43 protein-coding genes, 2 pseudogenes and 1 riboswitch (1 of these 46 running past the window's edge) are annotated in these 57,671 nt (G+C 36.9%); of the genes and pseudogenes, 29 read left to right on the forward strand and 16 right to left on the reverse strand.

Translation table 11 applies throughout. The annotated features are described in order from the left end of the window. Positions 1 to 210: 210 nt before the first annotated feature. On the reverse strand, positions 211 to 1,386 hold the full coding sequence (locus tag BFM98_RS17695; protein ID WP_066038050.1) for an alanyl-tRNA editing protein: 1,176 nt from the start codon (positions 1,384 to 1,386) through the stop codon (positions 211 to 213). A 156-nt stretch (positions 1,387 to 1,542) separates the two neighbouring features. Between BFM98_RS17695 and BFM98_RS17700 the strand changes: the two genes are divergently transcribed. From BFM98_RS17700 to BFM98_RS17730, 7 genes are all read left to right on the forward strand, one after another. Continuing rightward, positions 1,543 to 1,830, forward strand: coding sequence for a DUF6509 family protein (locus BFM98_RS17700; protein ID WP_036075918.1), 288 nt, complete (start codon positions 1,543 to 1,545; stop codon positions 1,828 to 1,830). Positions 1,831 to 1,981: 151 nt separating this feature from the next. Next, on the forward strand, positions 1,982 to 3,127 hold the full coding sequence (locus BFM98_RS17705) for a VanZ family protein (RefSeq protein WP_048390777.1): 1,146 nt from the start codon (positions 1,982 to 1,984) through the stop codon (positions 3,125 to 3,127). A gap of 13 nt (positions 3,128 to 3,140) precedes the next feature. Further along, entirely contained in the window at positions 3,141 to 4,475 is a 1,335-nt protein-coding gene (locus tag BFM98_RS17710) for an FAD-dependent oxidoreductase (RefSeq protein WP_066038051.1), read from the forward strand. A gap of 14 nt (positions 4,476 to 4,489) precedes the next feature. Further along, the gene (locus BFM98_RS17715) at positions 4,490 to 4,966 is read left to right on the forward strand and encodes a glutathione peroxidase (protein WP_004233894.1); all 477 of its coding nucleotides are present in this window, start codon (positions 4,490 to 4,492) and stop codon (positions 4,964 to 4,966) included. Positions 4,967 to 5,117: 151 nt separating this feature from the next. Next, positions 5,118 to 5,885: an ABC transporter ATP-binding protein gene (locus tag BFM98_RS17720; protein WP_054548905.1), complete on the forward strand. Its 768-nt coding sequence runs from the start codon at positions 5,118 to 5,120 to the stop codon at positions 5,883 to 5,885. After that, positions 5,872 to 7,740, forward strand: a complete 1,869-nt coding sequence (locus tag BFM98_RS17725; RefSeq protein WP_054548906.1) for an ABC transporter permease — start codon at positions 5,872 to 5,874, stop codon at positions 7,738 to 7,740. Before BFM98_RS17720 ends, BFM98_RS17725 begins: the two co-directional genes overlap by 14 nt. Position 7,741: 1 nt before the next feature. Continuing rightward, entirely contained in the window at positions 7,742 to 8,101 is a 360-nt protein-coding gene (locus BFM98_RS17730) for a YxeA family protein (RefSeq protein ID WP_004233888.1), read from the forward strand. Between the two features lie 105 nt (positions 8,102 to 8,206). Here BFM98_RS17730 and BFM98_RS17735 read toward each other — a convergent pair whose 3' ends face one another. After that, positions 8,207 to 9,592: a sensor histidine kinase gene (locus tag BFM98_RS17735; protein WP_066038052.1), complete on the reverse strand. Its 1,386-nt coding sequence runs from the start codon at positions 9,590 to 9,592 to the stop codon at positions 8,207 to 8,209. Next, positions 9,589 to 10,311, reverse strand: coding sequence for a response regulator transcription factor (locus tag BFM98_RS17740; protein ID WP_048390763.1), 723 nt, complete (start codon positions 10,309 to 10,311; stop codon positions 9,589 to 9,591). The genes BFM98_RS17735 and BFM98_RS17740 overlap by 4 nt, the downstream gene beginning before the upstream one ends. A gap of 215 nt (positions 10,312 to 10,526) precedes the next feature. Between BFM98_RS17740 and BFM98_RS17745 the strand changes: the two genes are divergently transcribed. The 4 genes from BFM98_RS17745 to BFM98_RS17760 all read left to right on the forward strand — a co-directional run bounded on the left by BFM98_RS17745 (position 10,527) and on the right by BFM98_RS17760 (position 15,011). Next, positions 10,527 to 11,141, forward strand: a complete 615-nt coding sequence (locus BFM98_RS17745; protein ID WP_048390761.1) for a PH domain-containing protein — start codon at positions 10,527 to 10,529, stop codon at positions 11,139 to 11,141. An 84-nt stretch (positions 11,142 to 11,225) separates the two neighbouring features. After that, positions 11,226 to 12,584 (forward strand): acetamidase/formamidase family protein, encoded by a 1,359-nt coding sequence (locus BFM98_RS17750; protein ID WP_054548908.1) that lies wholly within the window; start codon positions 11,226 to 11,228, stop codon positions 12,582 to 12,584. Between the two features lie 198 nt (positions 12,585 to 12,782). Beyond that, positions 12,783 to 13,337, forward strand: coding sequence for an HPP family protein (locus BFM98_RS17755; protein WP_066038053.1), 555 nt, complete (start codon positions 12,783 to 12,785; stop codon positions 13,335 to 13,337). A gap of 180 nt (positions 13,338 to 13,517) precedes the next feature. Then, positions 13,518 to 15,011: a hypothetical protein gene (locus tag BFM98_RS17760; protein ID WP_254660055.1), complete on the forward strand. Its 1,494-nt coding sequence runs from the start codon at positions 13,518 to 13,520 to the stop codon at positions 15,009 to 15,011. Between the two features lie 39 nt (positions 15,012 to 15,050). Here the strand turns inward: BFM98_RS17760 and BFM98_RS17765 are convergent, their stop codons facing one another. Then, a complete protein-coding gene (locus tag BFM98_RS17765) occupies positions 15,051 to 16,235 on the reverse strand; it encodes a CaiB/BaiF CoA transferase family protein (protein WP_004233875.1) in 1,185 nt (394 codons plus the stop codon). Between the two features lie 504 nt (positions 16,236 to 16,739). On the opposite strand from BFM98_RS17765, the gene BFM98_RS17770 reads away from it, so the two are divergent. Next, positions 16,740 to 18,308, forward strand: coding sequence for a sensor domain-containing diguanylate cyclase (locus BFM98_RS17770; RefSeq protein ID WP_004233873.1), 1,569 nt, complete (start codon positions 16,740 to 16,742; stop codon positions 18,306 to 18,308). A gap of 354 nt (positions 18,309 to 18,662) precedes the next feature. Here the strand turns inward: BFM98_RS17770 and BFM98_RS17775 are convergent, their stop codons facing one another. Continuing rightward, positions 18,663 to 19,019: a winged helix-turn-helix transcriptional regulator gene (locus BFM98_RS17775; RefSeq protein WP_004233871.1), complete on the reverse strand. Its 357-nt coding sequence runs from the start codon at positions 19,017 to 19,019 to the stop codon at positions 18,663 to 18,665. Positions 19,020 to 19,144: 125 nt separating this feature from the next. Between BFM98_RS17775 and BFM98_RS17780 the strand changes: the two genes are divergently transcribed. From BFM98_RS17780 to BFM98_RS24050, 3 genes are all read left to right on the forward strand, one after another. Next, entirely contained in the window at positions 19,145 to 19,771 is a 627-nt protein-coding gene (locus tag BFM98_RS17780) for a nitroreductase family protein (RefSeq protein WP_066038055.1), read from the forward strand. 307 nt (positions 19,772 to 20,078) lie between these two features. Then, on the forward strand, positions 20,079 to 24,179 hold the full coding sequence (locus tag BFM98_RS17785; RefSeq protein WP_066038056.1) for an S-layer homology domain-containing protein: 4,101 nt from the start codon (positions 20,079 to 20,081) through the stop codon (positions 24,177 to 24,179). A gap of 174 nt (positions 24,180 to 24,353) precedes the next feature. Further along, entirely contained in the window at positions 24,354 to 24,608 is a 255-nt protein-coding gene (locus BFM98_RS24050) for a hypothetical protein (RefSeq protein ID WP_066038057.1), read from the forward strand. A gap of 113 nt (positions 24,609 to 24,721) precedes the next feature. On the opposite strand, the pseudogene BFM98_RS17795 reads toward BFM98_RS24050, so the two are convergent. From BFM98_RS17795 to BFM98_RS17820, 6 genes and pseudogenes are all read right to left on the reverse strand, one after another. Next, positions 24,722 to 25,870, reverse strand: a pseudogene (locus BFM98_RS17795) (IS3 family transposase). 118 nt (positions 25,871 to 25,988) lie between these two features. After that, complete coding sequence (locus BFM98_RS17800) at positions 25,989 to 26,789, reverse strand: alpha/beta hydrolase (RefSeq protein ID WP_066038058.1); 801 nt, start codon at positions 26,787 to 26,789, stop codon at positions 25,989 to 25,991. Beyond that, positions 26,786 to 27,784: an ABC transporter substrate-binding protein gene (locus tag BFM98_RS17805; protein ID WP_066038059.1), complete on the reverse strand. Its 999-nt coding sequence runs from the start codon at positions 27,782 to 27,784 to the stop codon at positions 26,786 to 26,788. Before BFM98_RS17805 ends, BFM98_RS17800 begins: the two co-directional genes overlap by 4 nt. A 45-nt stretch (positions 27,785 to 27,829) precedes the next feature. Then, complete coding sequence (locus BFM98_RS17810) at positions 27,830 to 29,014, reverse strand: helix-turn-helix domain-containing protein (protein ID WP_066038060.1); 1,185 nt, start codon at positions 29,012 to 29,014, stop codon at positions 27,830 to 27,832. A 32-nt stretch (positions 29,015 to 29,046) separates the two neighbouring features. Further along, positions 29,047 to 30,681, reverse strand: coding sequence for a helix-turn-helix domain-containing protein (locus tag BFM98_RS17815; RefSeq protein WP_066038061.1), 1,635 nt, complete (start codon positions 30,679 to 30,681; stop codon positions 29,047 to 29,049). Positions 30,682 to 30,778: 97 nt separating this feature from the next. Next, a complete protein-coding gene (locus BFM98_RS17820; RefSeq protein ID WP_175400772.1) occupies positions 30,779 to 31,735 on the reverse strand; it encodes an ABC transporter substrate-binding protein in 957 nt (318 codons plus the stop codon). 220 nt (positions 31,736 to 31,955) lie between these two features. On the opposite strand from BFM98_RS17820, the gene BFM98_RS24655 reads away from it, so the two are divergent. The 3 genes and pseudogenes from BFM98_RS24655 to BFM98_RS23515 all read left to right on the forward strand — a co-directional run. Further along, positions 31,956 to 32,177: a YbfB/YjiJ family MFS transporter gene (locus BFM98_RS24655; protein ID WP_066038063.1), complete on the forward strand. Its 222-nt coding sequence runs from the start codon at positions 31,956 to 31,958 to the stop codon at positions 32,175 to 32,177. Between the two features lie 34 nt (positions 32,178 to 32,211). Further along, positions 32,212 to 32,424 carry an MFS transporter gene (locus BFM98_RS24660; RefSeq protein WP_066038064.1) on the forward strand — a complete coding sequence of 71 codons (213 nt, stop codon included), beginning with the start codon at positions 32,212 to 32,214 and terminating at the stop codon, positions 32,422 to 32,424. A 97-nt stretch (positions 32,425 to 32,521) separates the two neighbouring features. Continuing rightward, positions 32,522 to 32,683 (forward strand): annotated as a pseudogene (locus BFM98_RS23515) (helix-turn-helix domain-containing protein); the annotation flags it as partial. Positions 32,684 to 32,721: 38 nt separating this feature from the next. Here the strand turns inward: BFM98_RS23515 and BFM98_RS17835 are convergent. Beyond that, positions 32,722 to 33,678, reverse strand: a complete 957-nt coding sequence (locus tag BFM98_RS17835) for an ABC transporter substrate-binding protein (RefSeq protein WP_066038065.1) — start codon at positions 33,676 to 33,678, stop codon at positions 32,722 to 32,724. Positions 33,679 to 33,960: 282 nt separating this feature from the next. On the opposite strand from BFM98_RS17835, the gene BFM98_RS17840 reads away from it, so the two are divergent. The 3 genes from BFM98_RS17840 (at position 33,961) to BFM98_RS17850 (ending at position 38,491) form a co-directional block, all read left to right on the forward strand. After that, a complete protein-coding gene (locus BFM98_RS17840) occupies positions 33,961 to 35,343 on the forward strand; it encodes an AraC family transcriptional regulator (RefSeq protein WP_254660058.1) in 1,383 nt (460 codons plus the stop codon). Between the two features lie 101 nt (positions 35,344 to 35,444). Continuing rightward, positions 35,445 to 36,389, forward strand: a complete 945-nt coding sequence (locus BFM98_RS17845; RefSeq protein WP_066038067.1) for an ABC transporter substrate-binding protein — start codon at positions 35,445 to 35,447, stop codon at positions 36,387 to 36,389. A gap of 179 nt (positions 36,390 to 36,568) precedes the next feature. Beyond that, a complete protein-coding gene (locus BFM98_RS17850; RefSeq protein ID WP_066038068.1) occupies positions 36,569 to 38,491 on the forward strand; it encodes an ABC transporter substrate-binding protein in 1,923 nt (640 codons plus the stop codon). A 198-nt stretch (positions 38,492 to 38,689) separates the two neighbouring features. On the opposite strand, the gene BFM98_RS17855 is transcribed toward BFM98_RS17850, so the two are convergent. After that, positions 38,690 to 39,967, reverse strand: a complete 1,278-nt coding sequence (locus tag BFM98_RS17855; RefSeq protein ID WP_066038069.1) for a hypothetical protein — start codon at positions 39,965 to 39,967, stop codon at positions 38,690 to 38,692. 1,300 nt (positions 39,968 to 41,267) lie between these two features. On the opposite strand from BFM98_RS17855, the gene BFM98_RS17860 reads away from it, so the two are divergent. Further along, complete coding sequence (locus tag BFM98_RS17860; RefSeq protein ID WP_066038070.1) at positions 41,268 to 41,483, forward strand: hypothetical protein; 216 nt, start codon at positions 41,268 to 41,270, stop codon at positions 41,481 to 41,483. A gap of 58 nt (positions 41,484 to 41,541) precedes the next feature. Here BFM98_RS17860 and BFM98_RS17865 read toward each other — a convergent pair whose 3' ends face one another. Further along, the gene (locus tag BFM98_RS17865; RefSeq protein ID WP_066038071.1) at positions 41,542 to 43,173 is read right to left on the reverse strand and encodes an FIVAR domain-containing protein; all 1,632 of its coding nucleotides are present in this window, start codon (positions 43,171 to 43,173) and stop codon (positions 41,542 to 41,544) included. A gap of 255 nt (positions 43,174 to 43,428) precedes the next feature. On the opposite strand from BFM98_RS17865, the gene BFM98_RS17870 reads away from it, so the two are divergent. The 3 genes from BFM98_RS17870 (at position 43,429) to thiC (ending at position 48,662) form a co-directional block, all read left to right on the forward strand. Further along, a complete protein-coding gene (locus tag BFM98_RS17870) occupies positions 43,429 to 45,528 on the forward strand; it encodes a methyl-accepting chemotaxis protein (protein WP_048390723.1) in 2,100 nt (699 codons plus the stop codon). 110 nt (positions 45,529 to 45,638) lie between these two features. Beyond that, positions 45,639 to 46,568, forward strand: a complete 930-nt coding sequence (locus BFM98_RS17875; RefSeq protein ID WP_048390721.1) for an AEC family transporter — start codon at positions 45,639 to 45,641, stop codon at positions 46,566 to 46,568. A 60-nt stretch (positions 46,569 to 46,628) separates the two neighbouring features. Next, positions 46,629 to 46,743, forward strand: a riboswitch (TPP riboswitch). A 140-nt stretch (positions 46,744 to 46,883) separates the two neighbouring features. Beyond that, the gene (thiC, locus tag BFM98_RS17880) at positions 46,884 to 48,662 is read left to right on the forward strand and encodes a phosphomethylpyrimidine synthase ThiC (RefSeq protein ID WP_066038072.1); all 1,779 of its coding nucleotides are present in this window, start codon (positions 46,884 to 46,886) and stop codon (positions 48,660 to 48,662) included. A gap of 123 nt (positions 48,663 to 48,785) precedes the next feature. On the opposite strand, the gene BFM98_RS17885 is transcribed toward thiC, so the two are convergent. Continuing rightward, on the reverse strand, positions 48,786 to 50,291 hold the full coding sequence (locus BFM98_RS17885; protein ID WP_066038073.1) for a catalase: 1,506 nt from the start codon (positions 50,289 to 50,291) through the stop codon (positions 48,786 to 48,788). 287 nt (positions 50,292 to 50,578) lie between these two features. After that, positions 50,579 to 52,033, reverse strand: coding sequence for a response regulator transcription factor (locus BFM98_RS17890; RefSeq protein WP_066038074.1), 1,455 nt, complete (start codon positions 52,031 to 52,033; stop codon positions 50,579 to 50,581). 281 nt (positions 52,034 to 52,314) lie between these two features. Here BFM98_RS17890 and hutH point away from each other — a divergent pair, with 281 nt between their 5' ends. The 4 genes from hutH to BFM98_RS17910 form a co-directional block, all read left to right on the forward strand. Then, a complete protein-coding gene (gene hutH, locus BFM98_RS17895) occupies positions 52,315 to 53,829 on the forward strand; it encodes a histidine ammonia-lyase (RefSeq protein ID WP_066038075.1) in 1,515 nt (504 codons plus the stop codon). A gap of 165 nt (positions 53,830 to 53,994) precedes the next feature. Further along, on the forward strand, positions 53,995 to 55,665 hold the full coding sequence (gene hutU / locus BFM98_RS17900; protein ID WP_066038076.1) for a urocanate hydratase: 1,671 nt from the start codon (positions 53,995 to 53,997) through the stop codon (positions 55,663 to 55,665). After that, positions 55,662 to 56,939, forward strand: coding sequence for an imidazolonepropionase (gene hutI / locus BFM98_RS17905; protein WP_054548937.1), 1,278 nt, complete (start codon positions 55,662 to 55,664; stop codon positions 56,937 to 56,939). The genes hutU and hutI overlap by 4 nt, the downstream gene beginning before the upstream one ends. A gap of 152 nt (positions 56,940 to 57,091) precedes the next feature. Further along, positions 57,092 to 57,671, forward strand: partial view of an NUDIX domain-containing protein gene (locus BFM98_RS17910; protein WP_048390712.1) — the 5' portion only. The gene runs 221 nt beyond the window's last position; the window shows 580 of its 801 coding nt (coding positions 1–580); it begins with the start codon at positions 57,092 to 57,094; its stop codon lies off the right edge, out of view.

The following is a 57,671-nucleotide window of genomic DNA, read 5'->3' on the forward strand; positions in this document are numbered from 1 at the left end:
GTGCAGTTCATAGCGTCACAGGTGAGACCCTGGAGCGACCGTAAGTGAATGAAGCGGCTCACCGGACGCCCCCTGGAAAGGACGCTGGCGTAACGGAAATCAATCACTTACCTTGTCAAAAAGTCTTTTTCGGCTAGTGACATTGTCTTTTTTCAATAACATAGGAGGAGCTGTCTATTAATAACAAACAGCTCCTCTATTATAATGTAATTAAGCATCTTGCATCGCTGCTAGTAATTCTTCTTTCGAAACGGTGCAATCGCCACCGCCTTGTACCATTTGGTCACTTCCGCCACCCTTACCATTAATAAGCGGCAGTGCCTTTTGGGCAACATCCTTCATGCTTTTTGAAACATTATTACCTCTTGCTGCAACGAATTGTAGTTTGCCTTCATTTTCAGACACAAGTAGAGCTATTACATCTTTCTGTTCCGTAACAATCATACGGGCTATTTTTTGTAGCTCTTGCATTGTTCGCTGATTAAAAGCAGCCGTTACGACACCTTCGCTATTAACAAGTGCCTTTGCTTCATACGTGAGTAATTCCTCTTTCGCAGCAGCGAGTGCTTTTTCTGTAGTTTTTTGAGTAGATAAAACTTTTGTAAGTGCTGTTGCAGCATCAATCTCAGGGACACTTAATTGACGAGCAACGTCCGCTAATACTTTTTTCCGCATGCCAAGCTCAGTCAAAACGCGTTGACCACACACAAAAGAAACGCGCACATTGCCCTTCATTTTTTCGGTCCCTAATATTTTGATGGTACTAACTTGCCCTGTGGATGTAGGGTGAGTGCCACCACAACCGTTGTAATCAAAATTAGGGATAATCACAAGTCGAATGTCTCCCGTCACTGCAACTTCTTTACGAAGATTATAGTTGCCCAGCTCTTGCTCTGTAACCCAGATAGTTTGAATGGGGCGGTTCTCTAGAATAATGTCATTGGCTCTTGCTTCTGCCGCTGCAAGCTGTTGCTCAGAAATCGTTTCTATAGCAAGATCAATTGTTACTTGCTCACTGCCTAGATGAAAGCTTACAGTCTGCGCATTAAAAAGCTCTACAAAAGCAGCTGTTAAAATATGTTGCCCAGCATGCTGCTGCATATGATCGAATCGTCTTGGCCAATTTAACTTGCCATGTACCACACCATCTAAAGTCGATAGATCACCTTCAATATAGTGACGAATTTCATCATCCACTTTTTCAACATCTATGACCTCCAACGCATTCAATGTACCTGTATCGTGAGGTTGACCACCACCAGTTGGATAGAAAGCCGTGTTCGATAGTACAACATAATTACGGTCGGATTCGTCAGTTCCTTTACTAATAATAGTTGCATCAAACTCTTGTAACATAACGTCTTGATAATATAATAGCTCTTTCATGAAAAAGCCTCCTCGTATGTAGGGAAATTTAGTTCTAAATTAATTCCATTTCATTGTGGCATAATTACTTACAGGTGTATACGAGTTTTCTAGTTGACCCATGCTGAAATTGATTTAATATAGAAAAGAACAGCTAAAGAAAAAGGAGCAAATATAATGGAAATTACACAATTCTCAATGGAAGAGATTTTAGACCCAACAAATATTATTGAGGGTAAGCGTTATGAATTTATTTTGGATGTAGAAATTGATGAAGAGGATGAGCTTTACCACGAAGCTGGCATTGAAATTCGTGTCCTAATTGGTGAAAAAGACGAAGAACCATTTATATTAAATTACTTCATCATGGAAAAGGCTGAAGGTGAATATTTAGACTTTGCATTAGAGGATGATGAACTAGAAGAAATTTTGACATTCTGTAAAGAAGAAATAGCGAAAGCATAGTAAGTAACAGGTAGAGAGTATAGATTCTTTACCTGTTTTTTTATTGAATTAAGGATTATGTAAGCTTGATGAAATATACATGTAGTATTGAAGGTCTAAACTTAGTTTTAGTGTTCAGAAAATAGGGCAATTTAAAGAGAGAGGTGTTTCTATGTCAACGTACACGCAATCCATTTTTATAGCATTTTTCATAACTATTATTTTATCTTTTGTACTATTTATACCATGGCTGATTTATACGTATCGTAAGTATGGATACTTATCGATGTCCAAAACCATTATCATGTTCTCATTTATTTTTTACTTTTTATCTGCGCTTTGTTTAGTATTACTACCATTTCCGTCTACAAGAGATACTTGCTCACTTCAATCCGCGGACACCGTTCATACTAATTTGCGACTTTTTCAATTTGTTGATGATGTTTTAAAGGATAGTGGCGTTGTTGTCACAAATCCATCTACATGGCTTGCTATCACAAAACAGCAGGCATTTTTTCAAGCATTCTTTAATTTCTTACTACTAATGCCATTCGGCGTTTACTTGCGATATTTTCTTAAAGAAAGAAGGTACTGGAAACGTGCATTTTTAATTAGCTTTTTGCTAACATTGTTTTATGAGGTCACACAAAGAACAGGCATTTATGGCATCTTTAATTGCGCATACCGAATCTTTGATGTCGATGACTTATTACTAAACAGTGTAGGTGCGCTCCTAGGTTTCTTCTTAGCACCAATTGTTTGGGCATTATTTCCCTCTCATGAAGAGGTTGAGGCTAAAGCTGCTGAAATGGAAAAAAATGATATTGTTAAGCCGATTTCTATTTTACTAGCATTGGCCATTGATTTATTTATCGTCCAATCAGTTTGGATGATTATTGGTGTTCTGACAGGGTATAGCGGTACTTTTGAATTCTTAGTGAAAATGGCTCTGTACGTGGTACTCTTTGGGGTGTTACCAAGTATGATGAATGGTGCAACACTCGGTATGAAGGTGATGCGTTTTACAATGGTCAACAAGAATGGCAAAAGTATTGTAAAGCAATCATGGCGTCGTTGTATTGCTATTATCGCTACCTTGTGTTTATCAGAAGCCATTACAACATTAGGTGACATCCAATTAGATATGGATTCACCATTTTATGTTCTACAAATTGTCATTTCTCTACTTGCCGCAATAGCAGGTTTTGCACTTACAATGATAATAGCTATTCATGTGGTACGGGTCATCGTAAGTGGTGGAAAACGACGTTTGTATATCGATCAATATGCAGATTTAATGGCAACAAGGAAAAAATAAGGGGGCTTGTAGAATGAAATACGTCATCATTGGTGGAGATGCTGCAGGTATGTCTGCAGCAATGGAAATCTATCGGAATGTTCCAGGAGCAGAAATAACTACTTTAGAACGTGGTTTTATTTATTCATATGGGCAATGTGGATTGCCTTATGTTGTAGATGGTCGTATTTCATCAACCAAACGTTTAATTGCAAGAGATGTCGAAACTTTTCGAGATAAGTATGGCATTGATGCAAGAGTTGGCTATGAGGTAGAGAATGTAAACATAGAGAAGAAGGTTATTACAGGTACACAAGCAAGTGGTGATAAATTTGAGATTACCTACGATAAACTTCTTATTGCAACGGGGGCTAGTCCAGTCATGCCTGTGAAAAGGGGGAATGAGCTAGATGGTATCCATACGGTAAAAACAATTCCTCAACTGGAAGATTTGATGGCAGATTTAACATCAGAGATTGAGCAGGTAACAATCATAGGTGGTGGCTATATTGGTTTAGAAATGGCTGAAACCATACATGCCTGTGGGAAAAAGGTAAGGCTTATTCAGCGCGGAAGTCATGTGGCCCGTATTTTAGATGAAGAACTTGCTCAGCATGTTCATGAGGAAGCGAAAAAGAACGATGTAGAGCTGTTATTAAATACGAGCGTCGAAGCTTTTGAAGGAAATAAACGAGTGGAACGTGTTATTACAGATAATGGCGTTTTAGAGACGGATTTAGTCATTGTCGCTTCAGGCATAAAACCAAATACACAGTTTTTAAAGAATACTGGGATTGCACTTGCAAAAAATGGAGCGATCATTGTAAATCGCCATTTAGAGACTTCCCTTGAAAATATTTATGCAGCTGGCGATTGTGCAACTCACTTTAATATTGTGAAAGAACGTTTAGATTATATACCTTTAGGAACGACTGCCAATAAGCAAGGTCGTTTAGCAGGTCTCAACATGTCAGGCAAATTTGCTCCATTTAGAGGAATTGTGGGCACATCTATTTTAAAATTTTTCAATTTAACTATTGCTACAACAGGTATAAATGAGCGCGATGCTAAAGAGCTTGGTTTTGACTATGAGGCATTTAAATTATCTGCACGCCATATAGCCGGCTATTATCCAGGTGCACAACGTATGTTTATAAAAGTGGTCGTTCGCAAGCGCGATCAATTGTTATTGGGTGCCCAAATCGTGGGACCAGCGGGAGTCGATAAGCGTATCGATGTGTTTGCGACAGCATTATATAGTAAAATGACCTTACCTGATTTGCTAGATTTAGATTTGGCCTATGCACCACCATTCAATGGTGTTTGGGACCCTTTGCAGCAGGTGGCAAGAATGAATGGACGTTTATAATAGGAGGTAGAGAGATGAGCATTTATGATATTAATGTAACTTTAGAAGATGGTACTATCTATAGCCTTGAACGTTATAAAGGAAAGCCGATGCTAATTGTTAATACAGCTTCCAAATGTGGCTTTACACCACAATTTGAAGAATTAGAAGGTCTCTATGAAAAATATCAGGAGCAAGGTCTGGTTGTACTTGGTTTTCCATCAAATCAATTTAAACAAGAGCTAGCGACAGCTGAAGAAGCGGCTTCCCAATGTCGACTAACATATGGAGTGACGTTCCCGATGCATGAGATCGTGAAGGTGAATGGTAAAGAAGCACATCCTATTTTCGATTATCTTACTTCTCATTCCAAAGGATTTTTAGGCAATAGTGTTAAATGGAACTTTACAAAATTCCTTGTAAACCGTAATGGAGAGGTTGTTGGACGATACGCCTCAGCAGATAAGCCAAGTAGCTTTGAGGAAGATATTCAAAAAGTATTAGCACAATAGATTAGAAAAGATTCATGCACAGTTTGTGTATGAATCTTTTTTTGTTTATAAATTCCAAAAAGCAGTGGATTTAAGGTTGCTGTAAGCTTGCGACAAATTTGCTGTAAGTTTGAGGTCGTATACTAAAGTCAGAAAGAAGAGGTGAGCGTATATGACGCCATTATTAAAGGTACAAAACGTTGGGAAAAATTACGGCAAAGGCGCAAATACTTTTACAGCGCTATCGAATATATCATTTGAAGTAGAAAAGGGAGAGTTTGTTGGGGTAATGGGTCCTTCTGGGGCTGGAAAATCTACGCTTCTTAATGTATTAGCAACGATTGATACGCCAACAACTGGTGAAATTATTATTGAAGATACTAATTTGGCACGTATGAAGGATGCTGAATTAGCGGATTTTCGTCGAGATAATTTAGGGTTTATTTTCCAGGATTATAACTTGCTCGATTCTTTAACAGTGCGAGAAAATATTGTTTTACCACTAGCGATTGCAAAAATGCCGACAAAGGCTATTAATGCAAGAGTTGATCGAATTGCTGCATTGTTTGGAATTAGTGATTTATTAAACAAATATCCTTATCAAATTTCAGGTGGGCAAAAGCAGCGTACAGCCTCGTCGCGAGCATTAGTGACAGAACCAAAACTAATTTTTGCCGATGAGCCTACAGGTGCGCTAGATTCAAAATCTGCAACCGATTTATTAGAAAGCTTAAGTGATTTAAACCAATCTCAAGCCGCAACGATTATGATGGTTACACATGATGCCTTTGCCGCTAGCTTCTGCCAGCGCATTCTATTTATTCAGGATGGACAGCTATCTAAGGAAATTCAACGTGGGACTCTAACGAGGAAGCAATTTTTCCAAGAGATCTTGCAGGTGCTATCTAGCATCGGGGGTGGAGTAAATGACGTTATTTAGTTTAGCGCGTAAAAATATTCAACGCAATTTATCGAATTACTTTTTATATATTGCCTCAATGGTATTTAGTATCGTTATTTACTTTACGTTTGTGACGCTCAAATATAATGATGATCTTTCAGCCTTAAAGCAATCGTCACAACAAATTAAAGGATTAATGAGTGCCTCGTCAGTTGTACTTCTGTTCTTCATTGTCATCTTTATGGCCTATTCCAACTCGTTTTTTATGAAGAAGCGGAAAAAGGAAGTAGCCCTTTACTCGTTACTAGGTGTACGTAAGCAAAAAATTGGCTTAATGCTCTTTTTTGAAAATTTAGTCATAGGGCTTGTCTCTCTTGTGTTTGGTATCCTTCTAGGTTTCTTTATGTCCCAAGGGCTATTAATGATACTAGTACGCTTAATGGGCTATGAAGTGGTTGGTAGTCTGACATTTTCAATGGAGGCACTAATTAATACAACGGGCATTTTTACACTACTGTTTTTATTCACATCCTTACAAGGTTACCGTGTGATTTATCAATTTAAACTAATTGATTTATTCCATGCGGACAAACAGGGAGAGCAAATTCCACGTGCATCATTAGTAGCTGCTTTACTTGGCACTGTACTTATTGCATTTGGTTATTATACAGCTGCCTCTGATATGTTTACGAGTGAAATATGGAGATTCTTTACGGTATTAGGTACGCCATTAATGGTTATAGGGGTAACAATTGCAGGGACATACCTTCTATTCCATAGTGTGAGTGTCTTTGTTTTAACAGCATTAAAGAAAGCAACATCATGGTCCTGGAAGGGTTTAAATTTAATCGGTGTTTCTCAGCTATTGTATCGTATTCGAGCTAATGCCAAATCGTTGTCAATCATTGCAATTTTAAGTGCCACTACGATTACAGCAGGTGGCGGTGTCTTCGGTATGTATTATAATGCAGAAGCTTCTGTACGTCAGATGCTGCCAAACACATTTATGTGGAAAGGCGAGACAGTAGAATTTTCACAACAGGATGTCTTATATAATGAAGCACTGGCTGTGAAAAATTTACGTGTGGATAATGAATTCTCATTTTTCGAATATACATTACTTAAGGAATCGGACTATAATCGCTTAGCGAAATTACAAGGCAAGGATAAAGAGCTACACATTGCAGAGGGCTCTACGATTTTACTGGATGCAGCCTATGATGAACGATTTTCACATGATTTTACAGGAGAGGACTTTAAGTTACAAAACGGAGACTCCTTCCATGTAGAAAAGATGTACACGGAAAGCGTGTTGAACTTTATAGCAGCTGGAACAGTTCTCGTTGTGAATGATCAAGAGTTTAAAGCTACTGATGCCAATGAGATTATGATGCAGGTTGTTGGATTGGACAATGATTTGAAACAACAGGACGTGTCGAAAGACATTTACCAGCAGTTGTCTTCTGAACAACAAGAATCATTTTCTAGTGTACCGCAAAGCTATGAGGATAGTTTAGCAACAGTTGGTGCCCTATTGTTTGTGGGAAGCTTCCTAGGATTGGTCTTCCTAGCGGCAACAGGCAGTATTATCTACTTCAAAATTTTAACGGAAGCCGAAGAAGATCAGGCAAAATATGCTATTTTAAATAAAATTGGTGTAAATAGTAAGCAAATCTTAAAGACAGTAGCAGGACAGGTCGCTGTTATCTTTAGTGCGCCACTTATTGTGGGTATTGCACATAGTGTGTTTGCATTACTAGCATTTTCACAGCTATTTAACATGAATATTACAAAACCAGTCATCTTGTGGATGATTGCTTATTCAGCTATTTACTTTATTTATTATATCTTTACCGTTCGTTCGTTTTATAAAATAGTGAGACAGGGGAATTAATATGAAAAAAGTATTTTTCGGAATAGGTGCATTGTTTATCTTATTCGTAGCAGGGTTAATTGTATTGATGACTGTAGATTTTAACCGATTAAATAAAGATACCTACTATGTTCATATCACGGCTGATGGTGAGGTAGAGGAGTATAAAGCAGATAGCGGTGAAATCTTTAAAATGTATTGGTACGAGCTACCTACTTACGATAAAAATGGGGAAGAGAAAACATTAAAGTTTTCCGCTCATAAAAATTTACGCCAGGATGCTTATTTAAAGCTTTACGTGAAAAAGGAAACAGAAGTTACTTCATTTGATGAAGTGAAATTCCATGAATTACCTGCTAAAGTACAGGATCAAATGAAATAGCACAAAGAGGGAGTCTCAAATTTTGAGACTCCTTCTTTTCCACACGAAAGTTCAGTGCAAAGTATTTAGCGTTTAAATTCAACTGGTTAAATTTAGTTTATTTATTTAGTATTCCTTTTGTAGATCAATAATAACGCATGTACCTTTTCCTTTTTCCGAGGTGATGGTCACTGTTCCTCCATGGGCCTCAATGATATCTCTAGCAATAGCTGTACCTAAACCAGTCCCAGCAGTATTGTCCGTATTTGTGCCTCGGTAATAGCGTTCAAAAATATGTTCTAGATCCTCTGGGTCTATCCCCTTGCCATTATCAGAAATTGTAAGAGTATGCTCATCAACAGACACATGGACAGATACATCGGGAGCATTATGAAGCAATGCATTGTGTAAAAAGTTCATGATAGCTCTGCGCATAAAATGTTCATCGATTTGATGCAGACTTTTCTCGGTTGTCGCCTCAAACATAAGATTAGCTTGTTCATATTGTGGTGTATTTAATGTTTCAATCACTATCTCTCGAATAAAAGGCACCATGTTCACTTCATTTAGTGTAAGTGGAAGCTGTTGATGTCTTAAACGCATCGTTAAATTTAAGTCATCCAGTAGATTTTGCATATGCAATGATTGTTTTTCTATAATTTGTGCGTACTCCATTTGCTCATTATTTGTTATTTGTGCATCATTCAATAGTTCTGCATAACCTCGAATAGAGGCAAGTGGTGTTTTCATATCGTGTGAGACATTACTAATCCATTCTTCACGCATAATCTCTAGTCTCTTTCGCTCCTGTTCATGGGCTGCCAATTCTCGTGATACTTCATTTAAGTTTTCAAAAACCGGCTTGTAGACACCACCAGGAGACTTAATAGACGTATGATCATGATTCTTTAAATGATGAATGCGATCTATCATCGCATAAAGAGGTTTCGTTAATGTACGACCAAAAAGCCACCCTACTAATGTAGCTACTAACAAGTCCGCAATCACGATGAACAAGCCAAATTTCCCTATAAACTGTAACAGTGATGTGCCAGAAACATGCGTAACAAACCTTGTAACACCGCTACCTTTAATACCGATTAAATAACTAATGGGATCCTTACTGCCAATATACACCGTAGTATCAGAATCGAATTCTTTATATTTATATACTTGAATTAAGTCGATAGGTGCATAGTGCAATGGTGCTTTATCTGGTGCAAAATGAGCATCAATCACTTGACCATTTTCATCAAGCAATTGTATCCACGCATTTCTTTGATGCAATTGTTCGATTCCTTCTGCACGTATGGAAGTTGCTCCATTTTTTATCTCGATATATTTTTGAAATTCCCGCACAAAGTGTTCTTCTTCTGTGGCAGAAACGCCTTCAGAGTCAGTTGCTAGCCGATAAGTAAGGAGTCCCATGAAGATAGCTGTATTGACGAAAATAACAATGATGACGATAGAAAGTACGGAAAGGAGAAAGCGAGCAGTTAATTTCCACTTCATTCTTGTGCCTCTTTTGGCATGACAAACTTATAGCCAAGTCCTTTTACAGTTGTGATATATAGAGGATTAGAGGCATCCTCCTCAATTTTTTCACGCAATCGGCGAATATGCACCATAACAGTGTTATCAGAACCGAAGAAATCCTCTCCCCATACACGTTCAAATAATGTTTCTTTACTTAAGATACGATTGGGATTGTGCATAAAGCACGCCATTAATCCAATTTCCTTAGCTGTTAACTCCAATAGTACGCCATTTTTATGGACTTCAGTTTCATCGGCATTCAACTGAAATGGTCCAATTTGGAGTGCTTTTTCAACAATATTCGTTATGGTATCTTGTGTTTGATAGCCAGCTCTACGTAGTTGCGCCTTCACACGATAGGCTACTTCTTTCGGGCTAAAAGGTTTTGTAATATAATCGTCTCCGCCAATGGCTAGTCCTAAAATTTTATCAATTTCCTCATTTTTAGCAGACATAAAGAGCACAGGGACATGGGATACTTCACGGATACGTCTACATAAATCGTAGCCCTCACCATCGGGAAGCATGACATCTAGAAGTATAATATCGGGTGTTGTTTGTTGAAAGCTTGTCCATGCATCGTGAATGGTACCAGCTGTATAAATTTGTTTGTAGCCCTCTTTTTGTAAGCTTACTTTTAGTAGATTCGCTAAATCTGCCTCATCATCCACTACTAAAATGGTTGGTTCTTGCACTTGTTCACACGACCTTTCGATTTGGAAGAATCTTTACTGACAATTATTATAAATGAAATGTATAGAAAAGAGGAAATGTTGGGTTGTATAGCTTAACCAGTAAATGCTTTTATTCTACAAGAAAAGAAGTACATTTTTTATATAAATCAATACATGGTGAAACCTTTACAGATTCTAAAGCGTAAAAAGAGTATTACAAATTAGGAGGAATGACGATGTTTAAAAAAATAGCAGCAGATGCACTTGGACTTTCAGATATTGGTGTGGTTGTGCCAAGAGAGGACTATGATAAGACAGATGCAGATGATTTTATCTTACATGAAATTGATGAAAAAATTTACTTTTTAATTAAAACGAAGGCTGATGAGTATTGCTTTACAAATCGTGCAATTATTCATGTAGATGGCGAAAGTGCTATGAGCAAGAAACGATTACTGCGACGCTATGACTATTCAATGTATACTGTGACAGAAGTTTTTCTCGAAACAGCAGGAACAATCGATCTTGATGTCGAAATTAAGTTTACAATCGGCAATTCCCCACTATCCATCGACATTCATAAACGCTTTATTGATGACATTAAAGATTTATATAAAGCACTACATGCCATTAGCTATGAACAAAAGAACAATGCTTATAAGCTAGAAGTAGCGGAAAAAAGTTTAAACATAGCATCATCATCACTTGGTCGAATTGGCAATGACAATATATCTCCTGCGTCGTCATTCAAAGAAATTACAAGCTTTGCGAATACTTGGATGATCGATCATAAAGATAAGTATAAAAAAGAAGACTTCTCACATATTTTTGATTTATATATGAACAATTGATAAAAATAGCTCTCTGCAAGTGTAGAGAGCATTTTTAACATATAACGATATACATAAAAATTATTCTAGGAGCGTGATTAGAAAATGACAAACGACATGCATGTGCTAGAAAAAGAAGAGGTAGAAAGTGATGATTTTATACAGCAACCTCAAGCCGCTGAAACATTGTTCGTAAATGAGTTTATTGATGGTATTTTAGATCCATCACAGAAGATGTTAGGGCCGCTTAAGGATGGTGGAACGATTATTGCCAATACAACACCTGGATGTTGGGGACCCATGCTTACTCCTACTATTCGTGGAGGACATGAAGTAACGAAGCCCGTGTTTGTAGAAGGAGCAGAGGTGGGTGACGCCATTGTTATAAAAATTAAATCTATTCAGGTCACATCTCTTGCAACTTCGTCTGGCCATGATGAAGCAATTGTAGATCGATTCATTGGTGATCCGTTTGTTTCTGTAAAATGTCCAGGCTGTGGCAAGCTTCATCCAAGCACAGTTGTAAAAGGAATAGGCCCACATGCAATTCGATGTTCTACATGTGATACAGAAACGGCACCCTTTAAAATGACAAACGGCTATACGATGGCACTAGATCATAAAGGGCAAATGGGTGTAACTGTTGGACGAGAGGGCGCTAGACGAATTGCACTTGATGCTAAAAACTACATGAGAACACCTGAAAATTCTGTACAAAATCCTGTTGTTGCATTGGCTCCAAGCGACTTAGTAGGTGTATTGGCGAGAATGCGACCATTTTTAGGTCAGCTTGGGACAACCCCTTCTAAAGCGATGCCTGATTCACATAATGCAGGTGACTTTGGTTCATTTTTAATTGGAGCACCACATGAATATGCTTTTACTCAAGAAGAATTGGATTTACATCGTACCGATGGACATATGGATATCAGCCGAGTACGAGAAGGTGCGACTATTATTTGTCCAGTCAAGGTACCAGGCGGTGGTGTATATATTGGAGACATGCATGCTATGCAAGGGGACGGCGAGATTGCAGGACATACAACCGATGTAGCGGGTATTGTGCAGCTTCAAGTTAAGGTATTGAAGAAAGTAGCTTTGGAAGGCCCAATTTTACTACCAAATGTAGAAGACTTACCTTATACAGCAAAGCCCTTTACCAAGGAAGAAAAACGTCGCGCACGTGAGCTAGCGGAGGAGTTTGGTGTTAAACAGGTAGAGGATGCATTCCCAGTGTCGGTAATTGGTTCTGGTAAAACGTTAAATGAGGCGACTGATAACGCGATTAGTCGAGCTGCGAAGCTATTTGAGATGAGCGAACCAGAGGTTTTAAATAGAGCAACTATCACAGGTTCCATTGAAATCGGACGCCATCCAGGGGTTGTCACAGCCACTTTCCAAGTACCTAAAACTGTATTGAAAAAGGTAAGAATATATAAAACTATTAAAAAACAATATGACTAATAATGATTTCTTGAAAAAGCAAACTTTTAAAAGTTTGCTTTTTTGTATGAGCTACAAGTCAGATAAGTAAATGTTTGTCTGAAATTTGAAGTTTGGATTGAAATCTATTGTTGTGTTGATATAATAGTTAAAGTTTAAAAATGAATAACAGGACCTTATATAAAACAGATGAGTATAGAAGAGAAAAGTTGGTGTCTAATGACAGAAATTATAGGTGTGGAAAACAAAATAGAGAAAAAGAATAGTATAAAACCTTTTATATTAAAAATGAGAGGAGGAGGTCATGCTCCATCTCGAACAAATTTTGCTGATGCCTTTACTGGAGCAATAGGAGGATTAATATGCATTTTTGTGTTGCTATGGTTAACTAACATTACCAATTCACCTTGGTTAATGGCATCATTAGGCGGTAGCTGCGTTCTTGTATTTGTCGTCTGGAATGCACCTTTGTCCCAGCCTCGAAATATAATTGGAGGTCATTTTATTTCGGCATTTATCGGGTTGTCCATGTATTCATTACTAGGCTCCAATATATTGTCTATTAGTCTTGGTGTCGGATTAACTATATTTTTTATGGCCTTTTTAGGTGTCATACATCCTCCAGCAGGCGCCAATCCTATAATTATTATTTTAGGAGGTTATGGTTGGAGTTATTTACTAACCCCTGTATTAATTGGAGCAGTCATAATTGTATTTTTCGGTTTGTTGATCAATAATTTACGAGAAAAAAGAAAATATCCGTTGTTTTGGTAAAGATGATATCCATCTATAAAGTGTGTTCACTTATATAGGTGGTTTTTTATATTGTTAACGTTTTTGCTATGCATACCCATATTTTTTTAGCATATGTTAGTTAAGATTTGTTATATTGAAGAAAGAGTGTAAAAATCATGTATTTGAATGATAGGGGAAGATCTTTGTTGGTAGAAATTGATGGGAGGATCCATTTTTATGCTGTTGGACTGTGATGAGCAATTATTCATGGCTTATAAACAAAGAAGTAAAAAGGGTGCTGAAAATATACTAGCAACTTGGCTGGAGGCAGAGTCAAATCTGCGAGAAGATCCAAAAATACTTGGTACTTCGCTTTCACCCAATCTATTTTTAGTAAACGAAGAAACGGCTAAGAATATTGCCTTTTCCACAGCACGTAAATATTGGGGTCATGTATCAACAGAAATGCAAATATATTTTGACAAATATGGTTTAGATTCAAAATTTGTGAATGAGCGTCTCAGTGCTTTTTTCTATACACAAAAAGGTAAAGATACTTTTTTTGAGCAGCTTTTTGCACAACATACAATAGACTTAGAACGATTAATTTGGTTAGTCTTTGGGAAACGAATGCAAATAGCTATGCCAGTTAATGAGCTACAATCAATTATTTTATATAAATTTCAAGATGAATATTTAGTGCATATGATGTATAAAGAGCATGCATCTTTTTGGCATTGGCTTTTCACAAAAAAAGTTTATTCACTGCTTATCCACAAACCTTTAGAGCAATTCACATTTCTTTATGAAATAATGGGACATTTCGAGCATTCTGTGAGAGAAAATTGTGAACATGTGGATAACTTTGTGAATAACTATAAAACGATACTGGATAAGTGTATAACTCATGTGGATAAGCATAATGCTAGCTGTTTGGCAAAGAAACAATTACGTCTTTATCAAATTGTTACTCATTATCGCTTATCAGAAGGTGATTTTAAAAGTGTCAAAGCGCTTATTACCTCATTTGAAGCTGAATGGCGCTACTCAATGTATGCACTATCAGAGAAGGAAAAAGTGTTAATTGCCTATATTTTATTTCATATAGCAAATAGAGAACAGCAGAGTGAAAAGGTTATATATTATGGTGAATATTTATTAGAGGATGAGCGAATAAATAATTATGCCATTGAAATATTACTGGAGTATAAAGAGCTATTACCAAATCGTAAACCAACACCACCTGCCATTATTAAAAATTATCAGCTAAATTATTTAGAAAATTTATATGCCATTCTACTAGAGCACTATGTAAAAATGGCACGTTATGAGGATGGCTTACTTTTATTAAAAGAGCATGTTTTAGCATCGAATAAAAAAATCAATTCTTCATTAGTACACAAAAATTTTAGTAGTGAACAACTTATTGCAATTGAGGCATATGTTCAACAGGATATAGCACTTCATGTGAATAACTCTCTACAACATATTGGTTTGTCTGTGGAAGAGTGGCGACGCAATTATCGTCAACCAAATGCACCATACTATGTTGTCGCACAAAGTGCATCCCTGCATATGTTAAATATTTTAAGAGTTTTGTTTGTAACTGAGCAGTACGAGCTTTTTGAAAAGTTAATGGAGATTTACAAAAAATATCTACTAATAGATGATCATTTTGAAAACCTGCGTATGTTTATTAGTGCATATGTATAAAAAAGGTGTCTAATACTGTGATGTATTAGACACCTTTTTTTACTCTAAAACGCCTTTTTCCTTCAAAGCCTCAATTTGTTCAGCATCAAAGCCTAGAGATAGTAAAACTTCCTCATTATGCTCGCCTAATTTAGCACCAACATGCTTGTATTCAGGCTGCGTACCATCAAATTTAAACGGAGAGGCAATTTGTTTTTGCATAGTGCCATCGCTTTTGGGAATAGTCACAATCATTTCTCGTGCCTTTAGCTGTGGATGCTCACATGCTTCTGGAAATGTTAGAACTGGCTCTACACAACCTTCGAAATCCTCGTTAAACACTTCAAGCCATTCCTCATATGTTTTGGACAAGAAGGCGTCGTGAACAGCCTCTTTAAAACGAATTTGCGTGTAGTAGGAGTCATTGAAGGTATTATCGATCAACTCAGGAATATCGAGTGCTTCACAGAGTAATTTGCGAAATTGAGGCTCTAAACTACCGACAGAAAAAAAACGCCCATCCTTTGTTTTGTAAAAATCATAGTAACTGCCTCCATTTAAAATTTCTTGCTCTGGCTGTGGGACACGTCCACCTCCAATAAATGCTGCACCATACATAGCATTAAGTGAAAAGACAGCATCTGTCATACTAATATCGATGAACTGTCCTTCTCCTGTTTTTTCACGATGGAGGGCAGCAGCCAGTACGCCTATTGCTGCATGCATTGTCCCTCCAGCTATGTCAGCTAGTTGGACGCCCATGGAAACAGGTTTTTTATCCTTATGGCGTGAATAGTCGAGTAAGCCTGCTAATGATAGATAGTTATTATCATGTCCTGGTCGATTACTATATGGCCCTGTTTGTCCGTAGCCAGTTATCGCACAATAAATAACCTTAGGATTTATTTCTTTAAGCGCTTCATAGCCGATGCCAAGTCGATGCATTACACCAGGTCGAAACCCTTCGATAATAACGTCATATTCCTGTACAAGTGATTTAACAATGTCGATAGCTTCTGGTGATTTTAAATTTAGCGTTATAGACTTTTTTGATCGATTTAAATGTTGATGGATATATGCCTCATGATCTTCGTCATAGGGAGGCATAATTCGCGTTAAATCAACCCGCTTTGAAGATTCAACGTGGATAACATCTGCTCCTAAATCAGCAAATATCATTGTCGCCATTGGTCCTGGTAGTAATGCAGAAAAATCGAGAATTTTTAACCCCTTTAAAATACCCAAATCTTCCAACCCCTTTTTGTGTAGGCTACACAACCATCTGTATGATGATGGCGAGTAGCGCTTTTCTCATAATCCCCATTGTGTGAAAAGCGTATTCTATATACTGTATTATTACAGTTTATTGTATTTTAATGAGTATTATAACAGATTGAATCTTAACTTGCCTATGCTAATTTTTATTATAAAATAAACGCTTCAACTTTTATATGTCAGAATAACAATAAAAGTAAAAAAATTTAGAATTTAGATTTTTTATCAAATTTCAGATAATTAGCGTCAGCTGTTGGAATTTTTAATCTAAGTAACTAAAATGTTGGAATTTTGTTTGCTAGATTCTATATGATACGATCTCGTTTATTGATACAATCCTAGAGGTGTGTTGGATTCTTCTTACACAATTAATACATGTTACTTTTACCTATAGGAGTCTTTGCTTATAATAGGCACTAATTGTTTAAGAATCTCAAAATATACATATAAAAAATCATAAATAGGAGGGGAAAAATGAAATCGCACCGATTAAAGTTAAAGCATCTTATAATGGGCGTAGCAATGGCAGCATTCTTTTTAACAAGCATAGGTAGTGTTTGGGGCGGCTATAGGATGAACATTGATTCCATTAAGGAAAATGCGCTAGAAACGAATAGAGTTTATGCTCAAAAATTAGCATCAACTGCTGATTCCTATCTACATGAAGCTTTTCAAATCTTAGGATATAGTGCGGAGCAGGTCAGAACGAAAATGGATGATGAACAAGTATTGAATCAGGAAACAGAGCGTTTGAGATTGCAAAATCAAATGTTCAATTCGGTGGTTATAACAAATGCAAAGGGACTTGTTTTATCTGTCTCTCCGCCCTCTATAGAAATTAAAGGACAGATTTTAACATCCATTGGCGCTAAAGAGGCATTAGCCAAAAAGACACCCATTATTTCTAAGCCATATGAGGCGATGACAGGGCGGCTCATCATTTTTATATCACATCCTATTTTCTCGGAGTCCAATGAATATCTAGGAATGATTGCTGGCACTATTTATTTAAAAGAACCTAATGCCTTTAAAACCTTGTTGGGAGAACATTATAGTAAGGATGGTTCTTACGTATATGTAGTTGATTCAGAAGGACGAGTTATCTATCATCAAGATCCAAGTCGTATTAATGACATTGTAACGAAAAATAAAGTCGTTCAAGCTGTTACATCTGGCAAGGATGGTGCCCAACTGGTTGAGAATACAAAAGGAGTGAAAATGCTAGCTGGCTATAGTGCAGTGCCATCGACAGGGTGGGGAGTTGTTGCGCAGAAACCTTTAGAAGTAGCATTAGCCCCTTCATTTGATCGTGTACAGGAGGTCATTATAAAATCTGTCCCTCTTATGTTTGTTTCGATTATCATTGTACTTTGGGCTGCAGCACGTATTGCGAATCCCTTACAACAATTAGCATCATTAACAGAAGAAAGTTTAGATAAGAAAAATGTAGAAGGTTTAAAATCTGTTAGTGGATGGTACTTTGAAGCCTATTCTTTGAAGAATGCATTGGTTCGAAGTTTATCGTTTCTACATGGACAGGTCTCCTTTTTCAAAGATCAATCTACTGTTGATCCACTGACAGGGATTACGAACCGACGTACAATGGATTCAATGCTTGCTGAATGGTTAGCAAGTAAGGTACCACATGCCATTATTTTGTTAGATTTAGACCACTTTAAAAGTGTGAATGATACATATGGACATGCAGTAGGTGATAAAGTTTTACAATTTTTGGCTAGACAAATGGAATCAGTAGCTAGGGAAGGCGATGTATGTTGCCGTTACGGTGGCGAGGAATTTGTCATACTTCTGCCGAACACGACGATAGAGGAAGCCACACTAGTCGCAGAACAATTACGAAAAACTTTGGCCGATACGGTCAGTCCATGTGGTAGACCAATAACATTATCTGCAGGAATAGCTGCCTATCCAGCAATGGCACATACAACTGAAGCGCTAATTGAAGCGGCTGATGACGCACTTTACCTTGCGAAACAAGAAGGGCGAAATCAGGTAAAAGTTGGAGTCTCAAAAAAGGAATAAAAAAATATAACAAAAGAGCTTACAACCCTAATTTTTGGGGTAATGATTAATGCAAACATCATTTGGGCAAGCTGTATATAAGTCATCAGCCACATGACTTTTAAATTATGTTCAAATGATATGTAACTCGGGCCACATCTCTTGATCGACTTGACAAGACGTAAGGTTATCCCCCTTTCCCTTATGACACCCCAAGTACGACTAGATGTATGCCTATATATCGTCAAAAGCCAAGCGAGCACCGATGCTCCTTGGCTTTTTAGCATTTTGTGGAATATTCTAACAGAGTAACAAGCTGTAGTTTTGATACGAATTATAGAAAGGTGATTAGTACAAGGAGCCTTTAAGGAAAACTTAGCTTTCTTTTTGATGACAACAAATTTGTTGCTCCTTGGCAATCCCCTTTAAACGTGCATAATCATTTCCCCATGTACACATTGTATTTAAAACGGGGATAAATGACTCTCCTAAATCTGTTAAACTATATTCTACTTTTGGTGGTACTTCTTTAAATATTTCTCTTCGAACAAGCCCGTCTCTTTCTAACTGTTTCAATTGATCGGTTAGAACTTTTTGCGTAATTCCGGGTATTAATTCATAAAACTCTTTCGTCCTTACTGATTGTTGACTCAAGAAAAATAGTATTAAACATTTCCATTTGCCACCTGCAATATCCATAAAAATATTGATTCCTGTATTATAGTTCACCATGGGCTTCCTCTCCTAAATAGGCACAAAAAAGTGGCTATACCACTTTTTTGTGCGTTATTTTCTTATTTATTATTGCTTACTATAATTAGAGGCGCAATACAATAAAAACTTAGGAGTTGTTCATAATGAGTGTAAAAGATACTTTAGAAAAAAGACGTTCAGTTAGATATTATGATTCAAATTATAAAATTAGTTCAGAAACATTGACTGCCTTAGTTGAAAGTGCAAGTAAGTCGCCTAACGGAAATAATATTCAAGCAACACGATACTTAATAATCGAGGATGCGAAATTAAGAAATTTATTACTACCTATAGCTTTTAATCAACAGCAAATAGTAGAAGCTTCAACGTTAATCGTCATGTTGGGCGACTATCAGGCATTTAACAAAGGTAATATTATTAAAATTCATGAGGAGGGGTACCAGGCAGGTTATTTTGATGAATCATTAAGAGACTATCTTGCGAATGCTGCAATAAATTATTATGAAGGTAAGACAAAAGAAGATCTAAAGTTAGAATTAACTAGAGATGTAAGTCTTGCCTCAATGTCCTTGGTTTTGTTAGCGAATGAAGCTGGTTTTGACACAATTACGATGTCAGGCTACGATTCTAAGAAATTGAAAGAGATCTTAAATATTTCTGATAGGTATCTTGATGTTATGCTGATTGCTATTGGTAAAGGTATAAAAGCAGGTCATAAAACTGTTAGGCATGATGTAAACAAGGTAATTTATAAAAATGAAATAATTTAGTGTTATTAAACTAACCGAACTTTTAAAAGTCCAAAATTAATATCTAATAAAGAGAAGCCAATTATGAATGTAACTTTACTGGCTTCTTTTTTATGTATTGCAAACTATGAATTTTTAAATATTCAGTGATGGAAAGCTTATGGACTTGCATAGTAAAGAAATCGTATTTTAGTCTCTAACTCTAGAAGAAATTTACCCTACTATTTTAGATTTATCTATGAAGGTTCACTAGTCTTTGGTCGATATAAAGGATATGAGCAAATGATATTTGTACGTATCAAAATACATAAACGAAAGGAAGAGTGGAATGGATAAATCTAAAATCCAAAAAGTAAATAAAGCCTTGATTGCAACAGTATTTGCTTCAAGTGGGATTGCTGCAGTAGTATCACCACCAAAAGCAGCAGCGGCTACTTCTCCCTTTACGGATATTAACCAATACTCGGATAATTATAATGAAATATTAAAACTATATTCTCAGGGCGTAATGAGCGGTTTTGCGGATAATACTTTCCGTCCTGATGTCAGTGTAACTCGTGGAGAGGCAGCGAAAATGCTGGCAACTGCGTTAAAATTGGATACAAAAAATATCCAAGATCCTTACTATAAGGATGTTCCAAAGGGCAATCAATATTATAAATACGTAGCGGCATTGCAAAATGCAGGTATTATGTCGGGCTATTCAAATGGCATGTTTATGCCGAATGAAGTGTTGACTAGAGGGGAACTAGCCAAAATGGTTGTAGTTGGATTCCATCTAGAGGTATCCCCTACATACAATAATATTTTCAAAGATGTGAATAGCAAAACAAACAATGCCATCTATATTCAAACTTTAATCGATTTGAATATTACAAAGGGCACAACTCCTGTTACATTTTCTCCATTTGATCCTGTTACTCGCGGACAGTTTGCTTCGTTTGTAGTGGGTTCACAAGAGAAGAAAAATAATGAAACATCTTACAAAATCACAAATGTGGATGATGACGCAGTTTATATAAATGGCCAGTCATATACAATTCCAGAGAGTCTTGCTCATATTTTTAACGAATATAATGCTCCGGTGTTAAAAGGTGCATTCATTGAGGGAGATTTATCGAGTAAGGGAATTCGCTCCATTTCAAAATTGACCCTTAATGCAAGTGGGACAAGCACACGTTCTCTAGATTTTGATGGAAATTACGGTTCTTTTGGTGCAACGATTGTAGTAAATGGTAATTATATAGAATTCTCGAATATGACGCTGACAGGGACAATGTTTGTCAACGAAACCGTTCGCCCACCATTGCATTTAGGGGCTACTTACAATCAACCATTAGCTCTTGGTCGTGTGGCAAGTAACAATATTTCATTTATTAATTGGTCAAACCCAGATAACAATAAAGGCGATGATTCGTCAAATAACAATTCGAACGATCTTCAAAATTGGACAAAACCAAATACTGAAAATGACAAGCCTTTTGTTAACTGGTCTAAAGAAAAAGAGGAAATGAAAAATGTTGAGAAGTATTTAGAATTCTATAACAGCAGTGTTTCTCGGCTAGTAGTTTCTCAAACTGGTACAAAAATTGAAACAAATACAAAACTACCACGTGTAGACATCATTGGGAATGTCCGAGAGTTTGAAATTCAAGGCAATATTGGCACGTTAAATTTAAATACTGAAACAAAGCTTACAATTTATGTTTCAGGAAATATCGATTGGATCAATTACAATAGCTACACAGATCTAGAGCTGTATATTGATGGACGAATTGGCACATTATTTGTTGATAATTCATATGGCAAAATTGATATTGGAGATTATACGTATATTGATAAGGTCATCTTACCTAAGGATGGATCACCAAATAATATCTTCGACGATTTCCTCGATGATAAAGATAATATAGGCAATATTACTGATCCAGATGGCAAACCAATTGATAAAGAGGAAAATGAGAATCAAAATCCTGATGATAAAACAAAACCAATCATTAGTATTACGAATGTAAAAGTCCTAAATGGCAGCGAAATTCAAGCAGATTTCACTTCTGATGAAGTCGGTACGTACTATTATATTGTGCGTGAAAAGGGCGCAGAGGTACCAAATAAAAGTGAAATGGTTAACCGTCTCTCAAATAAGAACGTAGCACATGGAACTGCGGCAGCCATCAAAGGAACAAACTCAATTAAGGTTTCTAATTTAGGTGAGAAAAAAGAATATGTTATCTACATTATGGTTGTGGATGGCTCGAAAAATGCATCGGACATAGTTTCTCAAGAGTTCCAAATGAAAGATGGAACTCCGCCAAGAGTAGAAAAACTAAATGTGACAGCTTTACATGGAGGCACACGTGCTAAATTCACATTTAAAGCTACTGAGCCTGGGGACTATTATTATTATGTACGTAAGGAAACATCAGCTCCTGCCCCAACAACAGCAGATATCATTGCTGACCCAACAACAGTTAAGGGTAAAGCAATAGCTGGTAACCTAGGGATAGAAGATATATTAAAAGGCTTGGAGGCTAAAACAAAATATCAACTTTACGTTGTTATGAAGGATGAGTCAGGTAACTTCTCAATTGATCCTGCTGTATGGACTGACTTTACAACAGAGGAACTGGATGATATTGCACCATTTATCCCTATTGAAAAACAACGACTAGAACTGACAGGATTAAATGAAATTACTGTCCATTTTAGTGAACCACTTGACGAAGAAGCTGCAAAAAATGTGAAAAATTATGTTTTAAGTGGTACTGGGATTATGAGTATTTCAGGACAAAAAGAAATAAATCCATCTAAGGTAGACTATAAGGAAAATGATACAAAGGTAACGCTAACAATACCGTCAGCAACAGGACTTATTAATAATGATACGATTCGTGTCACTATAGAACCTACATTATATGACCTTGCAGGTAATGAATTTGAAAATAGTAGAACTCATGAAAAACCGCGGAATTTTGCTGTTTACACACATGAGGATACACGATCGCCTTTATTAACAATTAAAAGTGTTGAAACAAACGATCAATATGATCATGGTCTTTTAAACGTTAATGCATCTAAGGCTGGGACATATTATTATGTTATTTTACCTACAAATAATAGAGTCTCAGATTTATCTATGCGAGATATAATGGATAAAAAATTGAATGCGTTACTGCCAAGTGGTACAAATAATGAATTAACATTACAGGACGTACCACTAAATTTATATGGAGGTTCAAGAGCCATTGAGATAGGAGACAGTCAGTTAAATATTCCAATACCCAATAATTTAACAAAGTTCCATTCTTGGAGTATTTACATTTTTATGGCTGATCGTTCTGGGAACTTGACAGAAAAAATACAGACAATTGAACTTGTTAAAGATAGAACTGCGCCAGAAATTATGAATGGTATTGTAAAGCCTCAAGAAGGTGATGCTACAGCAAAACTAGATATTAATTCTAATGAGGCTGGTCAAATTCGTTATATATTAAAACGTAAAGATGAACAACCACCAACATTAGAAGAAGTAAAAAATTCAAGTAAAACACTCGAATTAAAGGAAGGTCCGCAAACAACTGAAGTATTTGCTGTTCCTGAGGCTCATAAAGACTATGTGCTTTACTATGTAGCCAGAGATTTAGCAGGAAATACAACGGAATTAGAAAAGGCTGAATTTTATTCTGATGGAACTAAACCAAAAGTTGAAGATGTAATTGTAAGAGATAAAAATGAATTTGAAATAACATTTAGTGAAGCCATAATGCGAGGATTAGATGAGAAATCAACAATTACCCTAAACGAAGGTGACTCGCTTGATAGTTTATTAGTTATGACAGGAGCAAATTTGAGTGATTACAAGTTTGTTAGCTACACACAGGGAACAAAGACAACAGAAAAGAGTAGGTTAGTCATCAAATTCACGGGAACACCTCCAACAAATGTGGATAAAACATTTAGTATTAACATGAAACCAAATGTATTAGATTCTTTAAAGGCTAAGAATACATTTGATGCTGATGATATTGGTGAGTATGTTTATGTTAATTTATCACCAACAGTTGAAACGGCAGTATTAAGCAATGCAAAAGGTAACTTAGTTACAAACAACGGAACACCTTATAGTAAAGATTTATTTATACGTATTAAATTAAATCAAGAACGTCAGTATGTTGAATATTATTATGTAGTAACAAATGGTAAAGCTCCTGATAAAGCAGAAGAAATAATAAATCCAGGAGATTCAAATTTAATAACTGGTAATGGAAAAGTTACAAGTAATACTTCTCGAATTGAAGAAACTTTATCTGTGCGTCCAGGCATTCCATATAGTTTTGTGGAAGGTGATATGATTTACACTGTTCTTAGAGATCAATATGGAAATATTTCACCGGTTACTCCTGGGTATGCAATTACAAGTCCAAAGTAAGCAAGGACGATAAGTAACTTTTAGAAACGATTATTTGTCGAAAAAAATAGATTAAAATATGAGACAAATTAGAACACCTCTTGTTGAAAATAGGTACTGTAGCCTATGAATTCATCGAAGGGGTGTTTTTTACATAAACCCAGAGGAATTAACTAATTATAGTAAATTTTTTGATTGAGACGAATAACGAATATAGACCAACAAAATTTAAAAGTTAGAGTAACTTTTAGTAATTCCTTCTTTGTTTTACTTTATTCTGCTAAAGAGGCACAAAATGCTTTTGAGAAATTAAAGCAAGAGCCATTGTGGAACTCCTTACCTGCCGTGAAAAACAATAAAGTGCATTTCATTGAGGATAAATGGAATTATGATGATATGACAACGAGTAACATGTTGCTAGGGGAATTTTCAAATATGTTAACAAAATAAGCTGATAGTAGAGGTTAAGGGCAACCCTTAGCCTTTTTTCTTTGGCCTAGGTTAGAAAAAAGTCCAAGTGGATAGGGACTGAACCCCATTAGTGAGACAGTCTCAAAAAAGCATCACCCAACCAGTTTCCGATAATTAATTGGAGACTGGTTGTTTAATTTCAATTGAATACGAGTATTGTTATAATAATTTATATAATCTCTTAAGGTTTGATCTACAATGGCCGTTGTAGTTCGAGTTAATCCGTCGAGATAAAACGTTTCTGCTTTGAGTGTCGCATGAAACGATTCAATTGGGGCATTATCAGCGGGCGTTCCTTTACGGGACATGCTCATGATAATGCCCTTTTCTTTGGCTTGTTGATACGCTGCTGAAGTATAAACCGCGCCCTGATCGCTGTGTAAAAGACAACCTTGCGGTAAAACAGGTAATTGCTGAAGTGTATCTAACACAAGATTTACATTTTGAGTATCAGAAATCGTATAAGCAATAATTTCACCATTAAATAAATCGAGTATACTAGATAGATATAACGTTTTCCCACCAAAAGGTAAGTAGGTAATATCTGTAACGAGTTTCTCAAAGCACTTTTGTGATGTAAATTCACGATTCATCAGATTATTAGCCACGTAATGTGGTTGTCCTGTTTGTTTACGTTTTTTAACTTTCACACGACCATTGCCAACCATACTTTTGCATTATACGTTGCACAGCCTTATGGTTCACAACCCGATCTTGTCTTAAGATAGCTGTGATTTTTCGATAACCATAACGATATTTATTTGCTTTACAAAGTTCCCCAACGCTTTTCTCTAATTGGTACGCCCCTTGAATCCGTTTGGATTCTTGACGCCATCTATAATACGTAGATCGAGGGACATTCAATATTGCACATAGTTCTTGAACAGTTGCTTGTTCTTTTAAGTTTTCAATTATCTCCACAATTACTTGTCCAACCACTTCCTTTCCAATTCGGCGTACTTTTTTAAAACTTCAATTTGTTGCTTTAAAAATTTATTTTCTATCTCCAACTGTTCGATAGCTGAAAGATCATCTGGACCTTTCCCAAAAGTATATTGCTTTCCCACAGGTTGTTAGAAACGATCTATTTCACCATTCTTATACCAACGTGTCCATGTTTCTATTTGAGTGTCATTACGAATATTTAATTCTGCTAATATCACCTTTGTAGGAATACCCTGTAACTTCATTTCAACTGCTTTTAATTTTACTTCTTGCGGATAACTCACTCTCGTTCCCATAAAAATAAGCACCTCCAATAGATATTAGGATACATTACCCTAAATTCAATTGAAGATGCTTTTTTGTTTTGTCTAACCCGAAGGGGTCAGTTCAGATATGACCACTTGGGCTTTTTAGCTAGGAATTTAAAAATCGCGGAAGTCGACCAAGCATACCAGGCAGGACACTCACATGGTCCTCCTCATCAAACTTCACATAATTAGTATGAATGTTTTGGTCGCTTAAATGCTTCAGTCGTTCAGCCGCTAGATCAGCTCCCTCTAACATATCTGGCAACTCGTTAGCACCTATTGTGAGTAAGAGATTGATAGCATGCTGACCGTTCCAATCATCAAAACATCTGTCTATTACTTTTAGTACTGCATTGTCAGCCCACCAAACAGAGGGACTGCCAGCTACAATGTGACTGAATAAGTGAGGTTTTGCACATAAAGCATATAGTGTGAAAAGACCGCCTAAAGAATGACCAACAATCGCTTGCTTCTTTTTATTGATAGGCCACTCCTTTGCTATAGCAGGCATGAGCTCATGTTCAATAAAATCTAAGAACTCATTAGCTTTGCCGTTTGGAGGCCAAGGCGTTCCATCTGGACGTGGTGGCAGATGTTCTTTGTTAACAGGTAGTGTAAAATCGAGACAGCGTCGCTCCATATCAAAAGGTTCCTGTGAGGGATAACCGATGCCAATAACAAGAATAGGATCATAGCCTTTTGGTTTACGTGTTTGTAATTTCACTGCCTCTGCAAGTGTTGGAAAAAGGGCGTCCCCATCTAAGGCGTAGATGACAGTATAACCATCTGCTGGTGGTTCATCTGTTGGGCTTGCAATTAAAATGCGATAATCTAGCTGTTGACGAGATGTCATGGCAACTTCAAAGTAGTTTTCTGATGTATAAGGTTTCTTTGTCATTGTTATCATGGCGCTAAAAACTCCAATACATCTTCTATCACTTTTCCTTGAGCATGAATACCGCCATTTAGCCAGTAATCCGCGGATGTCTCAAATACTTGATTGTTTTTGAAGGCTGCTGTACTTTGCCAAATTTTACTGTTCTTCAACTCATTTAAAAATTCATCCCCAAGATTACCATCATTGATTAGGAAAATATAATCGGCATCCAGTTCAGGTAGAATCTCCAATGATACTTCGAAGGCACCATTTTTCACGTAGCTGCTTTGTTCAAATCCTAATTCATGTGTTAAGACATACCCACTAAAATACTCATCTGTCATGAAAAACATACCTTTTGCATTAAAGCGAATTAACGCAATTTTTTTACCCTCTGTTATAGAGGATAGCTTTGTTTTTGCTACATCTACTTTTTCTTGATAATCCTGTATGGCTTGCTCAGCCTTGTCTGTTTCATCAAGTAGTTGCCCTAAAACTTTAATAGAGCCTTCTAAATCACTTGCAGCATTATTAAAAACATAGGTTGGTGCGATTTTTGCATATTTTTCATAGGTGCCATTTTCCATATAAAATGAATTGTGCAAAATAATTAAGTCTGGTTTATCTGCCATAATGGCTTCGGCTGATGGGGGACCGCTTGCAAAGCTAATTTCTGGTATACCCTGTAGCTGATCTTGTAAATAAAGCTGTGGCTTAACACCATTAGACCATTGCATAGTAGGCTTGATACCAAGAGCTAGTAATGAATCCTCCATGACAGGTGCAAAAATTTTAGTAGGCTTAGCTGGTAGTGTTACCTCATTATCAACCTCATCTTTTAGTGTTAACGGATAAATACTTTGCTCCTTTGCACTTTCTGAGGATGCCTGCGTTTCTACCTGTTCCACTTTATTGCTTGATTGGGTATTGCAGGCGGAAAGTATGCCGATAGTTAGCAAAAACATCGCTGATAAATAGGCAGATTTTATAATTGTATGACATTGAATAGGACAATTTTGTTTCATTGTTCATCAAAGTCTCCTTCCAGTGATAATCATTCTCAAATGGAATTATAAATCACTGTCTGATACGTTACCATGGACGGGGACAGGAAAAGGATTTGGATTTTTTCCGGTTAGCATAAGTAACATTTCATCTAGCATTCGGTTTATAGCAATAGCTGAGTATTCGAACCAAGGATTCGAAGGTAAAACATAGACATGTCCATTTTTTACAGCACGGAGCTCTTTCCAACGATCAAGGTATTGTAGAGTAAGCCAATAATTTCGGGTTGGTGAATCGGGACAAATGATAAATAGCAAACGGTCAGGGTCTATATTTACTAGCTGATCAAGTGTAATATGCTCATTATATGTTTGTTGGTGAGTATCGACAGAGCGAAGCTGTAAATCTGTATACAGTACATCCTGAATCCCTTTATTACAATACATAAATAATTGATCACCGCATAAACGAAGAACAGCAAACGTATCATTTTCAGCAACTTGATTAATTTCTAATCTCGCCTGTAATACCTTTTGTTCATATGTTTGAATGAAGTGCTCACCTACGCTTTGCTTTTTAACAGCTACAGCTATTTCTCTCAGCTGTGTTCGCCAATCCTTCGCTTGTATAAAGACACTTTTGATGCCAATAGTTTGAAGCCAATTAAGCATGGAGAGGGAGGGTTCCTCTTGAAAAATATGAATATCTGGCTTAGCGGAGGCTAATTTTTTGAAGTTATCCTCTGATTCTGTATCAAATATATTAACATGCACGGGAATTTTCTCTTGATAATGATTGTAATAATAAGGACTCCATTTAGCATTCAGCGGAGCCGCAACTGGTATGATACCAAGCGCTAATAAATTTCCAGTAGCGGAGACCGAAAAAGTAGAAATACGCTGGCGAGCCATCTCACTATAAGCAGAAGGTGAAATCCCAACTTCCTTTTTAAATTTTCGGCTAAAATAAAATTTGTCACTGTAACCTACTTTTCTGGCAATCTCACGAAGTAATAAATCGGTATCACGCAGTAATTGCTTGGCATGTCCGATACGTAGCGCCGTTAAATAATCTGTGGCACTTTGACCGAATGCCTTTTTAAATGCCTCTCCAAAGTAACTGGAACTCAGACCCGAAATGAGTGCTAGATGCTTAATCGTGAGAGGTTGATGATGGTTTTTAGCAATATAATCTCGAATATCCTTTAATGATATTTGAGTTGTCGTATCTGTTATACTTCCCGTTTTCATATAAATGTCACCCCTTATTATAAGTTTGAGAATTACTTGGCAGTAACCAATAGTTTTGGTAATGCACCGAGTAACTTCTCTCTTGTAAAGGCATCTCCGTAATTCCACTTTGTTGCATCCACTAAATAAGTATGGTTAGTTTGTACAGCAGGGAGTCCTTTCCACATATCGCTATTAATCAATTCCATCGTAGCCTTTTGCGATTCGGGTTTATCAGATAACAACATAAAGATACGGTCACCAGCGTACTGAGGTAAGTGATCTATTGGTATTTCTCTATACCCTTCGCCTGCTTGAAGTAGCTTTTTGACTTGTGGGTGAGGCTGAAAACCATCTGGATGAAAAAGGGCAGGGGATAGACCTGTACAGCCCATAATAAAAAGGCGTTTACCATGATCAAAAGTCAAAACTGATGCCGTTTCACCAGGCTCTACAACTGTTTGTAGCTGCTGCCACATAGTATTTTCTTGGATTTTAAAATATTCTAGCCAATCTTCTGCACGCTGTTGTTGGCTAAGCCACTGCCCTAATAAAAGAACGCGTTCCTCCAATGAATCCCAGGAATTTAGGGTAACTGTTGGTGCAATAGAAGATAGTGCTTGATATTGCTGCTCGTCATTATTTGTAAAGATAATTAAATCAGGGTTCAGCTTCGAAGATTTTTCAAGATTGATTGGAAAGGCAACATCTTGAATATAAGGAACATGGTTTTTATAGAAGGATTTACTAATAGAGTTTTTGTTACCACCTATTGGCTGCACATCAAAAATCAACATATCCCCAAACGTTTCTCCATGATAAATAACACGATGCGGTGAACGAGGAATGGCTACCTCGTGTCCTGTCCAATCTTTTACAACAGTTTTTTGTTTATATTGTCGTGCAAACTGTTTTGGAGGAATTCCAATTACCTGTCGGAAGCGGCGATTAAAATAATATTCATCATCAAATCCCACTTGCTGCGCAATATCTTTTAATGGCTCATTTGTTTGTAGTAATAATTCCTTGGCATTTGTAAGACGTAAATCTGTAATATAATCAAGCGGTTTCTTCCCAGTTAAGGTTTGGAAGATCGTACTATATTGCCATTGAGCTATACGAGCGAGTTCCGCTAGCTTTTTCACTGTTAAAGGCTGTTGAAAATAGTTATGTATATAGTCGATAGTTTCTTCAACCGCCTTTGTCATTGTCAACTGGTAGTTCATATGAAGCTGATGTTCAAATAATAAATTTAAGAGTTCATACAAGACTCCTTGTTGTTTAAGAAAATCCAATTTAGGATTTAAATTATACAGATCTTCGCTAAGACGAATTAATCGTGTATACGGATAAATTGTATATTCCACTTCATCAGAAAAAATAGATCCTAGATGTGGGGAAGGGTGCTTATGTTTTAGCTGAAAGGCTGAAAAGGCAATTTTATAGAAACGGTAACCATGATTTATATCCGATAAATCAATCATAGAATGGGGCTGAACAAGAAAAATTTTTCCTTTGGTCACCAAATAGGGTATATCATCAATCGTTAATGTCCCACAGCCATTTGTAAAAAGTATCATCGTATGATGAGAAGTCGAGATAAACGGATAGCTCTGCGAAATACAGTCAATATCTTCTAAATGAAATAGTAAATCATTGTTAATAGAAGCTGATTTATTGTCTTCCATCTGTTCACCTCCTTAGTAAATGAAAATGATTATCAATTAACTGTATTGTATAAAAAGTAAAGAGACATTTCAACAAAGATGAAATGTCTCTTGTTAGTTATTTTTTCAACATAGTAGGTAATTGTGATAACAGCCATTCTCTTGTTGAGGCATCGCTATCACTTTTTTCAATATCAAATGTGTAGACATGACCGTTCTTCACTGCCGGTAGGTTCTTCCAAATTGGACTTTCCATCATTTCTTTTGTCGATTGTTTGGCTTCATCATCGACTGGTGTGAGGATGAAAATTCGATCACCAGCATATTCAGGAAGAAGTTCTGTGGAGATTTCAGCAAAGCCTGTTCCATCATCAAGAATTTTTTGTATGTTGTCGCCAGGCTTAAGCACATTTGAATCGTATAAAACTTGAGAAAGTCCAGCACGTGCCATGACAAATAATCGATCTCCTGGATAATATGTTAAAACCGATGCCGTTTCATCTGGTTTAATGATGTCATCAGCTACAAGCGACTCCCACATTTTATCCGCTTTTTCTGTATAAGCATCCATCCATTGAGTTGCTTCTTCTTTTTTATTAAGTATATCGCCCAGCTCTGTTAAACGTTGGTTTAAGGGCGCAAAAGTATCAAACACGATAGTAGGGGCGATTTTAGAAAGCTGTGAATATGTTTTTTCATCTGAAGTACCAATAATGATAAGATCAGGCTTTAATGACAATGTTTTTTCCACATTAATAGGAAAACCAACGTCCTCCACATCTTTTACGCGATCTTCCCAAGCGTAATTTGTAATCCAAGAGAAGCCAGCACCAACTGTTTTGATATTCAATGCAAGTAAATCACCGTATCCTTCTCCATGATAAACCACTCTCTCAGGATCTACAGGAATTTCAACCTCATGACCTAAATAATCCTTATAAACACGAGTGGTTGATGCTGATGTTGTTGTCTCTTCCTTCTTTGTTTCTTCATTGGTAGAACCACAAGCAGCCAGTAGGATACTAACCAGTAATAATAGGCTATAAATGAGCAAATGTCGCTTTAATTTTTTCATGTCTCTTCCTCCGTAAATGATAATCATTATCGATATAGGCTAGCATAAATTAGTATGTGACCTAGAACAATGGATAAAATGAAAAAGGGCCATTAAGGTTTATCCAAAAATCTAACTGTAACCTTAAAATAAAATCCGTTTTACCTTATAAGTATCCTTCCATTGGTGGAGAATGGACCTTTTATTGGACTAAGATTCGTGTAATGAAAGGGGGTTAAAAATGAAAAATTATTGGATGTTTGTCATAACAGGAGTGCTATTAATTGTTACAACTACGGGATTTGGTCGCATGGCATATGGAGTTATATTGCCGTTTATGCAGGAAGGAATGAATTTCACGACCACTCAATCTGGTTACTTAGGAACAATGCTGTTTTTAGGTTATTTACTAACAGTGCCGGAATACTTACAACACACATTGGTGCAAAAAATGTTCTGTTAGTAGGGGGAGCCTGTGTCATTTTAGGGTAGGACTGGTGTTTGTTGCAAATTTCTGGTGGGCTGCCATCACACTGTTCTTTGCAGGTGCTGGGAGTGCACTTGTCTATACGCCACTACTATCGATAGCCATTAACCTGTATCCTAAGAAACGAGGTACTGTCATGGGACTGTTAATGAGTGGAGCCGGGATAGGAATGCTTTTATCAGGTTTGATGGTACCTTTCTTGCTTCATCAACTTCTGAGTTAGGTTGGAGAGGAGCATGGCTAATTTTCGCGGTTTTGACACTAATCGTCGTATTGTTAGCGTTTTGTACAATTAAGCAACCAAGTTCTATACAGAAAAACAACGTTTGGAGAAGGCATGTTATTTATTACAAAGCGGGACAATGAATGTTATGGAAATAGCGAATGCTGTTGGCTATTTTAATCCGAGTCATTTTGCTGCGGTTTTTAAGGAGAAATATGGGTTGAATCCTCGAGACTTTATCAGATACAGATCACAATAATACCCTTCAGCTTTTAAACAAAGCTGAAGGGATTTTTTTTATTTCACTATGCTATCCAATACATTTTCAATAATTTGGCGATTGGCTATAGCACCTGAATATAACCAGCTCGAACTTGATTCGAATTCATAAACATGGCCATTTTTAATGGCAGGTATATTAGCTAGCAGAGGATCGCTTAGCAATTCAGAGCTACCTACACTATCACTGTTAATAACAAAAAGATAGTCAGCATCGATTTGAAGGAATTTTTCTAAAGAAACTTGCGACCAATCACCAGCAGCAGAAGCTGACATCTCTTTTACCAGGCTTGGCGTTTGTAACCCAAGATCTTCATAAAGAACAACACCACTAGAAGCTGTGTCACTTACCATATAGATTGAATTTTTGATATTCCAGATCACAGTGGCTGAAGGATTCCCGATTTTGTTGTGAATTTCTTCTTTTGCTTCTTTAGCGAATTGATCATAATTTGCTAGAACTTCCTTTGCCTTATCTGTTTGACCAAAAATTTCGCCCATTTTTAATAGTTTATTGCGCCAATTATTATCCTCCGTTCCCATCACATACGTAGGTGCAATTTTGCTATATTGCTTATATTTTTCACCTTCAGCAAGTTCAGGAGAACCGATTACAATAAAATCTGGATTAAAGCTTGTCACAGCTTCATAGGGAAGATCGAATTCAATTGTTGGAATATCCTTTAATGAATCCTGGAGATAGTCTTGGATAGAAGTCCCACCCTTTACGGACCATTGTGCAACGGGCTTTAAACCTAATGCTACAAGGTGATCTTCTAGATAGGGAGCTATGATGCGTTGGGGATTTTTAGGAATGGTCACTTCATGTGCTATTGAATCTGTTAATACTCGATTGGAGTTTTCTTCCTTTGCCTTCTCTATTGTAGAAGAAGATTGAGTTCCGCATGCAGTCAAAAGGATGGAAATAATTAAAATGCCAGTTAAAAAGGCATTCTTTTTTATAAATTTTTTCAAAGCTATAAGCCTCCTATTTCAATTGATTTCTATTATTCTATTTCATTATAATGAAAATGATAATCAATATCAATTTGATGTTTAGGAGATAGAGTTTAAATGTACAAAGACAATCAGCTACTGTCCCATATTTTTTATCAACCTATACAAATAGTGAAATTAAATGAAATGTTAAGTGACATAGAAACACAATTCACCTACCCATTTATGGTCATAGTGTATGAGGGATATATAGAGTGTACGCTTCAAGGTAGGCACATTAGGCTTAGTACAAATTCTGTTATGCTTTTAGATAATACTGACGATTTTCATCTTCTAGAAACATGTGAAAGCAGAGGGATCATCATTCAATATCGTGTTTATGGCTACAAAACTGATCGTTTATTGCAAGCTTCTATCTTAATTGAGCAATGCTCCTATCGACTGATGAACTTAGCTAAAGAAGTAGAAAAAGAAGCAAACACTGAGAGCAATAATCCGTTTCGTTTACAAAAATTATTTGGTGAAATGCTAGAAGTGCTATACAGCCTTTTACGTGAAAATAATCAAAAAAAAGAAGGACTATGGATTGATAAAGTACTTCATTATATTCATCTACATTTCCGTGAAGAATTAACAAGAGAGCAGATGGCCAAAAAAGCACAAGTAAGTCCAGAGCATTTTTCTCGTACGTTTCATAAGCACACAGGCTATACATATAGTGAATATTTAACATGGCTAAGAATACGAGAATCACAGAAAAGGCTATTGTTTACAATGCCTAAATTAGATGAGCTTGCCGAGGAAGTTGGCTACAATGAAGGAACTTATTTAAGTAGGAAATTTAAAGAAAAAGTAGGTGTATCACCAACAGTCTATTATCAGAAATCGAAGCGTGTCCTTGCACTCAATACCAATCATACAGCATGCTTACTAGCCCTTGGTATTACGCCGGTGTTGGGTGTATACTCTCCATTTCTAGAGGGTATCAAGCCTGTCCCTAATACGCATAAACTGAAAGGCTATGAGTATGATATTGCTTCAAATTATCAGGCAATCACCGCAGCCTGTCCTGATATCATTATTAACTACAGTGGTGGTGACGAAAAACCATTATTACTGTCAGTAGCTCCTATATTCGAGCTACCATGTAGAGAATTAAGCTGGCGAGAGCAATTTGGGTTGATTGCCCATATCGTTGATAGACAAGAAGTATGTAAGAGCTGGCTCCAGCAATATGATGAACAGATAGCTCAGTGTAACGATATTCTTGACCAACAACATGGAGCAAGAGGGACTGCTATTGTTTGGGAAATAGGTAGTCATCAAGCATATTGTTTAAATAGTAGTCATGGAAGAGGGAGTCATATACTGTACGAAGATTTGGGCTTTAGTCGACCAGCTGCGATTGTCACACGAAATATTGAACAAACAGGTTACTTAACAGTAGATATTGAAGATATTGCTTATTTTCAAGCTGATTATATATTCGTCACTGCTCTTCCTACAAAAGATTTTGGAAAAGAGCATCTCTTGAGGGTATTACATTCGGAAAAATGGCAGTCACTTACAGCGGTTCAAAAGAAACAGGTGTACTTTTTGAATCAGTATGAATTATTTTATGGCTATGACCCATTATCTACAGCTATGCAATTACAAAAATTAATGGAAGTATTAACATCATAAATATACAGAGCAACAAATCACTTTCATACATAGACAGTTATTTTACAATCTTCTACAATTAGTGAGAATGATTATCAACTGGTATGTATGGAGGGAAAAAATTGCTGACACAAAATAGAAAATTCATAGCGCCACTATTTCTTTTAATATTACTTCTGTTAACGGCTTGTGGAGAAAAGGAGAAAAATTCTAGTCCGACTACAGTGCAAGATACAAAAGAAGCAGAGGCAAAAACTGTTCAGACGACAAATGGTGAAGTTGTTATTCCGACTAGTCCTCAGCGTATTGTAGCAGAGGAGTATATTGCAAGTTTGCTTGTATTAGATGTAAAACCTGTGGGGGCTCCTGGGTTGGCACTTGAAAACTATTATTTAAAGGATGCATTAAAAGATGTAGAAGAAATCGGTGACTATGGGAAACCGTCGATTGAGAAGATTATCGCGCTCAAACCTGATTTGATTATTACTGGCAATGGGGAAAATTATGATGCTTTAAGTAAAATTGCTCCTACAGTTGTCATTCCCTTTGGTGAATTAAAGGATGCGCACGAAGAACTTACTTATTTCGGTGAGTTGCTTGGCAAAGAGCAAGAAGCTAAGGATTGGCTTACGCAATATGATCAAAAGATTGCCGATGCCAAAGCACAGGTAGATGCGATTATTCCAAAGGATGCAAGCTTCTCTATTATGGAGGACGCAGGCAAAACGTATTATGCATATGGTGATAATTTTGGACGTGGTGGGCAACCAGTCTATCAGGCACTTGGTCGCAAACCACCTGCTAAAGTAGCAGATGAAATGATGGAAAAGCAGTGGGCTGAAATTTCCGAAGAGGTGCTGGCAGATTATGCAGGAGACTACATTATTTTGACTTCAGATGATCGTACAGTTGAAGATTTTAAGAAAGATCCAATATGGGGTAGCTTGCCAGCAGTAAAAAATGATCATCTTTATGTTTGGCCTGAGGAGCGTTCATGGTATTATGACCCAACAGCCGTGTTGGCTCAGGTAGAGGAATTAACAAACTGGCTCACGAATAAAAAATAAGCTAAATAATTGAAAATGCTAGTACAACATACTAAATAAAATTAAATGAAATTCCATAAAATCACTCAGGCATTGGATTGTTTGAGTGATTTTTCTATGCTTATACAGGTTTATATTGAGAACGATTATCAATTATAATAAACTTGTAGGTAGTGAAGAATTGGAAGGAATGATGTAGGATGCTACCAAAAGAGGAGTTTCTATTTCTTTGGAATCACGCAACGATCAAAGTGCTCGATATAAGATATGAGCTATTCAAACCTGAGGAAATCGGAAAATCATATAAATTGCCTGCAAATATGTTTCTTTATGCCACAGGTGGTGGTGCGGAAGTTCAAATCGATTTAATAAACTATACACTAGAGGGCTTTCATCTTATTCACGGTGGAAAGGGCACCACACTACAAATAATGGCTACAGACAAAGGCTTTGAATATTTTTTAATATTTTATCGAGCTTCCATTCCTTTAACCTCAAATAAAATGATAGCAAGGGCGTTACAAACAAATAATCCTTTCAACTATCAATACAGTCTTGTTCCTAACTCGCCTATTACAATGTTTGAAAAAATATATTTTATGTATAAGAAGTGGGAAAATGCCAATAGCCTCAGCAAATTTACTGTTAAATCGCTATTCTATCAATTATTAAATGAAATTTTTATGCAGCTAGATCAGGACAGTGTCGACATTCAAAAATTAAATGTCTCTAGTCAAATTAAAGCCTATCTAGAGCAAAATTATGCACAGCCATTGACCTTAGAATCCATTGCGAAGGCATTGCGCTATAGTCCATCTCATTTATCCATTCAATTCAAGCAACAATTAGGTTGCAGCCCGATTGAATATTTAATTCAACTACGGATTGAAAAAGCTTCTATTTTGCTTGAGAAGACGAATGCTAGCTTACGCGATATCGCTATGGGTGTGGGCTATAGTGATGTCTATTATTTTAGTAGACTTTTCAAAAAGAGAGTAGGCGTTTCTCCTACAAAATTCCGTCAAAAGCAAAAAGTAAGTGATCTGATAAAAGATAGTCCTTCAATGTCTGAAAGATACTCCATTGTCGATTGGAGCTTCCAAAATTATATTGAGAATGGTTATCAATATAATGAAAGGAAGTATGAACCAATGAATAAAAGAGGTTTATCAGCTTTTACAACACTCTTTCTATGTCTGACGCTTTTATTAAGTGCTTGCAGTAGTGGGGCATCAACCAGTACACAGGGCGGGGAAAAACAAGCCTCTACCACTCAAACAGTAAGCGAATCACAAACAAAAACTGTCTCTACTATGAAAGGAGACGTAGAAATACCTGTTAACCCTGAGCGAGTAGTGGTGATGTATTATACAGGTGATGTACTAGCATTTGATGTGACACCAGTGGGTTCTTCTAAAATACAAGAGGGAGCAGCATTTGAGGAAGAATTAAAAACAGTTGAAAGTTTAGGTGAATGGTTTGAACCAAATGTCGAGGCAGTAATCCAATTAAAACCTGATGTCATCATTATCCCAAGTAAGAATGAACTTTACGATCAAATGGAGAAAATTGCACCTACTGTCATGATCGATTTCTCAACCTCTCTAGATGAACGTTTAACAAAGATTGGTGAAGTACTAGGGAAAGAGAAAGAAGCAAAAGAGCTTTTAGCTAATTTCTATACAAAAGTAGAGGATAGCCAAGAGAAGCTAGAAGAGGCAGGTATTTCAGATAGAACGGTTAGTATTATGGAAGGCGGCAAAGGAAAAATGTCTGTTGTAACAAGCTATACCTTTGGACGTGGTTCTCAAGCTATTTATGAGTATTTAGGAATAAAAGCACCAGATATTATTCAAAAGAAAATAGATGATAAAAACAACACCAATGAGGCAATCGATGTTTCATTAGAAGTATTAACAGATTATGCAGGAGATTATGTGTTCCGCTCATCTTATGAAGGAATGGTAGATTTAACAGATCATCCAGTTTGGGCTAACATTCCTGCCATTAAAGAAGGAAGGCTTATCGAAATGGATTTTGGTTTTTGTTACTACAACGACATTTATTCATTATCAAAACAGCTAGATTTCATTGTGGATCAACTAGTTGCTACAACTAAATAAGTTAAAAATGGATGGTTTACCTCATAAATGTTTATTGATACATCACATCTATGGATCGATTATATTTTTATTTACGATGAGATAAGTTTGATTATTTGACTTTGTCTATTCTTTTTTAAAGTGAACTTGTAATAATAGAGATTATTTTTCAAAAAGAAAGCACTAAAGAAACCAACATTGTTTCTTTAGTGCTTTAATTTAATTTCTTATGATTTGGAACGTGCCAGGAGTAGTAGTTTGGATAATATGACGATTTCCACTGATGATAAAGTCAGCTGGAACTTGCTTGCCAAAACCATTTGAGCGATTGAAGGAAGAATTGGCTGGTAAGCCTTCTATAATGATTTCCATATTAGCATCAAAAGTTACTGGTTCCTTGTTTAATGTTGCTATAAGTGTAATGCGATTGCCCCTTTTTGTAACTTGAATGTCCATCACCCCTTCATCTTCATTGACAAGTGTATAAAGTGGAGGAATGATAATGGTCATTTTGTCTTTTGTTGTTAGAATAAAACGTTCCGTGTCATTTTCTGATGCGGCTACATTAATTTTGGCTTTATAGATATTTTTATTTTTTGTCATAGCTGTAGTTTTCCCTGGGACAGCTGCTGCATCAGTTAAAACAGGTGTTTTAGGGATGTTATCTTTTGTAGGAAGTGTGTGTTTTCCTTGTACAAAATCCACTAAAGTCCATACATTTGGGACGAGTTGCTGTTGAACAGGTGTTAATGCTTCAAAAGAAGTTTTGACTGCCTGCACATCCTGAGCTGTCGATGTTTTTGGTGATAAAGCTGCAATAGCGTTTTCAACTTCTTTAGCTGCTGCCTTATCCTTTACAACCAACTGTTCTGCATCAAGTAATTGTTGCTCGATACCTACAGGTAAAGAAATATTTGAAAACCTACGTAATGCATTAAGCTCTGCTCGGGCATTGGCTACATCTTTATGGAACGAGAGACGAGATGAATTAATCAATTGAATTTTATTAACCACCTTGTCAACAGATGTATTTGGCGCGATATAGGAAGTTAGAATTTTTTGCGCAGATGCACTTACAAAGGTTTTTTGCGCTGCATTCAGGGTATTATACCAATCTTTTGTTTCAATAACATTTTGATAATAATTAGAGGACGTAGAATCCACAGAATACAATTTCTCTTCAATTTGTGCTGCAAGCTTACGATAAGCAATTCTTGTCTGCTGATGTGCTGACAATGTGGAGTAGTTCGTAACATACTGTTTTTCTGTTTCCGTTAAAGCATTGTAAGCCTTCAAAGCTGCCTCTAAATTTGTTTGGAAAGTAGAAGTTGTATTGTTAATGTTGTTAATTAGTTGTACAACATTTGCCACGTTAGCATTGTAGCTAGCAAGTATGTAGGCTGGCTTTAAAATTTCGGTAGCCGATGCTGGTGCGCTGTAAAGAAGGGAGGGTACTGCCACTAAAGACAGTAATACTAATTTTTTTTTATTTTTCATATGATGAGAAACCTCCTATTTCCATAATTATTATAGATAAAATTGGCCTCGGTTCGCAGAGGTTTATCCAATATATGGTGTTGTTTTAATTTTATCATAGCCTAGGATATTTTTAAGCATTTTTAGATGAATAGGTAGATAGTTGATAGTTTTTTTGCCTATCTTTCGACTCTAAGTGAAATACTCATTGTGACTTATTGAAACAAATCGTACAGCCAGTTTCATTAAGGGCTTAGAGGATGATAGCTTCAAACCAAATGCATCCTTAACACAAGCCAAGCAGTTGTGGTGATGAACCGTATGTTTGAGCGCGGGTGTGTGAGGAGGCCACAAATTCTCACTTTTATTTTATCAAGATGTGACAGAACAGCTTTCAAAATATTAAATATTAGTGGCAAGAGGTGCTTGTTAATGTTTAGAAATTGTTGAGGAGGTTATGTTAATTTTTTATTGTTGTGATTATTGTGAGAATCATAGCGTACAATTTGAAGAAGAACTAGATATGCTATTATCTAGTTCTTTTATTTTTTAATAAGGGATTGCTAAATTTATGAGCGATATCTACAAGTAAGTTATGTTGGTATGGTGGCTGATTTATTGAATTACTTAACTTGTTCAGGATTTGTTTAGAAAAGTGTAGTAAGCTATTATTTGTAATCTTGTCAATGTCTTAAATCTTAAATTAACCGAGAAAGACTTGGCTTTTTTGTAAGCCTAGTCTTTTTTGGTTACTAAAAATGAATATTATCCTAATTTCAAAAAATGAGCCTCCTTCTTGTAATGGTAAAATGCCATGCTGAATTGCATTTTCCACAAGAGTTTGTATCGACAATGGAGGAACAAATAGCTTTATTTTTGGGGGTACGTCCCATATGATTTGTACTCTGTCACCAAAGCGTATTTGTTCTATAGGCACGTCAAGTTTTAATTCGAAGTCAATTGGTACAGTTAAATCGACATTCTAAAATCAAAGCTCATTTATAGATAATCACTAAAGGCGAGTAACAATTCCTCCATCTTCTCTCATTATCAACACCATGTAAGGAAATAATAGAATTCAGTGTATTAAAGAAAAAACGGATCGGAGCAGCTAAAATAAATAATAATAGGTAGCACAGATCAATGGTTTGAATTCGCATATTTTCCTTCATCAATTCAGGTAGGAATAAAAATAGAAAAACTAAGCATACTGCTAATTAAGTTCCTTTAGAAAAGTTTGTGGTGCGTTCCATTTTCAGTAAATCTCCTAAAATTATTTCTCTATTAAAGCCACCTTGTATATAGTGATTGGCAGGAAAAAGTGCAAGAACTATACGCTGATGCAGAAGATAACTATTTTACTTTAATGAAGCTTTATGAGCTACTGAGTAATTCAGCTGCCGTTGAGGAGCAATACTGGCTGTTAAAAAAGATGCTTCAAGAGCACTTGGCAGTGGAACTAAGAGAGGAGATTGAGGTTTGGTATCGTAGGTGGAAGCAGGCAAATGCTATAATACAAGTAGATGCTTTTAACTAGATAGTTTTTTAAACAGGACTCTGTAGCTTTCAGAGTCCTGTTTTTAACTTCAAACAGCCTAATTTTTACCTGGCTTATACTGTCCCGTGTAGGTAGAAATCGCACTATTTAATTGATCTACCGCATATGACACATCCGATTGAGTCGAATTGCTATTAACTAAAAGTGATTCAGCGTGTGAAACGGCTGAGTTAAAAATATACCACTCATTGTATGTTGTCCAATTAGTAGTTGATGGTATACCTATCCCATTTTCTGAAACCATCACGTACATATCTTTTGCATGATTTACAAGTGATTGTAGATAAGTTTTATCAACATATTGTCCACTATTTCCAGGTTTATAGGCATTCTTATAAGTCCAAATAGCATTATTTAAATTATTGATAGCGTTGGCAATATCTGCTTGAGTTGCATAATAATTATTTACGACTGCTTGAGCAGATGAAACAGCAGAATCAATTGCATTTTTCTCTGATTGAGTAGTCCATTGAGAATTATATGGAATATTCGATCCATCCCAAGACACTGTAACATATTGAATAGAATTAATTAAAGACTGTAGTGATGCCTTATCACCGTAGCCATACTTTGTGCCATTCTTTTGTGCAGCCTGGTAGACTACCAGTGCATTTTTATATTGAATGATGGCGTTCTTCACTTGTTCTTGAGAGGCGCTATTATTGTTCGCTACAGCTCTTGCAGTCACTACAGCAGAATCAAATACTGCACGGTCTGTATGTGTTGTCCATTTATCCGTATTTAATATATCATAGCCGTTTACAGATACTTGTACATATGGCGGGGATGCAATTAGTGCATTAAGTTCTTTTTTATCAATGACAGGGAGCGTTACTGAGATACGGCTATCGTTCACCTGTACATTATTTACTAGATGCCCTGAATCTAAAGCTACTTTAGCTCCACCTTTTACAACGATTTGCTCAATTTTACCTTCTCCATAAAGGTTGAAATCTTTTGTTACATCAATTGTAAGTTTTTCAATATTAGCCATTGCTCCAAAGGATTCTACTTTGCCTACTACCTCTACTTTGGAAAGAAGTTGATCAGACGATACGTTGACTTTAGTACGGGCTAAATTGATGTTTGATGATTTCATATCGATTAAAGTAACGTATAGCCAACTTACCTTTTTCGTTACAATTGGTTTTAGTGTAATTGTTTCACTTACTACTACATCATCAAGTGTAACAGCTTTTTTTACTCTGTTTGTAATGATAAGCTGACCATCCACACTAACGTTTTGAACTTTTACATAGTCCGCGTTAACAGTGAGGTCTCCAGAGATTTGTGCGTTACCTCCATCAAAATAAACAGATTTTTTGCTGGTACCTGCTTTGTTTAATATTAATGCTGTAACGTCGGTAAGTTGTCCGTTTTTCACTACAATAGTTGCTCGGGCATTGGATAATGCTGTTTTATTTGATGTATTGAATAGGGGCTTTAATGCAGATTGAATTCTAAATGTACCGTTAGATGTTATCACAGTATCTTTTGTTATATTTTTGATCGTTACGGATTCACCTATCACCTTTTTGGCTGCTGCCACCTGTGTCTCATATAAATTTGATTGTATTTGAGATGTTGTGGCACTTGCCGTAGACATTGGTAATACTAGTGTCGCTGTAATAGCCGTGACCATTAATGTTGATAGCGCTTTATTTTTCAATTTAAGTCACTCCAATCATTCTATTTAATAGTTAATATATCATATTTTTCTATAATTTAGAATTAGAAGAGGATGTTTTACTATGAATCTCCATTCAAATAAGTCATTAGTCCTTTATATTGAAAAATAAATGTTTGGTGAAGTATCGGTATTTTTCTCTATAATTCTGTAAATTTTCTACTTTATTCGCTAAATATTTTATTGTGATACAATCATCCATCCATTATTATTAGTATAAAAGTGGGGGTGTTAGTTATGAAAAAATCAAGAGGAATTGCCTTAAAACTTTCTTCCCTTATAATAGGATTATTTCTTATTTTATTTTTATCCTATACTGTCATAACGGGGATTATTATAAAAAAGCAAAGTGTTGAAGACGCAGAGCATGGAACATTACAATCGGCTGAATCTTCTGCAGCTATTATGAGTGAAAGATTTAAGAAAGCCAATACGACATTACAAACAACAAAGCGTATCATAGAAAGCATGGAGAAGAATAATACGTTGTCTACCAAGGGTGTCATAGACGTAATGGAAAACAATTTAGCTAGCAATAATGACATTCTTGGAGTAGGAGCAATCTTTGAGCAAGATTCTATTATTTTAGAACCAACTGAAGCTGCTTTAGTAGATACTAAAAAACGTTTTATCCCTTATTTAAGTAAGAACGGAAATGATATCTCGACGGCTCTAATCGAAGGTATTGATGATAAGAGTATTTCTGAATGGTATTGGGTACCAAAAGAAGAGAGACGTGCAGTTTTGACAGAGCCCTATGATTATAATGTAAACGGTCAATCCGTATTAATGACAACCATTTCAGTGCCATTAATCAATGCTTCCGGGACATTTTTCGGTGTATTGACTGCCGATGTATCAATAGATTTTTTAAATGATTTAACAAAATCGAATGCCCCAGAAGGCGGTTATGCGGCAATTATTACGAATAAAGGTGTGCTAACAGCTAACAGTTTTGGTGATGAGCTAGTTGGGCGCAATATGCAAGAGGATCCTACTTGGACAAGTATTAGTAAGACAATGGAAAATGGTGAACTAACAAGTATGTACGTTGACTCTAATCAACTGAAGGAAAAGGCCTATAATGTTTTTGCTCCAATGATTTTAGAGGGTATTGACGAAACATGGACTGTTCAAGTCGTGTTAGCTGAATCAAAGATTCTAGAAACATATAATCATGTATTTGTATTTACGATTATTGCTTCCATTATTATGGTGGTTTTGATGACAGCTGCAAGTGTGTTATTCATCTATAAACAATTAAAACCACTTAAATTTTTACGTGCATCGATTGAAACTGCAGCCGAAGGGGATTTAACACAAAAGGTAGAAGAGCGATATATTAAGCCTGATGAAATTGGTGCAGTTGCTGTGGCCTATAATAATATGTTAGATAAAACCAATAGTGCGATTCAAACTGTACTAAATTCCACGAGGTTATTGAACCAATCTTCTAATCAGGTAAATGAGGCATTTAATGAGGTAGTTGCTTCTAGTCAGGAGGTTTCTGTAGCTATCAACGAGATTGCACAAGGAGCTTCGAAGCAATCAGAGGATACAGAAGAAACAAATTATCGAATGATGGATTTATCAGATCAGATTGATGCTATTACGGCTCTTTCTAATGAAATGGATGAGCTATCTCATAAAACAGGTGTAACAACGGAAAAAGGATTGCATGAGGTTGAAAGTTTAAGAGAACGTAATATGGAGACAAATGAAATGAATGGGCGTATCCAGCAGCAAATGGAATCATTAGCTTCTAATATTGCCAATATTAATCAGATTATTGCTTCGATTCAAAGCATTACCGAGCAGACTAATCTGCTAGCTTTAAATGCAAGTATTGAGGCTGCACGTGCTGGTGAACATGGTAAAGGATTTGCTGTAGTTGCAGAGGAAGTTAGAAAGCTAGCAGAACAATCTAAGAATGAAACAGAAATTATTAAGAGTACAGTAGAAAGTATTCTTGAAAATTCTCAGCAGACGGTTGCTGTGATTGCATCTAATGCAGATTTAATGCAATCTCAAAATGAGTCCGTACAAAGCACGCAACTAGCATTTAAAGATAGCAGTGATTTGTCGGGTTCAATTGCAAATTCTATTAGTGATTTAATGAATAAACTATCTAGCATGTTAGAGCATAAAAATCAGGCAATCATGGCTATCCAAAGTATTTCGGCTATTTCAGAGCAAACAGCAGCCTCTGCGGAACAAGTAAGTGCTTCTGCAATGGATCAACAAGTAGAATTACAAAAAGTAGCAGAGTCTATTCAAAATATGAACGATATTTCAAACGAGCTACAAGAAGTTGTAAACCGATTTAAGCTTGCTTAAAAAGAAAGGCTGCCTTCAATATAGAGGCAGTCTTCTTTATGGTGAAAGCCGGAGAAATTGACCTAGAAGGAATTCAACACTACTATTAACACTGGAAGGGGGACATTGATATGATGTATCTCGGAATGATTTTCTTTCAAATTGTTGTACCTATTTTAGTGTTACTTGTAATAGGCGCTATACTACAAAAGAAATTTCGCTTTAATTTAAAAGCATTGTCTCAGCTTATTACATATTGCTTTATGCCAGCAGCTGTTTTTGTAAATTTATATGAAACACATGTGGAATTAACTGTACTGGGAGAGGTCGGATTATTTATTGTACTCTTTATCGGTAGTCAAATGATACTCAGTCACTTTATGGCAAAAGGGTTAGGTTTAGCTAGAACAGAGGCAGCTGTCTTTAAAAATAGTGTTGTGCTCATTAACTCGGGTAATTACGGTATTCCAGTGGCTCAAATGATATTTGCCACGCAACCTATTGGAGTAGCCATTCAGGTCATGCTCGTAATCTTTCAAAATATGACTACGTATACATATGGTTTATACAATTTAATTTCTTCTACAAAGTCAGGTATGACAATCATCAAGGATTTCTTTAAAATGCCTATTATTCATGCGCTGATTATAGGTGTCGCTATGAATTATTTTGATATCGGTATTCCACAGTTTATCAAAATACCAGTAGAACATGTGGCAGATGGATTTATTGCTGTGGCTCTAATTACTTTAGGTGCGCAATTATCACAATTAGAGATGAAATCAATGTTTAATAAAACCGTCTTTATCAGCTGTTTTACGCGATTAATTATTGGACCATCTGTTGCATTGGCCATTATTTATATATTGGGATTAGATGGAGTCGTCGCACAATCACTGTTTATAGCTAGTGCTTTTCCAACATCCCGCAATAGTTCTAGTCTAGCATTGGAATATGATGTAGAATCAGCAACAGCCGCGCAAGCTGTTTTATTTTCAACCATTGTAAGCTGTATAACTGTAACCATTGTGATCTATTTTGCAGAAGTATTATTTACCTAGTAAGATAAAAAATAACTTCCATCTCTTAGTATTATCTGCTACACTAGCATCAAACTAAATAGTATTAACTAGGGGAGTCTGATGAGTCAGGCTGAGAGGGAAACGCTACGAAGTTTCTTGACCCTTTGGACCTGATCTGGCTCATACCAGCGTGGGAAAGTTAAGAAGCTATTGCAGAGTATGCAATCAATAGACCTTTACATTCGTGGCCGGATCCAAATAATTATTTTGGATTCGGCCTTTATTTTTTGGATTGTTGGGGTGAGCTAGAATCGGTCCTTATATCAAAATAAATTTAAGGGAGAGAAGTAGCTCATGTCAGCAATTAGTGAAAAGAATATTACCATTATGTCCAGCTTTGAAGGAAGCAAAAAAGTATATGTGGAAGGATCACGCCCAGATATTCTAGTACCTATGCGAGAAATTGCATTAAGTCCGACAACAGGCAGTTTTGGAAATGAAGAAAATGCTCCTATTCGAGTATATGATACGAGTGGGCCCTATACAGATCCAGCCTACCAAGTAGATATTACGAAAGGTTTACCTGCCTTACGAAATGCATGGATTCAAGAGCGAGGGGATGTAGAAGCATATGAGGGACGCTCCATTAAACCGGAGGATAATGGCTTTCGTCATGTTGATGACCCGCGTATTCAAGAAAATGTCTTCCCTGAGTTGGAGAGAAAGCCTTTGCGTGCTAAAAAAGGTAAAAATGTGACACAGCTTCACTATGCACGAAAGGGAATTATAACGCCTGAAATGGAGTTTGTAGCAATTCGTGAAAATATGGATCCTGAATTTGTACGTTCAGAAATTGCAGCTGGGCGTGCTATAATGCCTTCTAATATTAATCACCCTGAGGCAGAGCCAATGATTATTGGGCGTAATTTTCATGTAAAGATCAATGCGAATATCGGGAATTCTGCTGTATCTTCTTCCATTGCAGAAGAAGTTGAGAAAATGACCTGGGCAACTCGATGGGGCGCAGATAATATTATGGATTTATCGACTGGTAAACATATTCATACAACTAGAGAATGGATTATTCGAAATGCTGCAGTGCCAGTGGGAACAGTGCCAATTTATCAGGCTTTAGAAAAGGTAAATGGTGTAGCAGAGGATTTAACGTGGGAGGTTTATCGTGATACTCTCATAGAACAAGCCGAGCAGGGTGTAGATTACTTCACCATTCATGCAGGTGTCCTTTTACGCTATGTACCACTAACAGCAAATCGTGTGACAGGTATTGTATCTCGAGGTGGCTCTATAATGGCACAGTGGTGTTTATATCATCATCAAGAGAATTTCCTGTATACACACTTTGAGGAAATCTGTGAAATTATGAAAGCCTATGATGTTGCTTTTTCCTTAGGTGATGGTTTACGCCCAGGCTCAATTGCAGATGCCAATGATGAGGCACAATTTGCAGAGCTTGAAACACTAGGCGAGCTAACACAGATTGCTTGGCAGCATGATGTTCAGGTAATGGTTGAGGGACCAGGTCATGTACCAATGCATCTGATTAAAGAAAACATGGACAAGCAATTAGAGGTTTGTAAGGAAGCGCCCTTCTATACATTAGGACCACTCACAACAGATATTGCTCCAGGTTATGACCACATTACATCAGCCATTGGGGCAGCCATGATTGGCTGGTTTGGTACAGCGATGCTTTGTTATGTGACACCGAAAGAGCATCTTGGTTTACCGAATCGCGAGGACGTTCGTGTGGGCGTTATCACTTATAAAATTGCTGCACATGCTGCTGATTTAGCAAAAGGTCATCCAGGTGCACAACAACGAGACGATGCACTGTCTAAAGCGCGCTTTGAGTTCCGTTGGCGTGATCAATTCAATCTGTCACTAGATCCCGAGCGTGCAGTGGAATATCATGATGAGACACTGCCAGCAGAGGGAGCAAAAACAGCACACTTTTGTTCTATGTGTGGGCCTAAATTCTGTAGCATGAGAATTTCACAGGATATTCGTAATTATGCGAAAGATAAGGATTTGAATACGACTGAAGCGATCCATCAAGGTATGAAAGAAAAGGCTGAGGAGTTTAAAAAAGCAGGCAGTCAAATTTACCAATAATGAAAGAAAAGGCTTATGTCAAAAAAATAGACATAGGCCTTTTCTTAATAAAAAAACTCCATGTGAATAGTGGATTCACATGGAGTAAAAGTTGGATTTGGATATCAATAATAAAGTGGAATATTAAACGTTTGTTGGTTGTTTTACATATGGATTTGTAAGGTCCATACCTTCTAAGGAAAGACCCATCGCTTTAGCGACACCTTCACCATATGCTGGGTCAGCTAGATAGCAGTGAAGGATGTGACGGCGTTTGATGAACTCTTCAACAGAAGCCATATCGTTCGCGGTATTTTCAAATAAGCGTTGCTGCTCTTCCGAAGTCAATAGACGGAATAGTTTACCTGGTTGTTCAAAGTAATTATTATCGTCTTCACGGAAATCATGAATACCTGCATGACCATCAATACGTAATTCAGGCTCTTTATGGTCTAAATTATGCTCCCACTCACCATAGCTATTTGGTTCATAGCTTAATGTCGAACCAAGATTGCCATCAAAGCGCATTGCTCCATCTCGGTGGAAAGTACGGAATGGACATTTTGGTGCGTTGACAGGAAGCATATAGTGGTTTACACCAAGACGATAGCGTTGGGCATCCGCATATGCAAAGATACGACCTTGTAACATTTTATCTGGTGAGAAGCTGATGCCAGGAACAATGTTAGATGGTGCGAATGCAGCTTGTTCAACTTCTGCAAAGTAGTTGTCTGGATTTTTGTTTAACTCGAATTCACCTACAGGAATTAATGGGAAGTCTTTTTTATACCATACCTTTGTTAAATCAAATGGGTTGTATGGTAGCTCACGAGCTTGTTCCTCTGTCATTACCTGAATGTACATTTTCCATTTAGGGAAATCGCCTTTTTCAATTGCTTCATATAAATCACGTTGTGAAGATTCGCGGTCTTGACCAATAATCTCATTAGCCTCGACACCAGTTAAGTTCTTAATGCCTTGCTCTGTACGGAAGTGGAATTTAACCCAAACACGTTCATTATTAGCATTGATAAAGCTATACGTATGAGAACCAAATCCGTGCATATTACGGTAACCAGCTGGAATACCACGGTCAGACATAACAATTGTCACTTGGTGAAGTGCTTCAGGTAATGAAGTCCAGAAATCCCAGTTAGAGTTGGCATTTTTCATATTTGTACGTGGGTCCCGTTTTACCACATGGTTTAAATCTGTAAAGTGTAACGGGTCACGGAAGAAGAATACAGGTGTATTGTTCCCTACTAAATCCCAGTTTCCATCTTCTGTATAGAATTTAAGGGCGAAGCCACGAATATCTCGCTCTGCATCTGCTGCACCACGCTCACCCGCTACTGTAGAGAAACGTGCGAACATTTCAGTTTTCTTGCCGATCTCTGAGAAGATTTTCGCTTTAGTATATTGTGAAATATCATGCGTTACAGTAAAAGTACCAAATGCACCTGAGCCCTTTGCGTGCATACGACGTTCTGGAATTACTTCACGGTTGAAATTTGCTAGTTTTTCAACTAACCATACATCCTGAAGTAAAAGAGGGCCACGTGGACCTGCTGACATAGAGTCATGGTTACTTACTACTGGAGCACCACCTGCTGTTGTAAAGCGACGGCTACGATCATTTGCGTTTGTCATATTAGTTTACCTCCTGAAAAAAATGTGAGTCAAACTCTTCGTCTATAACTATAACAAATATAAAATAGAATTGCTAGTACATTATAATAATTATCGTTAAAGAATTTTTATATTTAAGTATAAACTATAAATATATGCGCTAGACATAGGGTTTATACATAGTTTTTAACTTAAATTTATTTTATTTAATCTCAATTTTATAGATAATTGTCATATTAAGATCAAGATAATGACATCATGATAAAATCTTTATTGAAAATAAAATCAACTAATTGAAAATTAATCTTTTAATTTTTTCTATATCGGTTAGGCGTAATACCAATTTGTTGCTTAAATAATTTTATGAAATAATTTGGATCATCAAAACCGTTTAAATGAGCGATTTCGCTAATAGCAAAATCTGTTTCTCGCAGCATTTGTGTGGCATGATGAATTCTTACTTGCTGTAAATAGCGCTTAAATGGCAAGCCTTGTTTTCTTGAGAAAATTGTACTTAAATAATTGGGGCTTATTCCAAGCTTATGAGCGACAAAGGGAAGAGACAGTGCGCTATCTTTAAATTGTTGATCAATTATTTCTATAGCTAGTTCAACATAATCAGCTCGTTTCTCTATTCGAGCTTCCCTTGCTAACTCAATTAATGTCTGCGTGAAAGAAATAATCCCATTGAGTATCGTATAAAATATAGGATGCTCAATGATTAAATGAAATAGCTGACGGTAGTGTTGTTCGATAACCGCTTTTTCATGTAATTTATATTTCAGCATAAAGCGTCTAATTTGTGCTAAGACACTCGTCAAATGAATGCGTAAATCGTCTTGCTCATAATATATGCCTTCATTAGAAAGCCGATATAAAAATGTTTTAACGGCCTCTAGGTTTCCATCTTCCAAACTACTTATTAGTAATTGTTGCTCTTCTGGTGTCAGTAAGGGATCAAAGGGCTGAGTTTCATATTGTTTGCTCGCATAAAAAATATGGCCAAAGCCCTCATAAAAACTTTGATTTAGTGCACGCTTTGTTAATGTATACATAGTTTTAATGGTTGTAGGTGTTCCATCATATATGCCGATATTTAAAGAACTATTACTAATCAAACGCCATTCCTTCATAAGTGTACGTACATCTTTTTCCACAATCCTTATATCATTTGTTTGAAAAAGACATACGATTCTATTAGATAGAGGGTAGGTTTTCATATGAAAGTGAATCGGTGTTTGTTGAAGCCAATTGTAAAGCTTATTGAAGGTTTCAGTATGCTCGGGTTCAATCATTGTGAAATGTAATGTTGTCTCAATTGAACTTGATTTATTATCTAAAAATAATTGATTATAAAAGGAATCGTTTGTAGTCTCTTGAGCATCTTCTGTAATCTGTGGTGTGCGAAGAGAAATGGTTGTGAGTTTTTTCTTTAATAGCTCTAAATCAATAGGCTTCACAAAAAGATGAGCCACTTGTAAATCAATTGCCTTCAAAGCATTTTTAAATAATGGCTCAGTTGTCATTGCTAAAATGGCACCAGAAAGCTTTTGTATATCGCGATAAAGAGCTGCTAGGCGATTATTAGGAAATATATCGATATTTAACAGTATGGCATCAGGTTCAAATTGTCTAATGCTATGAGACACCTCTGAAATACTTGTGCAAATTTCAATAAAAACATCTCCAGGGAAATATGTATGTAAAAACCACTTTATTCCTGCTAGGTCGGTTGGATCGCGATCAATTAATAACAGCTTCATACCATCAGCCCTTCTTAAAATATTCTAGTTTCATATAAAAGTACGGTTATATTAATAAAAATAACATAGTAATCTGAAAAAAGTCTTGTTTTCTCTATTAAAATTCTCTATATTCTGAAAAAGGTAGTTAGTACAATGTAAATAGAGTAATTGATCATCAGCAGAAGCCAACTTTTGTTATGTAAACGCTTAAAAAGTTTGAGACTGATGTTTTCAAATTACGAAAATATGAATGAAGATAATTTATTTACATAGCCATATAGGGAATAGGGGGATGTCATGTGAAGTCAATCATCGAGCTTGATGGCAATACATTAACAAGACAACAAATTGAGGAAATCGTGAAGGGGCAAGCAACAGTTGCACTTGCTACAGAGAGTTTGGAACGTATTCGTTTAAGTAGAGAGCGTATCGAAAAGCGTTTAGCTGAAGGCCAAACAATTTATGGTGTGAATACAGGGTTTGGTAAACTCAGCAATATAAAAATTGAAGAAGAAGACATTGAGCTATTGCAGCTAAATTTATTACGATCAGATGCAACCGGTGTTGGTGAACCATTCCCAACAGATGTTGTACGTGCAATGATGGTGTTACGTGCCAATGCTTTGGCCAGAGGATTTTCTGGCATTCGTGAGGAAACTGTCCAACTATTGTTGAATCTTATTAATAAAGGTGTTCATCCAATTGTTCCGTCACAAGGTTCAGTAGGAGCAAGTGGTGATTTAGCGCCTTTATCACATTTGGCATTAGTGTTAGTGGGAGAAGGAAAGGCTGAGTTTAACGGAGAAATCATGAGTGGTAGTGACGCGCTAAAGCAAGCAGGATTAACCCCTGTTAGACTTCAAGCTAAAGAGGGGCTAGCATTAGTTAACGGTACACAAGCTATGACGGGTATAGGTGTATTAACGGTCAATGAAGCTGAACGAATCGGTCTTGCAGCGGATATGGCTGCTAGCTTAACACTGGAAGCTTTAAAGGGTATTACCTCGGCATTTGATCCAGCACTTTTAGCAGTAAGACCACATCCAGAGTTAGAACTAGTGGGCGGGCGTATTCGTAAGTGGCTCGATGGCAGTAAACGTGTGACAAAGCAGGGTGAAATTCGCATGCAGGATGCTTATTCACTACGTTGTATACCGCAAGTACATGGTGCTTCTTGGCAGTCATTTTTCTACGCACAGGACCGTGTTCAAACTGAAATGAATGCAACAACTGATAATCCAATCGTTTTAGAAAGCGGGGAGGTTTTATCGGGTGGGCATTTCCATGGACAGCCAATAGCCTTGGCAATGGACTTTTTGAAAATAGGTGTATGTGAGTGGGCCAATATTTCAGAACGACGTACAGAACGTATGGTAAACCCTCAACTTAATGAAGGGCTGCCACCGTTTCTAGCAACAAACCCTGGGATTGAATGTGGGCTTATGATTGCTCAATATACAGCAGCCTCTATTGTCTCAGAAAATAAAGTTTTAGCACATCCTTCGAGTGTGGATTCTATTCCTACATCAGGTAACCAAGAGGATCATGTAAGTATGGGAACAACTTCGGCACGTCAAGTACGTCAGATTGTTCACAACGCTGCTCGCATTATAGCTATCGAATTGATTTGTGCATCACAGGCTATTCATTTAGACAAGGCAGAAGAGCAATTATCTCCTACTACAAGTAAATTCTTAAAGAAAGTGCGAGAATTTTGCCCACCATTATTAGCCGATCAACCAATTGGCGATGAAATTGAAGCATTGGCGAAATATTTACTATCAAGTAATGATTTAGTAAATGAGTATGTGTAAATTAGTTTAAATTTTGATATGAAAGAGCAAAGGCGTCGCTCGGTTATACACCGAGTAGCCTCTGCTTTGAAAATATTTATATGTATTCAAGTCTGAATATTCAGTTATTAATAGCTTTAGACAGCAACATTCACATTTTTTTATAGGAAAAGGAGCGTGTTTTTAATGGTATTTAAGACAGATATTCGTGCACCACGTGGAAATGAACTAACATGTAAGGGATGGACACAGGAAGCAGCAATGCGTATGTTAATGAACAATCTTGACCCAGAGGTGGCAGAGAATCCAGATGAACTGATAGTTTATGGGGGTATTGGTAAGGCTGCTCGTAACTGGGAAAGCTATGAACAAATCATTGCATCTTTGAAAGAATTAGAGAATGATGAGACTCTATTAATCCAATCTGGAAAGCCAGTAGCTGTATTCCGTACACATGAGCATTCCCCTCGAGTGTTGATTGCCAACTCAAACCTTGTACCAGCATGGGCAAATTGGGATCACTTTTATGAATTAGAAGAAAGAGACTTAATGATGTATGGCCAAATGACTGCTGGGAGTTGGATTTATATTGGTGCTCAAGGAATTTTACAAGGAACTTATCTGTCCTTTGTAGAAGCAGGCAAAAAGGTATTTGGCACTGCTGATTTACGTGGTAAATTCATCCTTACAGGTGGTATGGGCGGTATGAGTGGTGCACAGCCATTAGCAGGGAAAATGGCTGGTGCTGTAATCTTAGTTGTTGAAGTTGAACGTGCTCGCATTGAACGTAAAATCAAAGAAGGTTACTGTGATTATATTGTAGAAACTGTAGATGAAGCAATTGCATTAGTTAATAAATTACGTGACCAAAATGAGCCAGCATCTATTGGCCTTGTTGGTAACTGTGCTGATGTTAATCGTGAGTTGTTGAATCGTGGAATTATTCCAGATTTTGTGACAGACCAAACATCTGCACATGATCCGATTAATGGTTATGTACCTAATGGCATGACCTTTGAAGAAGCGCTAAAACTTCGCAAAGAGGATGTAAGAACATATGAGCGTAAAGCAAAAGAAACAATGGCAGAGCATGTTCGTACAATGCTAGAGTTCCAAGAGGCAGGCGCAGAAGTATTTGATTATGGGAATAACATTCGTGCCTATGCCAAAGAAATGGGTGTGACAAATGCCTTTGATTTCCCAGGCTTTGTACCAGCGTATATTCGTCCGTTATTCTGTGAAGGAAAGGGCCCATTCCGTTGGGCGGCGCTTTCAGGAAACCCTGAGGATATATATAAAACAGATGCACTGGCAAAAGAGATGTTTGCTGAAGATGAGGGTCTAGTCAATTGGATTGATATGGCACAAAAAATGGTGAAATGGCAAGGGCTACCTGCACGCATTTGCTGGTTAGGCTATGGTGATCGTCATCGTTTTGCATTAAAGGTCAATGAAATGGTTGCAAATGGTGAATTATCAGCACCAATTGTCTTTGGTCGCGATCACTTAGATTCAGGTTCTGTAGCATCACCAAATCGTGAAACAGAAGGAATGCTAGATGGTTCGGATGCGGTATCGGATTGGCCAATTTTAAATGCTCTTGTTAATACTGCGAGTGGTGCAAGCTGGGTAAGCGTACACCATGGTGGTGGTGTAGGAATGGGTTATTCACAGCATGCAGGTCAAGTCTTAGTAGCAGATGGATCAGAGCTTGCCGCTGAAAAAATTGCACGTGTATTAGTTTCAGACCCTGGAATGGGCGTTGCTCGTCATGCTGATGCAGGCTACGATATTGCTATCAATACAGCAAAAAACAAAGGTGTCCATATACCAATGTTAAAGGGTGATGTGAAGTGACCATTCTAATAAAAAATGCAAATGAAGTAATTACCTTGAAAAGTAATGTACAAGGACCACGTACAAAAGAACAAATGCAGGAAATTGCAGTAATAGAATATGGCAGTGTTCTAATTGAAGAAGAGCGTATTGTAGCAGTAGGAGCGTATGAGCAACTAGAAGCTGACTTCCCAGAATTAATAAAGAAGGCAGAAACGATTGATGCTACTGGTAAGATTGTTATGCCTGGCTTAGTGGATTGTCATACACATTTGGTGCATGGTGGAACACGCGAGCAAGAGTTTAATATGAGATTAAATGGTTCTACCTATATGGAAATCATGAATGCAGGCGGTGGCATTCATGCTACAACAAAGCGTACACGAGAAACAAGCTTTGATGAATTATATGAAAAAACGATGCAGCATTTAGATGTATTTTTAAAGCATGGTGTAACAACAGTTGAAGCAAAATCAGGGTATGGCTTGGACTGGGAAACGGAAAAGAAACAGCTAGAGGTCGCAAAAGAATTACAAGCTGCACATCATATTGATGTCATTAGCACGTTTATGGGAGCCCATGCAGTTCCTCGTGATTATAAGGGGCGTGAGGATGAATTTGTGGATGTGGTGGTCAATGAGATGCTGCCAAAAGTAGCAGAACTAGAGTTGGCTGAATTTAATGATGTATTTTGTGAAAAAGGCGTCTTTACACCCGAACAATCCCGACGCATTTTAGAGGCTGGAAAAGCACTAGGCTTAACGCCAAAAATACATGCGGATGAAATCGAACCTTATCAAGGCGCCGAGCTGGCTGCGGAAGTAGAGGCCATTTCTGCGGAGCATTTGTTAGTTGCTTCTGATAAGGGAATTCGAAAAATGGCTGAAGCGGGTACAATTGCTGTATTGCTGCCAGGTACTGCATTCTTTTTACGTGCACCTTTTGCAAGAGGGCGTCTAATGATTGACGAGGGAGTACCTGTGGCGATATCCACAGACTTTAACCCTGGGTCATCCCCAACAATGAGCCTACCCTTCATTATGAATTTAGCTTGCATGCATATGGGTATGACATTGGAGGAAGTATTAACGGCAACAACAATTAATGCAGCATATGCCCTAAATCGAGGCGAGCAAATTGGTTCCCTTGAAGCACATAAAAAAGCTGACGTACTTATCCTTGATGTTGCTAATTACAAGCAACTGCAATATTTCTACGGCATGAATCATACACATACAGTAATCAAAAATGGGCAAGTTGTTGTACAAAACGGAATTCTGCTGAAAGATCAATAATAATAATGGGCATAAATAAGGCGGAGTAGCTTTATTTATGCTTTTTTTATAAATTAGTTGCAAATGCTTTGATGAAAGATTATAATTCTAATAAATAGTAATTAACGAATTACAAATTACATGAACCTTGTAATTATAGAAGGGGTTATACAATGACAAAATTTCGTACCGAAGAAGAAGTGCTTGCACATTATGATTCTTCAAAATATCAAACACCCGATGGATATACCGCAGATATTGCTATTTTTACAATTACCTCAGAGAAAACAGAGGAAAAAGCACCGCCAAACATGACGCTAAAGATTATGTTAATTAAGCGTGCTACTAGGGATGCTGAAGGAAATCCCAATATTGAAGGAGGAAAATGGGCACTTCCTGGGGGCTTTGTAGATGCAAATCAAAAAGAAACTGCCTTTATCGCAGCAAAGAGAGAATTAAAAGAAGAAACAAATGTAGAAGGTTTACATGTTCAACATTTTGGTGTTTATGATGAGATCGATCGAGATCCACGTGGTTGGATGATTTCAAATGCATTTTATGCCATTGTTCCTGAGACATATATTGAGCAACGTCAAGCGAATGATGATGCAGACGATGTAGAACTGTTTGATATAGAAAGTGTATTTACGCTTCCATTAGCTTTCGATCACCGAAAAATCATTTCCGATGCGTTGCATTTTATTAAAAGGGATATGATTCAGACAACTGTTGCTAAAAACTTTTTACCACAAG

It is taken from the genome of Lysinibacillus sp. AR18-8 (genome assembly GCF_001705465.1).
Lineage (GTDB): Bacteria > Bacillota > Bacilli > Bacillales_A > Planococcaceae > Lysinibacillus > Lysinibacillus capsici.

Excerpts from the sequence above, each read along its gene's own strand:
- BFM98_RS17695 (WP_066038050.1), bottom strand. The coding sequence starts at position 1,386 with ATGAAAGAGCTATTATATTATCAAGACGTTATGTTACAAGAGTTTGAT.
- BFM98_RS17700 (WP_036075918.1), top strand. The coding sequence starts at position 1,543 with ATGGAAATTACACAATTCTCAATGGAAGAGATTTTAGACCCAACAAAT.
- BFM98_RS17705 (WP_048390777.1), top strand. The coding sequence starts at position 1,982 with ATGTCAACGTACACGCAATCCATTTTTATAGCATTTTTCATAACTATT.
- BFM98_RS17710 (WP_066038051.1), top strand. The coding sequence starts at position 3,141 with ATGAAATACGTCATCATTGGTGGAGATGCTGCAGGTATGTCTGCAGCA.
- BFM98_RS17715 (WP_004233894.1), top strand. The coding sequence starts at position 4,490 with ATGAGCATTTATGATATTAATGTAACTTTAGAAGATGGTACTATCTAT.
- BFM98_RS17720 (WP_054548905.1), top strand. The coding sequence starts at position 5,118 with ATGACGCCATTATTAAAGGTACAAAACGTTGGGAAAAATTACGGCAAA.
- BFM98_RS17725 (WP_054548906.1), top strand. The coding sequence starts at position 5,872 with ATGACGTTATTTAGTTTAGCGCGTAAAAATATTCAACGCAATTTATCG.
- BFM98_RS17730 (WP_004233888.1), top strand. The coding sequence starts at position 7,742 with ATGAAAAAAGTATTTTTCGGAATAGGTGCATTGTTTATCTTATTCGTA.
- BFM98_RS17735 (WP_066038052.1), bottom strand. The coding sequence starts at position 9,592 with ATGAAGTGGAAATTAACTGCTCGCTTTCTCCTTTCCGTACTTTCTATC.
- BFM98_RS17745 (WP_048390761.1), top strand. The coding sequence starts at position 10,527 with ATGTTTAAAAAAATAGCAGCAGATGCACTTGGACTTTCAGATATTGGT.
- BFM98_RS17750 (WP_054548908.1), top strand. The coding sequence starts at position 11,226 with ATGACAAACGACATGCATGTGCTAGAAAAAGAAGAGGTAGAAAGTGAT.
- BFM98_RS17755 (WP_066038053.1), top strand. The coding sequence starts at position 12,783 with ATGACAGAAATTATAGGTGTGGAAAACAAAATAGAGAAAAAGAATAGT.
- BFM98_RS17760 (WP_254660055.1), top strand. The coding sequence starts at position 13,518 with ATGGGAGGATCCATTTTTATGCTGTTGGACTGTGATGAGCAATTATTC.
- BFM98_RS17770 (WP_004233873.1), top strand. The coding sequence starts at position 16,740 with ATGAAATCGCACCGATTAAAGTTAAAGCATCTTATAATGGGCGTAGCA.
- BFM98_RS17775 (WP_004233871.1), bottom strand. The coding sequence starts at position 19,019 with ATGGTGAACTATAATACAGGAATCAATATTTTTATGGATATTGCAGGT.
- BFM98_RS17780 (WP_066038055.1), top strand. The coding sequence starts at position 19,145 with ATGAGTGTAAAAGATACTTTAGAAAAAAGACGTTCAGTTAGATATTAT.
- BFM98_RS17785 (WP_066038056.1), top strand. The coding sequence starts at position 20,079 with ATGGATAAATCTAAAATCCAAAAAGTAAATAAAGCCTTGATTGCAACA.
- BFM98_RS17800 (WP_066038058.1), bottom strand. The coding sequence starts at position 26,789 with ATGATAACAATGACAAAGAAACCTTATACATCAGAAAACTACTTTGAA.
- BFM98_RS17805 (WP_066038059.1), bottom strand. The coding sequence starts at position 27,784 with ATGAAACAAAATTGTCCTATTCAATGTCATACAATTATAAAATCTGCC.
- BFM98_RS17810 (WP_066038060.1), bottom strand. The coding sequence starts at position 29,014 with ATGAAAACGGGAAGTATAACAGATACGACAACTCAAATATCATTAAAG.
- BFM98_RS17815 (WP_066038061.1), bottom strand. The coding sequence starts at position 30,681 with ATGGAAGACAATAAATCAGCTTCTATTAACAATGATTTACTATTTCAT.
- BFM98_RS17820 (WP_175400772.1), bottom strand. The coding sequence starts at position 31,735 with ATGAAAAAATTAAAGCGACATTTGCTCATTTATAGCCTATTATTACTG.
- BFM98_RS24655 (WP_066038063.1), top strand. The coding sequence starts at position 31,956 with ATGAAAAATTATTGGATGTTTGTCATAACAGGAGTGCTATTAATTGTT.
- BFM98_RS17840 (WP_254660058.1), top strand. The coding sequence starts at position 33,961 with ATGCTTTTAGATAATACTGACGATTTTCATCTTCTAGAAACATGTGAA.
- BFM98_RS17850 (WP_066038068.1), top strand. The coding sequence starts at position 36,569 with ATGCTACCAAAAGAGGAGTTTCTATTTCTTTGGAATCACGCAACGATC.
- BFM98_RS17855 (WP_066038069.1), bottom strand. The coding sequence starts at position 39,967 with ATGAAAAATAAAAAAAAATTAGTATTACTGTCTTTAGTGGCAGTACCC.
- BFM98_RS17870 (WP_048390723.1), top strand. The coding sequence starts at position 43,429 with ATGAAAAAATCAAGAGGAATTGCCTTAAAACTTTCTTCCCTTATAATA.
- BFM98_RS17875 (WP_048390721.1), top strand. The coding sequence starts at position 45,639 with ATGATGTATCTCGGAATGATTTTCTTTCAAATTGTTGTACCTATTTTA.
- thiC (WP_066038072.1), top strand. The coding sequence starts at position 46,884 with ATGTCAGCAATTAGTGAAAAGAATATTACCATTATGTCCAGCTTTGAA.
- BFM98_RS17885 (WP_066038073.1), bottom strand. The coding sequence starts at position 50,291 with ATGACAAACGCAAATGATCGTAGCCGTCGCTTTACAACAGCAGGTGGT.
- BFM98_RS17890 (WP_066038074.1), bottom strand. The coding sequence starts at position 52,033 with ATGAAGCTGTTATTAATTGATCGCGATCCAACCGACCTAGCAGGAATA.
- hutU (WP_066038076.1), top strand. The coding sequence starts at position 53,995 with ATGGTATTTAAGACAGATATTCGTGCACCACGTGGAAATGAACTAACA.